This is a genomic window from Flavobacterium sp. AK-345 (assembly GCF_058310175.1).
The window spans coordinates 173015-230685 of record NZ_JBZEER010000003.1 but is presented as its reverse complement, the minus strand read 5'-3'; the positions used below and the strand labels follow the sequence as shown (position 1 = coordinate 230685).

The window sequence follows — 57671 nt, the reverse complement described above, 5'->3', positions numbered from 1 at the left end:
AGGAAATGGAAGTTTAGAATGGGCAGTATCTGATCTTCCTGGGCCTGGATATGAAAATAAATTTATAGGTTTTATCAATCAAACAAACCGCACCACAGATATGTTGAATTTTGGAGTGAAGATAAGTGGAAATGAAATGTTTTTCGTTACGCTTGGAGGTTGGTCTGATATTCTTTTAGCAAAATTAAGTAAAGGCGATAGAATAAAATTGGAACTTCAGAACGGTATCTTAAAATGCTCGGTTAATGGCAGCGTAGTAGGAACTAAAATTCTGAATTCCTACGAGTTGGAAGGAGCTAATTTTGGATATGTAGGTCTTGAAGGAACAAGTAATGGTATTTATAATATAACTCACACCGGTTTTGTAAACAGTCCTGCCAAACTTGGATGGACAGCGGCAAACTACTTAACCATAACAGAAGGTGACGGTATAGCCAGCAAAGTAGTGCAAAAAATAGAGATTAAAGCTCCAGAATGTAAAGAAATTCTACCACCGATAACACCACCTGTAACAGATAATCTTGTCGTAGCTCCGGTACCTTCAAAAGCAGGGGCAAATTTCAATATTTATGTAAAATTAAATAATCCTTCAGAGATGATGGTATTGATATTTAATACAGCAGGGACATTAATAACGCAGCTTCGAAATCCGGAACTTCAAAAAACAGGCACGTTTACTACCAGTATTCCCACATCAGGAATTTATATCATAAAGGTATTGACAACCGAGGGTGAATTCTCTAAATCAATCATTATACAGTAGTAAAAATGAAGGCTTTTTTCAAAACCTCAGGCTTACAGATCAAAAAATAATCATCCATACCAATTCAGGAAAATTAATACCAATAATGGAAAATAAAGAGAATATAAAATCAAACCTGCAAAGAATTACTGCGAGTATATTGGCTGTCATAATCTTTGGGCAAAGCGCACTTGCCTATAATTTAAGTACTGCCAGAACGGTATCTTTTAATACAGTATCGGGAGCAAATACTCAAAATAATATACAGAAGCATGCGGCAGTATTGCCAAATTTGAAAGCAGCAGATAGTAACAGCAAGAAAAAAACGACCGAAAACCTGCCTGATGAAAACAAGCAGCTTATAATTCCTGCGACCGAAAATGGAGGAGTTATCGGGTTGTATGCAGGTAAACTTCTGGATAACCCTGCAGATAATGTATTCCATTTTTCACTTAAGGAAAAACTAAACCCGGGAGATCGTGTTAAGCTTGTTTACGAACTACAGGGTATTTCAGACTATCATGGTGCTGCAATTAGTATCAACGACGAATTTTCAAGAGGAGGAAACTGGGTACAAAAGAGCGACCAGTGGAGCACGCAGGAACAATATATTAGTGCAGGAAGCCTGCAACAGGGAGATAATACTCTTTTATTTTCATTACCCGAAAATGCAGCCTATGGTTATCAGGTTCGTAACCTTGCGTTGGTAATCGAAAAAGGAAAATCAAAATCATTGCAATTAGACAATCTTACTGCTTTAAGTTATAATGGACAAGGATATATAAGTGGTTTTGTAGATGGATTGACATCAGACAGCAAGATTAGTATTGAAGGAAAAGAAATTCCCCATCAAAACGGATTTTTTGAGTATGTTATGCCAGCACAAAACAATTCAAAAGCAATTGTAAACATTACTGCAGCCGGACAAACTTTACATCAAAATATTGTAATGAAACCGGTTTCGGTAACACATCAGGAACCTTTATTGAATGTTCTTTCAGGAAGTTCTAAAACATTTGTAAAAGGACAAAAAATGACATTGTCTATTGGCGCTGCCAGTATTGAAGTTGATAAAACTGCCTTGTTAGAAAATAAAACATTAAGCATTACCCCTTTACGATCTATTGATCTGCCTGCTTTAGACCCTTTAATGACCAATTTAACAAATGGCAGAGGATATCGTTTTTTACCACACGGAGAACATTTTGCTGATGGAGCGGTGGTAAAATTAGGATACAACAAAGAATTACTTCCTCCGGGTTATACGGAAGAAGATATTCGTACTTTCTTTTTTGATAAAAACACAGGACATTGGGAAGCATTGGAGCGTGATAGTTTAGATGTTGCACATCAAATCATTATCTCAAAGACCACCCATTTTACTGATATGATCAACGGTGTTATCAAAACACCTGAATCTCCAGACACGCAAGGTTTTGCTGGTACCATGATGAACGACATCAAGGCAGCAGATCCTACAGCAGCAATACAAACCATACTGCCGCCAAGCGCAAACCAACAGGGATCTGCAAATTTAAGTTATGCTATCGAAGTGCCGGCAGCACGAAACGGAATGCAGCCCAGCATCAATGTAACTTATAATAGTGATGGAGGTAGTGGCTGGCTTGGTGAAGGCTGGGACATAGAAATACCTAAAATTACGGTAGATACTCGCTGGGGAGTACCGCGTTTTAGCCCTACAGAAGAAACAGAAACGTACAGCCTTAACGGCGTAATGCTAGTGCAAATGGACAACCAAAATGCAACAGTAGCGCATCGTGGTGATAAAATAGCCCGTAAAAGCGGTGAAGTACAATTTTATCCTAGAACGGAAAGTAATTTTAGTAAAATTATAAGGAAAGGAAATGGCACCAGTGATTACAGCTGGTATGTAACAGATAAAAGCGGTACTGTTTATATTTACAGAGAAGCAATTAAAGGGCAGAATGGAAATATTGCAGAATGGTATCTGGGCCAAGTGACAAATACGCATGGTGATTACATGGCATATGTTTATAGTGCAGGAAATGAAACCGTTGGTAAAGTTTTCGCAGGCTCTAAAACTTTACTTTACATAGATTATGGCCGCATTAATACAACTTTATTCTCTCGTCTTCTCTTTACAAGCGGTGCTGTTAAAACAGTAAAAACCAATAGCGGACGTTATGGGTTTTTAACTTCGCAGCAAAGATTACTGACTAATATTAAAGTAATAAATTTGGGTTATAATACTGTACGAAGTTATTCCTTTATATATAAAAAAGACGACGGGGCATTCAAGAAAACCCTTTTAGAAAAAATAGTACAAAATGATGCCAGCGGTGCCAAATTTAACGAACATGTTTTTGAATATTATGATGATGTAAAAGCGGCAGAAGGTTATGTACCTTTTAGTACTAATACTGAAAATTGGAATACAGGAAAAGATAATATAACAGGAAACGGTGTTATTACAAAAGCACCTATTATCAAAGACGGAGTAATTTTTAATGATAAAATATCAGTACTGGGTGGTGGTATTTCTACCTCTGGAGGGTTTTCTTTGTATGTAGGAGTTGGTATTAATGATGGAGCTTTAAATTCTACAGTTAATACCGTGGGTGGTAGCTTTTCATTTTCTCCTGCAGAATCTAAAGGACTTTTGGCATTGGTAGATATTAATGGAGATGGTCTGGCCGATAAAGTTTTTAAAGATTCAGGAAACATTTATTACCGACCTAATTTAGGGAATAGTGTTTTTGGCGATCGACAGGAAGTTCATGGAATCTCTACTATCTCATTGACAAAATCAACAGCAGTAAGTTACGGACTTGGAGCAAAATTCGGATTTGGGAATGTAGTAGTTACTGAAGGAAGGAGTTTGCAAAATAGTAAAAGTACTAACAGCACCTATTTTCAGGATGTAAACAATGATGGTCTGGTCGATTTAGTGCGTGATGGGGTGGTATATTTTAACCATATTGTTCAGTTAAATGGGAATGTAATCCCAACATTTACAACTTCGAGTTTTGATACCGAAAGCCCCATAAAGGCCGGAGGCAAAATAGATACTAGCTTTACTGCTGTAGATCCTGCAGAACAAGCAGAAGCTATTGCCAACTCGCCTTCACACAACGTTGTAAGAGTTTGGGAAGCTCCATTTGCAGGGACTATAAAAATCGAAAGCATCGCAACCCTTATACCACCAACAGGAACTTTTGATGAAGCAGAATATGCTTTAGCAGATGGTGTTTTTGTTGGTATACAAAAAGGAAACGTACAAATTATATCACACAAGGCACTTACAAAAACGGCTGCCTCAGCAAATCTTTCTATTGCAGGGCAAACAGTAGTAAAAGGCGAAAAAATTTATTTTAGAGTACAGTCAGGAAATACAGATCTGGCAAATGGAGCTTTTGATCAGGTCGAATGGAATCCGGTTATTACCTATACAGATGCCAGCAGAATGAATGTACCTTTAAATCCTGAAGGACAGCAACGATTTAGTTATACTGCCACCGAAGGATTTGTACTAGATAATAGTACTGCAAATCTGGTAGTGCAGAAAGCAAACGAGGCAGGCGCACTACAAGTTACGGGAGTTTTTTCAAAACCCGTAACCAGCGATGCAGTCAAGGTCAGTCTTTTAGCAAAAAACGCTACCGGAAACTTTGTTACACTATGGTGTAAAACCTACGCGGCAACAGAAGCTTTTAATGGAATATTGACAGCCAAAACTGTTTTGCCGGCCATTACAGCCGATTATCAGGAAACAAAAATCACTATTACGAGTGATACAAATGTGGCCTGGGATAAAATTACATGGGATGCCAAATTAACGCATTATCCTTTAGGAGCTTATAGTTTGGTTACTTCAGTTCCTGATACAAATTGCACAGGAGCCAATTCGGTAAATATTACGGGAGTTTCAGATTATGAAACGGTTCCTTTTATAGATTACAGCATTTTTGCGGGTCATATTACAGAAGGAAAGGTATATACTGCAGCCACCACTGGACAACTTAGTTTAGTACCGGGCTTAAGAGCAACAATTACAAATGGAATTGCATATAACGTAACATTATCTGCAAAAACAAGTACAGGAGTTTTATTGGGAAAATACACCTATACAATGGTTAATGGAGTGCTTACAACAGCAACACCATTGATCATAAATACAATTACCGGAGATAAAATCTGGATCGAATATTATATCGGTGATCGTGCAGCACTTGGTAGTATAACAACAGCTGTAACAACAGTAACGATAAACGGAATTGCAGTGGAGGCGGCGGTATTTGCGCCTGCAATGAGTGATATGGAAAAATTTGGTCCAATGCAGCGCCATTGGGGGCAGTTTATATACAATGCAATGAATGGTCGTCAAAGTAGGGTTATAGATGAGAGCAAACTTGTATTGCCGGATTCTGATAAAGCCGAAACAGATCCTCGAAAAATGATTTTTATGATGATGACTCCTGACATAATCACTAAAAAATACTGGTCAGGAGCAGATAATTTAACGTATGTGAACGGAACAATTGTGTCAAGTTCCCGTTTAGGAGAAGATAATGTTATACTAACCAATCCGTTGGATGGTTTAACTGCAGGAGCTGCAAATACAAATAATCAGTATTGTACCGAAGGTTCGGGGGCATTTGCTGTTAATAAAATAACTAAATCACAAAGTGAATCTGAACAAAAAGGAGCAAATGGTTTTTCAGCCAGTATAGCAGATGGATCTTCAGAAGTTATTACTGATTTTCAGGATATGAACGGAGACGGTTTTCCGGATATTATTACAAAAGGAAATATCCAGATGACTAATAGTAAAGGTGGTTTTGATGGAGAAAACATTGTTATAAATGGATTGCATAGCAGCAGTAACAATGGTTATTCTGTATCATATGGAGGAGGGGCTTTCTTTTCTTCTTCTGTAACCACTGCCAGAGCAAATTATAGTGAAGCAAAAGCAAATGTTGGTAAAATTAGTATAAAAACAACACTCAGCGCAGCGCTAAAAGCACTTGATGCTAATGATGCAGCAAAATCTGCCTTAGGCAAAGCTAAAAATGAATCTAGTTCACTTACCATTAGTGGAGGTGTAAGTTACAATAAAGAGGCAACTGTACAAACTTGGACTGATGTAAATGGTGACGGTTTGCCGGATAAAATAATGAGTGATAAAAAAGTACAGCTTAATTTAGGATATGGTTTTACAGAAGCAATAGATTATGGTTTAGAAGATATTACAAAAGGAGAATCGATATTTCCCAGTTTTGGACTTGGTGTTGATTTTGGATCTTCTTCTATTAGTGCAGGATACGGAATTACAAAAAACATTAGTTGGAACGATTTTAGTCTGCAGGACGTTAATGGTGACGGACTCGTAGATCAGGTATTTAAAAACAATTCGGTTCGTCTAAATTTAGGAGACCGTTATAGTGCACCAATGCCTTGGAACGGATTAGAAGTTTTAGGGCAGGTTTCTTCAACTTCAGAATCGCTTAATACAGCTTTTACTGTTGGTATTCCAATACCAATAGTCACTCTGAAAATTGCAATAAATCCAGGGGTAAATGTTGGTCTTTCAAGTAACCGTGTCGAAACCCAATTACAAGATATTGATGGTGATGGTTTCCCTGATTACTTAACTTCTACGACAGATGATGCAATGGGCGTAAAACGTTCCACCATTGCGCGCACCAATAAGTTAAAATCAGTTCGCACACCGCTTGGAGGTGAGTTTATTGTAGACTATAGTCGAAGCACCCCAACATACGACCACCCGGGAGGGAAATGGGTAATGCAAAGTGTACTTGTAAAAGACGGAATCGCCAGCGATGGTCCTGATATGAAAACACAATTTGCCTATGCCAAAGGTAAATATGAACGACACGAAAGAAGTTTCCTTGGTTTTGGAGAAGTAAAAACCCAAAGTATCGATACAGAGAACGGCGATAAAGTATACAGAACACTAACACAAAATTACGATGTGTCTGATTATTATAATGCCGGGCATTTATTAAGTTCCGTTTTAGAAAGTAACGAGGGTGTAAATAGTACTTCAAATTCAGGAGTAAAATATACCCAAAGTAGTCAGGATTATTATACATATGGAGTAAAAGCAACAGGAGATAAATATGATTTTACTCCAGTAACTAAAATATGTTCAGACAGGGGTGTGAGTTTTAATCCAGTTAAAAATACAACTTCTTTTGCCTATGAAGGAGGCACAAAACCACTTAAATTAAGTGAAATAAATAACGAGTACTATGTAGGGTCAGGTGATTTTGGTGATTTGAAGAGTTACAGTTATAAAGACAACAGTACCGGAAATTATAAAACCGAGATTGGTTATGCTAATAATTTGACCAAGTATATTATAGGATTGCCAACGAGCAGCAAAGTCACGATGGGCAATCTGGCTGTACACGAGATAAAAGCCGTTTACGACATGAATTATGACAATCATTTAACGCAGGTAAGCCAGAAGCTCAATGATAGCCAATGGGCTGTTACCGACATACAATATGATAAATACGGAAATATAACCCAAAAAACACTCCCGGAAAATTATAAGAAACAGCGTTTGGTTTATAAATACCGCTATGACAATATATATAATATGTATCTGGAAGAAATTGTAGATAATTTTGAATTTCGCACCTACTTCAGGAATTATGATATGCAATATGGGATCGCACTGGAAACAGAGGATTTTAACGGATATGTAATGAAAAAAGAAATAGACGAATTCGGGCGTTTGACCAAAGTACAAGGACCAAAAGAAGCTGCAACTGGACAGCCATACACTATAATGATGGATTATTTTCCAACAACAGTGGTCTCAAACGGAAATATCACCAGAACTGCTTATGCGAGAACGAAACATTTTGATGCTCAGCATCCAAACGATCCTATCGAAACCGTAACTTTTGTTGATGGATTAGGAAGGCCAATTCAGGTTAAGAAAGATGCTGCCATTACAAATAATACAACACCCGATCAACAAAGTGATGTAATGGTAGTTTCTGGCCGTGCGAAATTTGATGCTTTTGGCCGTGCCAAAGAAGCCTACTATCCACAGACAGCACCTTTGGGCGATTGGAATAAATTTATGGACAGTTATGATTCGACTGCACCGACCAAAACCACGTATGACATTCTCGACAGACCAATTACAACGACTTTGCCCGATGGTGCAGCAACTAAAATGGCTTATACCATAGAAAGTAATTTACTTAAAACAGAAGTTACAGATGCATTAAACAATACCAATGCAAGTTTTGCCAACGGTTCAGGACTGACCATGAAAACTCTTGACGCCAACAATGTGGCTACACAGTTTGGTTATGACGGAATAAACAGACCAATAAGTGTAACCGATGCTCAGGGACAACAGACAATAAGTACTTATGATTTAGCCGACAGACGCATACAAGTTATTCAGCCAGACGCCGGAAAAAGTACTTTCAAGTTTGATCCTTTAGGGAATTTACTCGAAAGGCAAACAGCGAATCTGGAAGCTAAAAGCAAAAAGATTACATATGAATATGATTTTAACCGATTAACGAATATTAATTATCCCGAACATCCTGAAAATAATGTACGTTATGTTTTTGGGTCTAAAAACGAGAGCCAGAACCGTAGAGGGAAGTTAATTTTAATGGAAGACGTTACAGGCGCACAAGAATTTTCATACGGTGTAATGGGCGAGATCGAAAGTATTCGTAGAACCGTAATTGTGCCTAATCAGGCCATTGCAACCTATGTAACAAGCTGGAAATATGATAGCTGGAACCGTTTGCAGGAAATGATTTATCCGGATCAGGAAAAGATTAGTTATACCTACAATTCTGGAGGATTATTGCAGGCAGTGGCAGGCAAAAAAGCTTACAGCTACAATTATGTAAACAAAATAGGTTATGACAAGTTTGAACAAAGAAGTTATTTAAAATACTGTAACGGAACCGAAACCAAGTACAATTACGAGCCACTGAGAAGAAGACTAGATAATATGACCGTAGCTTCAGGAACGGGATATCAAGGCACCAATTCGCCAAGAATGTTCATGAACAACAAGTACCAGTACGACAAAGTAAGCAATGTACTGAATGTGACCAATAGTGCCGCAGGTGTAACAGCCAAAATGGGCGGAATGATGGCGCACAATTACAGTTACGATAATTTGTACCAGTTAACCAGTGCGAGTGGAGTGTACACCGGAGCCGACCAGAAAACGGCCAATTACAACCTGACAATGAAATATGATGATTTGCACAATATCGTGAGCAAAACTCAAAACGTAGCACAGAACAAAGTAAGTGATCCGGGAGCGTTGAAAGCGGGTTATGTAATGAATTACAATTACAACAGTAATAACAAACACCAGCTCGATAATGTATCCGAAACAGAATACAGAACTAAAAATACAGACCCAAAAGTTGACAAACAGAAAAACAACAAATATGTTTATGATGCTAATGGGAACATGATTTACGTAAATACCGAAGAAGTAAAAGCTGATGGTAAAGTGGCTGAAAAAGCATTCGAGAAAAAAATGCTTTGGGATGAAGAAAATCGTTTGGGAGCAGTAAGTATAAACGGTTATGTTTCATCTTACAGTTATGATGCAGGAGGCGAACGTGTAACGAAAATGTCTGGTGGAGGTCAGGGAATTTTTGTGAACTCTGTTTTCTCTGGAGGAAAAACTTCTACTAGTGATTTTACGCTTTATGTAAACCCTTACTTAGTGGCTCAGAATGGTGGTCGTTATACGAAACATATCTATATTGGAAGCCAACGAATTGTTTCTAAATTAGGAGATTTCGACAGTTACGGTGCAGATCCTCGACGTGTTGAAAAAGCAGGAGAATCATTCTCTGGTGTAAAAGTAGATTATGATACTAAATACAAAAAATCGTTAGAAACTGTTAAGGCAAATTACGCTTCGCTTGACGTTCTTTACTATGGTTTGGATAATAATGATTATGTAAACGGACTTGGATTTTGCTGTAATCCTTCTGGTGCAACCGCTTCCGGTGGTTCTTCAACAGGAAAAATGACAGCAAAAAATGATAATGCAGAGTTACAGCAATTTTACTATCACCCTGATCATTTGGGAAGTTCTTCGTATATTAGCAACTTAGATGGTGAAGTTGTACAACATGTTGAATACGTGCCTTTCGGGGAAGTTTTCTTGGAGGAAAAGAATGCAAAATGGAATACACCGTATTTGTTTACATCTAAAGAACTAGACAGAGAAACTGGACTTTACTATTTTGGGGCAAGATATCAGGATCCGAAACTTGGAATTTTTATATCGGTCGATCCATTAGCGGAGAAGTTTAAAGGATGGAGTTCATATGCTTATGCAAATAATAATCCTGTTAAATTTATTGACCCTACTGGAATGAGTGCAGAGGATACAGATCCTCCTACTTGGAAAGCAGCAACAGGAGAGGTTTATTGGGATGATAGTGATAATACAGTTTACCAGTCCAATTCTGATGGATCGTGGACTCAATCAACAGAGCTAAAAGAAGTATCAATTAAAGGTTATGTAAAACCATCTTATTTTGAAAATTATAATAAGGGTTACTATGATACTTACAAACATATTGAAGGAGAGAATCCATATTCTCCATATACTCCTGATGGTATTGGTATAACAGTTACAGGTTCTGTTGATTACAATTTTACAACTTATTCTAGTAGTTACAATTTGGTTTTAAATCAAAGAAATGAGCTTGCTGTTTTTCAAACTACAACAGTTGGGGTTTCTACTTCTCCAGGATTTAGTTTTAATTTAGGAGTATCTCCAGATATTTATGATACTTATGGAGGAGCTAATTTATTTAAATCAATAGAAGGTTATTCAAAAGGAGGAGCTTTAATGTATGATACTTTTGGGATATCGCATTCTCAAAGTGCAAGAATTAATGAAAAAGGGCAATTTGTTTTAGATAGAGGTGCAGGAGTTATGGTTAATAGTTTTCAATTTAACCTTAATCCAAGTGTAGGTGCAAGTTATGGAATTAGTAAAACAAAAAGATTGTTTTAAAGGTAAAAATTATGAAAAATTGTATTTTAATAGGGATCTGTATGAGTTTATTTTCGTGTGGTCCTATGGGCGATTGTAAAGAGGAAGCCGAAGATTTAAAAGGAGATGAGTGTTTGTTAATTGTTAAAAAAATCCCAGGTATTAGAGATAGTAAATTTGATTATAAAGGAATTAATCCCATTACGAAAGAAGAATGTGATTGTAATTCTGCAAGAAGTGATAGATGGTGGTCACTTTATAGCGACCACATCAAAATTGGCGACACTATTATCAAAAAGAAAGGTGAACTTCTCTTTAGTATTCATAAACAAGATACAGTTTTGAATTTTAATTTTGAATGTGATGGTAAAATTTATAAATAAAATAAAAAAAAATAAATTTACTATTTTCTTTTGGGGAGTTTTAGTTTTATCAAGTTGTAATTTTAGTGCAAATGTAAATTTCAAAGATGAAAAAGTAGAAAAAGATAATGCAGAATCTACAGCCGCTTTGTTTTATTCGGCTATAGGAGGTAAAAAAATAGAAAATACCTTAGGATTGTTTAGTGACTCTATTTACAAAAATCAAGCAGAGAGAGAGAAACTTAAATTGTTTTTGGTACAGAAAGAAAAAAAACTAGGAGATTTTAAAGATTATTCGTTGAAAGAATGGAAAACAGCTCGAGCAATAGGAACAGATAGTAAAACGCAATATTTATTAGTTTATGATGTAAAATACACTAGTGCTGAAACTATCGAGACAATGATTTTAGTGAATGAAAAAGGCAAAGTAAAAATTTGGAGGTATAATGTTGATTTAGTGAGGGATTTTGAAAAATAGAATTGATGTAGAGTACATGTGTCTTTCGGGGAAGTTTTCTTGAGGAAAAGAATTCTAAGTGGAATACACCGTATTTGTTTACCCTGATCATTTAGGAAGTTCTTCGTATATTAGCAACTTAGACGGAGAGGTTGTTCAGCATGTAGAGTACGTACCTTTCGGGGAAGTTTTCTTGGAAGAGAAGAATGCTAAGTGGAATACGCCGTATCTTTTCAATGCTAAAGAGCTTGATAAAGAAACGGGAATGTACTACTATGGTGCAAGATATTATGATCCTAAGTATAGCATCTGGGATTCTGTTGATCCGCTTGCTGTTTATAATCCAGTAATGGAAGAAGAGTTTTATTATGATGGAGATCATAACAGAGGGGCTTTTAACAGTAAAAACTTAAATACTTACGGATATTGCTACCAGAACCCTGTTGTATTAATTGATCCAAACGGGAAGCAGATTTATTATATGACTCCTCCAACGGAGCGACTTTCCGGAGCACAAGTTTCAACAACTATTGATTTCATGCCTGTAGTTGGAGACGCTAAAGGTTTTATAGAAGGTATTATTGGTTATGATTCTGCTGGAAATGAATTAAACGGATGGGATAGAGCTTTAGGAATGGTGTTCCTATCTGAACTCAGAGGTGCAAAAAACATTGTTAAAGCGGTTGATAAGGCTGGTGATGTCAATAAAATGACCAAGCTGAAAAAAACTGCGGTGACAGGGCAAGAGGCTCATAGACAAATTCAAGCGGAATTAAAAGCTCTTGATAATGCTACAGATATTGAGAAAAAAGTTCCATTAAAAGGAAGGAATGTTCGTAAAGACGCTGTTAAATCTGATGGGACTGCGGTAATTATTAAACCTAATACGCCATCAGGTCAAAAATCAGCTAAGACAAGAGACAACTTAATGAAAAAGAACGGACATAAAACAGAGAAGATATTTTACGATCCTAATAATCCAGCTTACCAACCAGGTTCACCCACTTATATTGGTCCAAAAAATAAAGATTAAATGAAGTTATCTAAAGCAAAATTAATAAAATTGGTAAAACCTAAATTGGAAGTTTTAGGTTTTACCGAATTTAAAGATACAAAAAGTGGTTTTCAAGGATTATTTATTAAAAAAATTAGCCAAAATTTATATTTAACTTTTGGGCTAACAATTCATAGATATTATGATAGTGCTTTTACGGGAGATTTTTATTTATCAAAAAGCACTATAATTGGTGCCACATGGGGAGATATACCAAACGAAAGTTATAAGAGACCCGGGCATTTTTTAACCGAGGAAGAGCGATCTATTTATCCTGAAGACAATATAAATGTTAAAGGTTCTCGTGATATTTGGTGGGATGGCAGTGATGAAAAATCAGTTTTAGATTTTTTAAGGGTGATAGAATTAACAGAGCCTAGATTTATTAATCAGCCCGAATTATTAGAAAAGATAGAACAGAGCGAGGAAATCAAAATACTTGTAAATCACGCAGAAGCTGTAAAAAAGCTAGTGGTTACAAACCAAACAGATGGTTTGTATTCTTTTCAACCTTCTAAAGAAGTAGACGGTATACCTTTTGTTTGGTTTAAAGCTTCAGAGAAAGTATTAAAAGAAAGTAAGGAAATTTTAAATGCTTATACTGTAATAAGGTTAGCCGCAGATGCATACAGACAATATGTTTTAGAAAATGGAAAAGATAATTGATTTGAATAGGAATAAAAGAGAAACCTCGCCAATTGGCGAGGTTTTTTTTATGTCTTGTTTCGACCTTAATCTATTATAAATAAAACTTTAAGAGCCTTTTTCGGCATTGCTTTTATAATAAGTTTGAGAAACCAATTAGAATGAAAAGCCAAAGAATCGTTTCTAAACTTAAAGATTTCGACAGTTACGGAGCAGATCCGCGACGTGTAGAGAAAGCAGGAGAATCATTCTCTGGTGTAAAAGTAGATTATGATACTAAATACAAAAAATCGTTAGAAACAGTTAAAGCAAATTATGCTTCGCTTGACGTTCCTTACTATGGTTTGGATAATAATGATTATGTAAACGGACTTGGATTTTGCTGTAATCCTTCCGGAGGAACTACTTCGGGTGGTTCGTCAACAGGGAAAATGACTGGGAAGAATGATAATGCAGAGTTACAGCAATTTTATTATCACCCAGATCATTTGGGAAGTTCTTCGTATATTAGCAACTTAGATGGAGAGGTTGTACAACATGTTGAATACGTACCTTTCGGGGAAGTTTTTTTAGAGGAGAAGAATGCTAAGTGGAATACACCGTATTTGTTTACTTCCAAAGAACTGGACAGAGAAACTGGAATGTATTATTTTGGTGCAAGGTATCAAGATCCTAAATTGGGAATATTTATATCTGTTGATCCATTAGCTGAAAAATTTAAAGGTGTAAGTTCTTATGCTTATGCGCTTAATAACCCTGTTAGGTTTGTTGATCCTGATGGAAAAGCTCCAAATGATATTATTTTATGGGGATGGGATCCTCTGTCTAATAAATATAGACAAACCCTTGTAATGAAATCCAGTCTATATAATATTGATTATTATTCAAAAAATATTGCAGCTCCTACTTATCCAGTTAGTAGGGCACCAATGGAACCTACAACTTTGTATGGGCTAGATTTTTGGGCTGCAGCTACTGGTAAACCTGATGCCGTAAGATTCAATATGACAGCCGAATTACACGCAGGAGGAGTAAATGTTGGAGGAACATTAGGTATAGTTGCGCCTCTTGAAGGTCCAGATAAAGGAGGTTTGTTCTTTTATGCTCCCTCTAAAAGCGGATTTGATATTGGATTTGAGAAAGCTTCCTATTCTTTAGAAATTGGTGCGGGATTAGGATTTAGTTTAATTTATAAAACTGATAATAACTATAAGAAATTTGATAGGTTTGCTTTTCAGGGACTTGAGAGCTCAATAGGAGGTAGTGCTGGTATTTTTAATGGTTCGTTATTTACTGCTTCGGATGGGTCTTATATTGGTGTTTCTGCTGGATTTGGTAAATCTAAGGAGGTTTTCGGAGGAAAAAGAGATAACAAGAATGTTGGGTTATCTGGAGCTAAATTAATAGAAGGTTTATCAATTCTTCCTGGGCCTAAAAAAGAGTAATTATTATGAATAAGATTTATTTGTTTGGCTTGTTATGTCTTTTAATAAGCTGTAATAGTGCAAAAGATGGTATTAATAGGGAGTTATTAGATTCTGTACGTGAGATACATGTACAAAATAGAACTCCAGATAGTTTTGGAGGACTTGAAGAGTATAGAATTAAAGACAAAAAAGAAATAATTTCTCTTTGTAACGAATTATTATCCTTGAAGCAAGAGAATAATTTACAAACAAGACCTTATGATGGAACTATTGTTATTGAGTTTATGAGAAGAGATAGAGATGGAGTAGAAGAATATATTAATATTCTTTCAACAGGTATTATTCTTAAGCCTAATAGTGAATATTTTATAACTAATTCTAGAGGTCAATACGTATCAAATCATTTTTTGGCTAGGATTCTTAAATATCTTGAAATAGATGAAAGCAAAGTATCTGCATTAGATGCTTATAGAAAAAAGCAATTAGAGAAATCCGCTCGTGAGACAAAGTAAATCGACAAAGAATAAAAGAATTAAACCTCGCCAATTGGCGAGGTTTTTTATGTTTTAGAAATTCCAAACACAAACGAGATCTGCATTTTTTTTGGGGAGAATGCCCCGCTGATAGTTGTACTTGAAAAGTTAAATTCCTGGCATTCTTTCAAAAAAAATGCTTAGCGTTTTGCGGCGATTGAGCAAAATAAAAAACAAATCCAAGTGCGGGGGCAGAAGCGTCGGAATTGGGAGAGGTCTTAAGAAAACGTGGATATTTTACATAATGAGTTTATAGTGCAGCGCGATAGCGGTAGCACTATAATGACTTATTATGTAACATAGCTTTGAGGATAGGGCTAAAGTTGCAGTTTAGGATATTTTGTAAAAAGATAGTGACTGATAAAAGATAAATTATAATCTGTATAAAAAAGAGGGAATGTTGAGGTTATAAACTTTGTTTTTTGAAAGTCATTTTAAGAATAAATATATAAAATCTGAAATAGCCCTTATTTGTTACTTTTTAAGTATCATCATTTTTGAATGAATAATAGATAACCGACGTTAAAAAGATAAAATAAAATTTTTCTAAAAAATGGTTTTCACAAGCGAAATAACCAACGTTACATCGATTTCGTAAATATCACAATTAAGTTTAAAAAGTTAAAACCTAAATATAGAAAGAACTTCGAGTGATTTTAAATTCAATTTATGCTTTTAAGTTATTTAAAATATTTATTTTTGCTCTTCAGAAAATTCAACATACAATATAAATATGAGAACAATACAATTTAGAGAGGCCATTTGTGAAGCGATGAGCGAAGAAATGCGTCACGATGAATCCATATATTTAATGGGCGAAGAAGTTGCAGAATATAACGGAGCATATAAAGCTTCAAAAGGAATGCTTGCTGAGTTTGGCGAAAAAAGAGTAATCGATACTCCAATTGCTGAGCTTGGTTTTACAGGAATTGCAGTAGGATCAGCTATGAACGGTTGTCGTCCTATTGTTGAATATATGACTTTCAACTTCTGTTTAGTAGGTATTGATCAAATTATAAATAACGCTGCTAAAATGCGTCAAATGACAGGGGGACAATTTAATGTGCCAATCGTTTTCCGCGGACCAACTGCTTCTGCAGGTCAATTAGGAGCAACACACTCTCAGGCTTTAGAAAACTGGTTTGCAAACACTCCAGGTTTAAAAGTGGTTGTGCCATCAACTCCTTATGATGCTAAAGGACTTTTAAAATCTGCAATTCGTGATAATGATCCTGTAATTTTTATGGAATCTGAGCAAATGTATGGTGATAAAGGTGAAGTGCCAGACGGAGAATACACAATTCCTTTAGGAGTTGCTGATATTAAACGTGAAGGAAAAGACGTTACTATCGTTTCTTTTGGAAAAATCATTAAAGAAGCTTTTATTGCTGCTGATGAATTAGCTAAAGAAGGTATTTCATGCGAAATTATCGATTTAAGAACCGTTCGTCCTATGGATAAAGATGCAATTCTTAAATCTGTTAAAAAAACAAATCGTTTAGTAATTTTAGAAGAAGCCTGGCCATTTGCAAGTATTTCTTCTGAGATTACATATATCGTTCAAGAGCAGGCTTTTGACTTCCTTGATGCGCCAATTCAACGTATTACAACTGCAGATACTCCTGCGCCTTATTCTCCAGTATTATTAAAAGACTGGTTGCCAAATGCAGGTGATGTAGTAAAAGCAGTTAAAAAAGTATTATACAAATAATACAAATTTAAAATACTCACAAAACTTCATCATTCATAGTTAATTGATGAAGTTTTTTTTTGTCCAGACAATGAAAAGAATAATTTTACTTAGTCTATTTTTGGTACTCGCATTTGCGACTATTGCTACTGCACAAACGAAAGTGAGTGGAATTGTTTTGGATAAATCAAATCAGCCTATTCCGTTTGCGAATGTTGTTTTTAAAGGATCAAACACCGGAATAGTTTCTAATGAAGATGGGCGTTTTTATCTTGAATCACCAAATACTTACACAGCTTTACTAGTTACATCTGCAGGATTTTCAGACAAAGAAGTTCCATTAGAAAAAGCTGTAAATTATGATTTTAAAATTGTTTTAGGCGAAGCCGAGGCACTTAATGAAGTTGTAATTTTTACCGGGAAAACATCTAAAAAGAACAACCCCGCATTAGATATTTTGAGAAAAATCTGGGAAAGAAAACGTAAAAACGGTCTGTATCTTTTCAACCAATATCAAATGCAAAAGTACGAGAAAGTCGAGTTCGATATGAACACGATCGATAGTGCTTTTATGAAAAATAAACTCTTTAAAGGAATGGAGTTTGTGTTTGATCATGTTGATACATCAGATGTTACGGGGAAAACCTATTTGCCTATTTTTATCAATGAATCGGTTTATGATGTTTATGGCGATAACAAATTAAAGAAAGTAAAAGAGAATATTACAGGAAACAAGATGTCTGGTTTCAATGGAAATCAGCAGATTTTGTCATTCGTAAAAGATCTTTATTCAGATTATAATATTTACGATAATCACCTTACTTTTTTTGATAAAAGTTTTACAAGCCCGCTTTCAAAAACCGGAATTGATGTCTATAATTATGTTTTAAAAGACAGTGCATTTATTGATAAAAAATGGTGTTATAATATTGTTTTTTATCCAAGGCGAAAAAACGAATTAACCTTTAAAGGAGATTTTTGGGTAAACGATTCCACTTTTGCCATCAAAAAAATTAATATGGGTGTTACTAAAAGCGCCAATATTAACTGGGTAAAAGATATTTATATCGAACAGGAATTTGAGGTAGAAAATGATTCTGTTTTTCTATTGACGCGCGATTACATGATGTCTGATTTTGCTTTAAATAAAAAAGAAAAATCAAAAGGTGTTTATGGAAAACGTACGACATTATACCGAAATCATAAATTCAATATTCCAAAACCGGAGAAATTTTACAAAGAAGAAGTCAATTATATAGACAATGCTGTCTATGACAGGCCACCTGAATTCTGGGAACAAAATCGTTTCGAAAAATTAAATAAAGACGAAGCCGGAATTTATAAAATGCTTGACACGTTGCAAACCGTCAAGCGATTTAAACAATTATACAGTCTTGTTTCGATTTTAGGAAGCGGCTATGTCGAGTTTAAAAACTTTGATTTCGGACCTATATTTTCCACGTTTGGTTACAACGAAGTCGAAGGTTTACGATTAAGAGTAGGAGGCCGAACGTATTTTGGACCAAATGATCCATGGCGTATACAAGCTTATACAGCCTATGGTTTTGATGATAGTAAATTCAAATACGGAGTTTCAGGGAAATGGATGGTAGATAAACAAAAAAGAGTCATCATTTCTGGAGGAAACAGGCGTGATATTGAACAAATTGGAGCCAGTTTAACCACAACAAACGACATTTTAGGCCGAAGTTTTGCTTCTTCAGCCCTGTTTACAACTGGAAGCAACGGAAAGTTAACCAATATTAATTTGAGTAATATTTCGGTTGAAATGGAGCCAATGAAAAACTTTGTTGTTCAGGCGGGACTTTCATATCGTACTTTAGAATCAGCTTCACCAACCTTTAGTTTAAATTATTACAGTACATTGCCCACTGCAGAGAATCCGGCAGGAGTTGTGCAAAGTGCCGTAACACAATCAGAAGCTAATATCCAGTTCGAATTTATGCCAAACCGTAAAACAATTGGGTTTGGGGTAGAAAGAGATCTTGTAGATAGTCCTTTTAGTCATTTCTTTGTAAACTTTAGTTATGGTTTAAAAGGAGTATTAAACAGTGATTTTGCTTACGAAAAAATACAAGTATTCTATAAACAGCCAATTATTATCGGGCCTTTAGGAAGATCAAATATTATTTTGGAAACAGGAAAAACTTTCGGAACAATTCCGCTGGGATTAATGAGTGTAATTCCCGGAAACCAAACTTATTTTACTATCGAAAATACGTTTAGTAACTTAAATTTCTACGAATTCATAACAGACCAATACACAACTCTGCAATGGAATCACGATTTTGGGGGACGATTATTTGCGAGAATCCCTTTTATGAGAAAACTGAATTGGAGAGAATTTGTTGGTGTAAAAGCAGTTCACGGAACTATTTCTGCTGCAAATAGAGCAATAAATGCTTCAGATCAGCCTTATAATGCACCAGAGGATGTTTATTGGGAATACAATGCCGGAATTGGAAATATCTTTAAGGTTTTCAGAATCGATTTCTCTTGGAGAGGAAGTTATCTAAATACTCCGGATGCTAATAAATTTGCTGTAAAAGGATCTTTTGGATTCTATTTCTAATAAAATAAAGTTATATCACAAAGACGCCAAGCCGCTAAGTTTTTATTCTTGCAGTTTGGCGTTTTTGTCATTTTATTTAAAAATGCAGTTGAATTTATTTCACGCAGATTTTACAGATTTAAGCAGATTTTTTTTATTCGATTGAAATTAAAAATCTGCGTTTATCGGCTTAAATCTGCAAAATCTGAGTGCAAAAAACTTCGCAACTTAGCGCCTTTTCGAGATTTTTTTATTTAATTTTAGAAGCTATTCCCGGTATCCGCTTGTATCTTTTCCTAGCTAAAGAAGCTAGAAAAAGGATACCGCTTCTATCGGGGCTAAAAACTCTTAGGTATGCAAGAAGCCATCGATTTTCTATCAACTAAAAATCCAATCTTTCAGGAAATTATAGAAAAGTATGGATTACCGCCCATTCCAAAACGCCCTCAAGGTTTTGAAACATTGGTATTGCTTATTCTTGAGCAACAAGTTTCTATAGATTCGGCGAAAGCCACATTCTTAAAGATCAAAGCGTATACAATTTGCAACCCGGAAACAATGTCGGTTTTGTCAGATGAAGAATTCAGAAGTCTTGGTGTAAGTCGTCAGAAAACAAAATATATTAAAATTCTGGCTGATGCAGTTTTAAGCAAGGAACTGGATATTGAAAGTTTGGCTACAAAGTCGGCGCAACAGGTTCGGGAAGAATTGATCAAATTAAAGGGAATTGGAAATTGGACTATCGATATTTATCTGATGTTTTGTTTACAAGAGCCTGATTTGATTCCGTTAGGCGATATTGCAGTCGTAAATACAATCAAAGAATTACTTGATATTCATGATAAACAAGAAATGGAAATTCATGCCCAACAATGGAAGCCATATCGATCTTATGCAACATATTTGTTATGGCATTATTACCTAAATAAGCGAAATAGGAAAATTACATATTAACTGTCTGTTATTTAAAAGAAAAGTAGGCAGATTAATGCAGTTTTTTATTGTAAAAAAGGATTGTTTAGTTACTTTTGCAATCGCAATTATAGAAATAATAAAAAACGAAAATGACCGCAGACAAACTAACAACTTTCGATGTATTAATCGAAATACCAAGAGGAAGCAGAAATAAATATGAGTACGATTTTGAAATCAAAAGAATGCGTTTCGACAGAATGTTATTCTCTTCAATGATGTACCCTGCTGATTACGGATTTATTCCTGAAACTTTAGCCCTTGATGGAGATCCTCTTGATGTATTGGTTTTAGTAAACGAACCAACTTTTCCAGGATGTGTTATGGAAGTAAAACCAATTGGTGTTTTCCACATGGCTGATGATAAAGGACCGGATGAAAAAATTATTTGTGTACCGGTTTCAGATCCAATCTGGAATTCTTTAAATGACCTTTCAGATATGAATCCACACTTAGTAAAAGAAATCGAGCATTTCTTCCAGGTGTACAAAGATCTTGAAAACAAAAAAGTAGATGTAGAAGGTTGGGGAGACGTAAACGAAGCTTTTGCAATTATTGCTGAGTGTACAAAACGTTTTAACGATATCGAAAACAAACCAGAGGGATTATTTAGTATTAAATAATTTTTACCCTGTTCTATTATAAAAAAAGCAATACTCCGTCAGGAGTATTGCTTTTTTGTTTAAATTCGTTTAGTTAGATTGTTGATTATTAACCAAAACCATTACTAGATTATGAATGCATTTATGATTTACTTGCCAATTGTTATGGCAATTTTAGGATTACTTTTCATGGGAATAAAAAGGACTTGGGTTTTAAAACAAGATGCAGGCGACGGAAAGATGAAAGAGATTTCAGATCACATTTACGAAGGCGCCCTCGCATTTTTAAAAGCAGAATATCGATTACTAACCTTTTTTGTAATTGCTGCAAGTTTAGTTTTAGCGGGAATTTCTTTTATCGTTCCTACCACACATATATTAATAGTAGTAGCTTTTATTTTTGGCGCATTTTTCTCAGCATTAGCCGGAAACATGGGAATGAAAATAGCAACTAAAACGAATGTCAGAACAACACAAGCTGCTCGTACAAGTTTACCGCAAGCTCTAAAAGTTTCTTTTGGAGGCGGAACCGTTATGGGTTTAGGCGTTGCAGGTTTGGCAGTTTTAGGGCTAACAGGTTTTTTTATTATTTTCTTTCAGATATTCATGAATGGAGTTTGGACTTCATCTCAAGATATGACTAAGGTTTTAGAGACTTTAGCAGGATTTTCACTTGGAGCAGAATCTATCGCCTTGTTTGCAAGAGTTGGTGGTGGAATTTACACTAAAGCCGCCGACGTTGGTGCTGATTTAGTAGGTAAAGTAGAAGCCGGAATTCCGGAAGATGATCCTCGTAATCCTGCGACAATTGCAGATAACGTAGGAGATAATGTGGGAGACGTTGCCGGAATGGGGGCTGATTTGTTCGGGTCGTATGTGGCAACTGTTTTGGCTGCAATGGTTTTAGGAAACTATGTGATCAAAGATATGGGTGGAAATATCCAGGATGTCTTTGGTGGAATCGGACCAATTTTGCTTCCAATGTCAATTGCAGGTTTCGGAATTTTATTCTCGATTGTCGGAACTACGTTAGTAAAAATCACAGATGAAAATGCTAAAGAAGCACAAGTTCAAAAAGCATTAAATATTGGAAATTGGGTATCGATTGTTTTAACGGCAATCGCCTGTTTCTTTTTAGTAAAATATATGCTTCCAGAAGTAATGACAATGGAATTTTTTGGTGAAGGTTCTCAACAAATTTCGTCACTGCGAGTTTTTTATGCCACATTGGTCGGATTAATTGTTGGTGGGGCTATTTCATCAGTAACAGAATATTATACAGGATTAGGCACAAAACCGGTTATGGCGATTGTGCAAAAATCTTCGACAGGAGCAGGGACAAACGTAATTGCAGGTTTGGCAACAGGAATGATCTCTACTTTTCCAACAGTATTATTATTTGCTGCTGCAATCTGGATTTCGTATGCTTTAGCAGGATTTTACGGAGTTGCGTTGGCGGCTTCTGCCATGATGGCAACAACGGCTATGCAATTAGCAATTGATGCTTTTGGGCCAATATCTGACAATGCCGGAGGAATTGCCGAAATGAGCGAATTACCAAAAGAAGTTCGCACAAGAACCGATATTTTAGATTCAGTAGGGAACACAACCGCAGCAACCGGAAAAGGTTTTGCAATTGCTTCTGCAGCATTAACTTCATTGGCATTATTTGCAGCGTATGTAACTTTTACAGGAATTGACGGGATCAATATTTTTAAAGCGCCAGTTCTGGCAATGTTATTTGTTGGTGGGATGATTCCTGTGGTTTTCTCAGCTTTGGCTATGAATTCTGTTGGAAAAGCGGCAATGGATATGGTTTACGAAGTACGTCGTCAGTTTAAAGAAATTCCGGGTATTATGGAAGGAACTGGAAAACCTGAATACGGAAAATGTGTTGAGATTTCGACAAAAGCCGCTTTACGCGAAATGATGTTACCGGGTATCTTGACAATAGGTTTCCCAATTGCAATTGTGTTATTAGGAAAATTAGTTTATGGAGATAACAACCAATTGATTGCTGAAATGTTAGGAGGATATATGGCCGGCGTTACAGTTTCAGGAGTGCTATGGGCAGTTTTTCAAAACAATGCCGGAGGAGCCTGGGACAACGCTAAAAAATCTTTTGAAGCCGGAGTTTTAATTAATGGTGAAATGACTTATAAAGGTTCTGATGCACACAAAGCAGCAGTAACCGGAGATACAGTTGGAGATCCGTTTAAAGATACGTCAGGACCTTCAATGAACATCTTAATTAAATTAACTTGTTTGATCGGATTGGTAATTGCTCCAATTTTAGGAGAAGGACATTCAACTTCAGGAATTGCAGAAAAAGGTGCTTGCTGTAAAATGGAAATGCATGCAGGAACTCCTTCTAAATGCGGAAATTTAGCTATGCTAACCAAAGAAGAATGTATTAAAATGTGCAAAGAAAAAGGATGTTCTGCAGAAGAAACGGCAAAATGTTTGGCGCATTACGATGCAAACGGGAAATATCCGAATCAAAAAACAGATTGTTTTGATACAAGAAAATACAGCAAAAACAGAGTTGAGGTAAATTTATCTACGACCAATGGTGTAACAGTTGGAACTGTAACGAAAACCGAAAACGGCACAACAACAACAGAAGTTTTTGAAGGTACAGAAGCTGACGTAAAAGCGAAAATAGAAGCTGTAAAATAAAAACAACTTGATAGCTTTGTCAAAGTTTAAAACTTTGACAAAGCTTACCCAAAGTTAGTTTGCACATTTTTTTCATCCCTCGTTCCTCGGGATGATAGATTGCGGTTATTAGCTGTCAAATATTAAACGTTGATAAAATAAACAAAAAATGCCTCTAAAATTTTAGAGGCATTTTTCTATTAGTGTAAATTCGTGAAATTCGTGTTTTCTAAAACAACCCATTCAATTCAGCATCAATTCTATTAATGATGTTTCCTAAATCTTCAGGATTATCTACAAAATTGATATTATCAACATCAATAATCAATAATTTTCCTTTTGAGTAAGTCTGAACCCAGGCTTCGTATCTTTCGTTCAAACGGCTTAAATAATCGATAGAAATAGAGTTCTCGTATTCGCGTCCGCGTTTGTGAATTTGACCTACTAAGTTTGGAATAGAGCTTCTCAGGTAAATCAATAAATCAGGAGCTTTTACCAATGATTCCATCAATTCAAAAAGTGAAGTATAATTTTCGAAATCGCGGCTTGTCATCAATCCCATTGAATATAAATTGGGAGCAAAAATATAAGCATCCTCATAAATGGTTCTGTCCTGAATGATTTTTTTTCCGCTTTCGCGAATTTGCTGCACCTGACGAAATCTGCTGTTTAAGAAATAAATCTGCAAATTAAACGACCAACGCTCCATCTGGTGGTAAAAATCATCCAAATACGGATTATCAACAACATCTTCGTAATGTGGTTCCCATTTAAAATGTTTGGCTAATAATTTAGTCAAAGTAGTTTTTCCAGCGCCTATGTTTCCTGCTATTGCTATGTGCATTACGGTGTTACGATTTTATAATTGGTAATTTCTTTAGTTGTAAAAATAGATAAAATTTGGTCTTTGTAGCAGAATTTATCAAAGGTTTTTTCTAAAACTTCGATTTCAGAAACAGTATTCAAATTTGTATCAGAAATGTCTTTAAAATACAACAAATTAGCCTTGCTAAAAATGTACTGATGATTGTTTATAATTTCGAAATCATCAAAATCGGGCACTTTTCCCAAAGCCGTTGTTTTTCCGAAAATATCACAGGAAAACCAATTATTCTTTTTATCAATCCAGTAAAAAGTATTAAAATCAGTTTGATAATATTTAATGGTTTCTGTTAATGGCGTAGAAACCGTTTTGTATTCATTTTTTAAATAATCAAAAAGGCCAATTTGCTGATTTAACGTATTAAAAATCCATAATTGATTTTGGGTAGACATACCAATTGCCGGAACAACAATGGGGATATTGTTTTGAGAAAAATTAATTTCCGTCATTTTATTCAATTGATTGTCAAGTAAAACAACAGTATTAAAATCTTCGTAAAATAAAACAATTTTCAAAGGATTCAGAATATCTACTTTAGTAATATTTCCAAGAGAAACGCTTTTGTATTCAAAAATCTCATTTCCTTTTACTTTGCTGAAAACATTGTTTTTTATCTGATAGGAAAATCCAAAAGAATCATAACCAACAAATTCATCAGCATCTAATTTAAAATGAGAGATTGAAGTGGCATTTAGCTTTTGGTTTTGCGAAAAAACAGAGACAGTACAGCCGATAAATAATAAAAATAAAATACGAACTGTATTGCCCATAATATTAAGATTTCAGAAGAGCCAAATTACAAAAAACTACCCGATGAATATCCTAAATAAGACATATTTACGTGAATTTCCCATTTAAACCGTTCTAAATCGTAATAGTCTAACTAATAGGCAATTTTGTCTATACCTTACAGCAATTGATATATTTAACTTTCAGTATTTTAAAATAAATAATACATTTGAATGTAAGTTTTATCGGATTTACTCAATTTTAAACAAAACGAAATGAAAAAAGTAATTATATATATGTCTTTGATCCTTGTATTTACTCAAATGCAGGCTCAAAAAGATTTTCAGGGAATGGCTGTTTATGAGTCAAAAACGCAGGCACCAAAATTTGAAGGTATGCGAGGCGGTAATCGGGATATTACGCCAGAAATGCAAAAGAACATGGAGGAGCGAATGAAAAAAATGCTGGAAAAAACGTTTATTCTGAATTTTGATAAATCGGCTTCTATTTACAAAGAAGAAGAAAAACTGGACGCGCCAGGACAACAAGGCGGCGGAATGCGAGTGATGATGAATTCGTTTATGGGCGGCGGCGGAACTTTTTATAAAGATGTAAAAACGAAATCATATACAGTTGATAAGGAATTTATGGGAAAAGAATTTCTCGTTGTTGATTCCTTGCCAAAATTAAATTGGAAATTAGAACAGGAAACCAAGCAAATTGGCGGTTACAATTGTTACAAAGCTACGGCTGTAAAAGAAGCCAGTAAAACTGATTTTAGAAATTTCAGACCTAAAAACAACGAAGATAAAAAACCCGAAGAAAAGAAAGACGAAGCCAAAAAAACTTCGGGAGAAACAAAAACCAACTTTGAAGATAATTTTGAAATGCCAAAAGAAATTATCGTAACAGCTTGGTATACGCCGGAAATTCCGGTGAATCAGGGGCCGGAAAACTATTGGGGTTTACCAGGTTTGATTTTAGAAATAAACGACGGAAGAACAACGATTTTATGTTCGAAAATTGTTTTGAATGCCAAAGAAAAAGCAGAAATAAAACCATCTAAAAAAGGAAAAGTAATTTCGCAAAAAGATTACGATGAAACCGTAATTAAAAAGATGGAGGAATTTAGGGAAATGAATCGTGGTCGTGCAGGCGGACCACCTCCAATGATGGGAAGATAAACCTTCAAACTTCTAAAATTTCAAATTGCTTCGCCTGTTCGTTATCGTTCGGGTCCAAATTACAAAACTTTCAAAATGAACAAAATACTTTGTTTCGTAGCCTTTTTATTGACTTCTGTTTCCTTTTCTCAAAGTGTTCGTTTTGATGGATTCATTCAGGACGAGCAGAAAAATCCGTTAGAAATGGCCAATATTATGGCTGTAAATTCGGCTACAAAAGCTATGGATTCGTACGGAATTACAAATGATAAAGGAAGATTTCAGCTTACTCTGAAACCTAACGCATCTTATATCGTGAAAATCAGTTATCTCGGAATGAAATCGAAAGAAATTTCCCTTTCGACAAAGACTGAAAATATAGTACAGAACATTGTCATGGATGGCGCCGGAATTGAATTGGAAGGCGTAGAAATTGTGCGTGAAATGCCTGTTTCCATAAAAGGTGATACCATTGTTTATAATGCCGATTCTTTTAAATCGGGAACAGAAAAAAAACTGGAAGATGTACTGAAAAAGCTTCCCGGAGTTGAGGTAAATGCTGATGGTGAAATTGAAGTTGAAGGAAAAAAAGTAAGCAAATTGATGGTTGAAGGCAAAGATTTTTTTGACGGAGATACCAAACTCGGTGTTAAAAATATTCCTGCCGATGCAATTGATAAAATTCAGGTTTTGCGAAATTATAATGAAGTCAGTGCTTTAAAAGGTTTAGAAAACGATCAGGATAATGTGGCGATGAACATTAAACTGAAAGAAGGCAAAAAGAACTTTTGGTTTGGTGATGTTACTGCAGGAATTGGAGTTGGAGAACTCGATAGCCGATATATTATTAACCCGAAACTATTTTATTATAGCCCGAAATACAGTATAAATTTAATCACCAATTTTAATAATATTGGAGAACTGCCGCTTACGGCGCAGGATTATTTTAAGTTTACGGGAGGTTTTAAAAATATGATGAAAAAGGGCGGAAGTAATTTTAATATTTCTTCGAATGATATTGGCATTTCGCTTTTGAGAAACAATCGCGCCAAGGAAATTGAAACGAAATTTGGAGCAACAAATTTTGCTTATTCCGTTACGAAATTCTGGAATATTAGTGGTTTTGGAATTCTTTCTTCTTCAAAAACAGATTTGGAAACCAAGTCGCAAACTACCATTTTAGACTCTGGCGATCAGCAAAAACGAGATGAATTAACCCATCAAAAAAACAATTTGGGTCTTTTTAAACTGAGTTCAACATATAAACCAAATGATAAATTTCAATTTGATTATGACATCTTAACAAAATTATCAAAACAAGATGAAGACACCAATTTATTGCGGGAATCTGTTGTTGATAATATTTCGGATACCGAAACTATTTTAACGAATAAAAAGCAGGATCCAACATCGGTAAATCAAAATTTGAGTTTGTATTATACGCAAAGCACCAAAAATATTTTTGCTTTTGAAATGCAGCATTTATATCAGGATGAAAATCCGTTTTATAATGCCAATTTAAGAACACAGCCTTTTGATTTAGCAGGTTATGTTTCCGGACAAGACAGAAATGATTTGAATCAGGATCGTTTTGTAAAAACCAATAAAATCGATGCAAAACTGGATTACTATTATATGGTAACGCCAAAAAGCAACATCAATATTACATTTGGGAATACCTATTCACATCAAAATTTTAATTCTCATATGTTTCAGATTTTGGATAATGGTGACAAAAATGACCTGAATACTTCGGAAAATAACAATCAGGTAAATTATAATTTTGATGACGTGTTTTTAGGATTTCATTATAAAATATTGACAGGGAAATTTACATTAACGCCCGGATTTAGTGTGCATTCGTATGCAATGAAAAACACGCAGTCAGGAACAGATTACTCTCAGAATTTTACAAAAGTATTACCGGATTTTTTTGCTCTTTATCAAATTAAAAAAGCAGAAACGCTAACTTATAATTTCTCTTTGTCAAACGATTTTACAGATGTTAATCAATTGGCGGCGGGTTATGTTTTATCTGATTACAGTAGTTTGTTTAGAGGAAATCGTTTTCTGGAAAATGCTACTTCGCAAGTGCATACGTTGCGATATTTTAAATATAATATGTTCAATTTTGAAAATATTTTTGCGAATGCAACTTATACTAAAAAAGTAGATGCAATAAAAACAGCGGCAGAATTTACAGGAATTAATCAATCATCTGTTCCTTATAATTCAAATTTGGCAGATGAAACTTTTTCCGGAATGGGAAATTACGGTCGATCATTCTTGAAGAATTATAAAGCTTCTGTAAATGCAAGTTTCAATTGGTCGAAGTTTAATAATATTCAGAACAATCAATTGGCCACAACAGAAAGTTTTGTGCAGAGTTACACTGTAAAAGCTTCAACAAATTATAAAAACTTGCCTAATATCGAGTTTGGATACAATGCGTTAATCAATAAATACAGTGGTTCGACCTATTATACAGACAAACCTTTTGCGAGATTGGATTATTATTTTCTGAATAGTTTTTCGTTTGTTTCAGAATATGAATTTTACCATTATTATAACGGAAATAAAATAGTCGATAACGAGTATGATTTCCTGAGTGCCAGTTTAATTTATCAAAAAAAAGACAGCAAATGGGAGTATAAAATATCGGCTACAAACTTACTAAACACTACCTATTTAAATGATGATAGTTTTTCGCAGTTTTCTACAAGAGTTTCTCAGTATACCGTGCAGCCGCGCTATATTATTTTTTCGATGAAATATAATCTATAGTATCTATTAAGTATCTATTTTTGGATTTAAGGCAATTGATTTCGATAATAATCAAATATCTTTACGTTTAATATTAACAAGCCAAAATTTATATTATGCGCAATTATATATGGAGTTTCTTATTGTTTTTTTGTGTAGTGTTTGCCTCTTTCTCTCAAACAAAAACAATAGAAAAAGGAACTTATATTTCTACAAATAAGGGTCAGAAAATCAAATTAAACTTATTAGACAATAATAAATACGAATTGGTTTTTTACTCTGGTGACTACAAGATTAAAGGCGATTCTTTAGTATTTATTCAAAGTAAAAAGGTCGAAAATCCTTTTAACCTTACTTATAAGAATGATAATAAATCCCAAAAAATTAAAATTAAGTTTATAGATCCTTCTTTTTATTCATTTTATGTAGGAACACAAAAAGGGTCTGAAGCTGTTCAATATGAAAGACTTTCAGATATTAAAACCAAGCTGGATCCCGAATGGACCAATATCGACGTAGAGTTTGAAATTGATCGTACCGATTATTTATATTTAGTTTTCGAAGAATATGAGGCAAAGAGTACAATTTCAAAATTTGCTTTGCCAAAAGACGTTTCAGAAATCACCATTAAATATGAACTTAATGAAGTAAATGATTTAAATCTGGCCGGTTTTTATGATAAAAAAACAAATGAATTGCAGATTGCAGAACATGCAGGAAAAAACCCTCTGACCTTTATAAATTCAAAAGATGCGCAGCCTGATGTAGCATCAAATGTTACGCCAATTGAAAATAAAAGTGTTTTAAAATGGACATATCCAGGAAAAGAACCTTTAGTTAGCGATGATTTTGGAGTTGCTGTAGATAGTGCTGCAACAGTAGATTATGCTTCTAAATATGATTTTAAATTTAAAGTCGAAAACAATTTAAAAAGCGCTATTGCTGCTACTAAAGCTGCTAAAACTAAATTTTTAATAGTTTATAATGATAGTAAAAACCCTGCAGCAAAAACTGATTTTGATGCAGTATTAAAAGATCTTGAAGAACAGGTTGGGTATTATATGTATGATGCTTACAATGCGCAATATGATGTTTTTAATTATTATTTGGCTACAGCCGATGATAAAAAATGGCTTAAAACCAATAAGATTTCTGATAGTCCTGCTATTTTAATATTAAATGGTGATGGTGATGTTTTGGCAACCGCAAAATCGAATTTATTGGATAAAAAATCAGAGTTAAGTTATTATGATGAGTTTGCCAAAAAACTGCAAAGAGCCAATGCATTTTTTGCTTTTGCTAAAGTGGCAAAGAATAAAAAAGCAACAGATACGGATGTTATTTCGGCTTTTTATAAAGCTTCAATGCTTGATATACCGTATGAATATGAAACAACAACAGATACAGTTACAGCACAAGTAAATCCGGCTGATTTTAACATTGCAAAAGTTACTCTGGATAAAAAAGAAGTGACTCAGATTTGGAAAAAATTAATTGAATCACACCAAAAAGATACAAAACCAAGCAGAGAGTTGGTAGAAACGATCTTGAGAGAAATAAAAAACGTAGGTTTCACGAAACAATTTTTTAATGAAGAGCGTGTTTTTAATGATACCGATTTCTTGGCAATTGATTACTTGTTAAAGCATTACGACGCCATTGAAAAAATGAACATAGAAGATGAAAACGGAACAGCCTTAGCATTACTAAAAGGAAGTTTAAGTTTTGAAATTTCATCGGCTTTGCAACAAAATAGTTATGTAGTGCAAGAAGGTGTTGCAGGAAAAGCAAATCAGAATAAAATAATTGCGATCTACAAAAAGTTGATTGCAAGCGGTAAAGGAAATTTTGATTGTTATAAAAATTACTTTGAATATTTGAATTCAGATAGCGAAAACAGTGTAGATGATGTTGCTTTCTTAAAAGAATTTAAATCTTATTTTGATTCGAATTTATCAACTGAAAAAGGAAATGCTATTGAGAGATTAGACAATATGTTTGCGACATTAGACACTGATTCTGATTATTCTTATAACGGATGGAATTCATTTAAAGATTACCATTCCAATCTTGCAAATAATGCTGCCTGGGCAACAGTATTAAAGCCTGCAAATAATGGTTTCATAAAAGATGCTATAAGCTGGTCAGAGTATAGTTTAATTGTAACTAAAAATAACCCATATTATTTAGATACATTAGGGCAGTTGTATTATAAAGACGGTCAAAAAGAGAAAGCAATCGCAACTCAAAAGTTGGCAGTTAAGTTTTTAACTGATGAAATTGACGAACAAACTGCCGTTGAAATTCGCGAAACATTAACTAAAATGGAAGACGGAACCTATTAGAGTTTTAAAATTCGTATAAAAAAGAACCCGACAAGATTTTGTTTTTGTCGGGTTCTTTTTTTATTTTTTAATACCAATCATTACTTTTATTTGGTAGTTTTCTAAGATCTTTTTGTTGTTTTCGATCTTACCATTTGCGCTAATATACGTTAGTAAAATATTGTATTTTGAGTTTTCTATCTTTTGATTAATTTTTACGGCTGAATTATCGTAATTATTTCTACTCTTAAAGGCTGAATTTGAATTAACAAAATCATCTATTTTTAATGGAATTATATCCTCATTGATATGTAAATTACGATCGTATTTTTTTTGTTTTGATAGTATTGAATAAGGTGTGTTGTCGATAGTGATACAATCTTTACAATCAAAAGAGATGCTGCTATGGATTGTAAAACTAAAATCATATCCATGAATATTTTCAACGGCATTATCATTTCTTTCATAGAAATAATAACTAAAAGAATCGTTTAAATCGTCTTTTCGATCATATTCAGATCGATATTCAAAACCTAAACTTTCCATAATTTGATGTGAACCCGGGTCTTTGTCTTTTTTATAAAGCGCGTCTAATTTCTTATCAGCATATGGAATCATAACTTCAAAACCATAATTCCTCTCCAAAAAATAAACAATGCTGCTCAATTCCTGTTCTTCTTCAAAAGTCAGTTTTGTTTTTTTATCCTTTTGCATGTAACTTTCAAATCGAGATAACTGACTGTATTTTGAAACAGAATTGGCACTTTGCGGGCCAGCAATCGAAAACAAACCGGCAATGCACATACTTATAGGGATGAATTTTATTTTAGGATGTTTTTGAATTAAAAAATAAGCCACAACAACTGCCAGCCAAACCGACAGTAATAAAACATAATAACGTTCGTGTGTAAAACCGTAAAGATTAATTCGGTATAAAATAGCCCAAAATAATAGTGCCAATAGTGGAATTAATAAGAAATAAAACCAGCGATTATACGTGCGCATCCAGAGATTTCTGCTTTCATTTGCAATTGGGTGAACGAGTAAAAACGAAAGAATACCAGTAATGGCAAATGCTAAAACTAAATAAGAAACCCAACCAACGGGCAACGAAAGCGTAATAAGAATTTTGGCTTCGTAACAAATTAAAATTACCAGATAAATACTTATTAAAGGCAATAAAACATATTGCGTAAAGTTTTTAAGCCCTTTTGGATAATTTAACTGAAGCGGAACTTCATCATTATCAATTTCAGGAACTCCGTTTAAAAAGAAAATCGTATTGAAGATTCCGCCAATAATGAAAAAGATATAAAGGTAAATATTATCGTAAAAATCAAATTTAAATAGTTTTTCGACAGCTAAAATAGCCAAAGCCAAACCGCAATAAAGTACAAAGCTATATAACCCAGAAGTTAAAATCCTGAGAAAAAGCTGTTTATTGAATTCCCAAAACTCTTCCTGATTGTATTTTTTTGGTAAAAAACCAGCAAAGGAAACCAAAAGATGCAGCGCAATATTAAGAACAAAAAACTGCTGAAATTCTGTATCTATCATTCGGTCTCGAAAACTAAAAACAAAAGCGACAACCAGCGATCCAAGAATTAGACTTGTGATAAAACGTAAAATGTTCTTTTTGTTCGAACTAAGAAAAAACAAACTCACAGAAAGAAACAGAACCAAACATAAAGAAGAACTCAATAAAGCTTTTTCGAAAAAATGTTTTTTGGGATTGCTGTAATCAAACTCATTAAGTATGATGGCAAAAATAGTTCCCAGAATTGCTGTAATGGTTTCTAAAGGAAATCTAAGAACTGTTTTTTGTATTGCATTTAATACGTTTTGTAACGAAGGAAGTTTGCTCATTTTTGGGATGGTTAATTTCACACTAAAGAAAAGCAAATGCAAACTAATAACCAAATAAAAACCCCGATCTCTAAACGAATAGAAATCGGGGGTAATATAAGTAAGATTAAAAAGAAATGGACTGTGAAGTCTAAGAATTAATAACCGTTTGAATTAAAAATTAAAGTCCGAATGCAGCTTTTACTTTGTCTACAAAATCAAGTTTTTCCCAAGTAAACAACTCAACAGTTACAGTTTTTGAATGCCCGCCCGGAGCAGCAAAAGTTTTAGTAACAACCTCTGGTTTACGTCCCATATGTCCGTAAGCAGCAGTTTCGCTATAAATAGGGTTTCTTAATTTTAAACGTTGTTCGATAAAGTAAGGACGCATATCGAATAACTCTTCTACTTTTTTAGCAATTTCACCGTTAGTTAAATTTACTTTAGAAGTTCCGTAAGTTTCGATAAAAATACCCATTGGCTGTGCAACACCAATTGCGTAAGAAACCTGTACAAGGATTTCGTCAGCAACACCTGCAGCCACTAAGTTTTTAGCGATATGGCGTGTAGCATAAGCAGCACTTCTGTCTACTTTACTTGGATCTTTTCCAGAGAAAGCACCACCACCGTGAGCTCCTTTTCCACCGTATGTATCAACAATGATTTTTCTTCCTGTTAAACCAGTATCTCCGTGAGGTCCACCAATTACGAATTTTCCTGTTGGGTTAATATGGTAGTTGATTTTATCATTAAATAAATGAGCGTGAGCTGGATTTTTAGCGATAATTCTAGGAATCAAAATTTCGATAATATCTTTTTTGATTTTAGCAAGCATTGTAGCTTCTTCATCAAAATCATCGTGTTGAGTTGAGATTACAATCGCATCAATACGAGTTGGTTTGTTATCATCGCTATATTCTAAAGTTACCTGAGATTTAGCATCCGGACGTAAATAAGTGATTTCATTATTTTCACGTCTCAAAATAGCCAACTCCTGTAATAATTTATGAGATAAATCAAGTGCCAAAGGCATGTAGTTTTCAGTTTCGTTAGTTGCGTAACCAAACATCATTCCCTGATCTCCTGCACCTTGTTCTTCTGGCTTAGCTCTGTCTACACCCTGATTAATATCAGCAGATTGTTCGTGAATTGCTGATAAAATTCCACAAGAATTTGCCTCAAACATGTACTCGCTTTTTGTATATCCAATTTTACGGATTACTTCACGAGCGATTTGCTGCACATCAAGATAAGTATTCGATTTTACTTCTCCGGCCAAAATTACCTGACCAGTTGTAACTAAAGTCTCACATGCTACTTTTGAGTCAGGATCAAATGCTAAGAAGTTATCAATTAATGCATCCGAAATTTGATCTGCAACTTTGTCTGGATGCCCTTCACTAACAGATTCTGACGTAAATAAATAAGCCATAATAATTATTAAATTAAAATTAAGCGAGGAAAATAATTGCTGAAAAAGGCTAAAGGAGAATTCCTGCTTTAGCATTTTTTACTACTGAAATCAATCTTTCAGTATTCATAATGAACCGTTTCATTATGAAGAGGTTGCAATCAGTTCAAATTTTTCCTCTGTATTCGGGTGCAAAAGTACAAAACCATTTTGATTTGCAAATTAAAGTTGAACATTTTTTCTTTTTATAAGCAGAAATTTAACATATCATACTAATTTGATAGGGTAATGGAAAATAAATCAATTTTTGTTTGGTGGATTGAAAAAAAGTTCTCACATTTGCCAAACAAAACAAGAACAAAAATGAATTTAGTTATTAAAAATATGTGTTGCATGATGCCGGAAACTTCCGCAGAGTGCACTATTGTTTAGTATCTAAATCTAAAAATAACAATAAGACCTCTGCAAATCGCAGAGGTTTTTTTTTGATCAAAATCAAAATTAATTTAGGCCATATATAAGAGATGATAATGTAAAATGAACTTATATCACTTATATGGTAAAAAATAAAAACAAAATGAATAATTCAGTAGTAAATAAAATGATGATGTGTTGTAAGATGTTGATGTGCATCCAGACCTGCTATTGCCGAAAGTGAAAGATAAAATCTTTGTTATAGTTTCAACTATAAGCCCTTTTGGTAAGCCATCCGAAAGGGCTTTTTTTATTTCCAACAATTAAAATTAAAAATCATGAACACACTAGATATCAATACAATCGCATTTCAATACTTATTAAGAACAGATTCTCAAAAAAACAATAATGCTGAAGAAACCAATAAAGTTTTACAGTATAATCCGGAACAGTATATGAAAAGTCAAAAATCATTACTGTTTCAAATGTATGATCTTGAAGAAGAGGAAGACTTTGTTTAAATCTATTTCAATATCAATTTCAAAAATAAAATTCAATTACAATATAAAATCTATTTAACAATATTTAAAAACTAAGAAATCATGAGCACACAAAAATTTGCAACAAACGCACTACACGCAGGACACGACGTAACTAAAAACGGAAGTACAAGAGCAGTGCCAATTTACCAAACATCGTCATACGTATTTAATAATGCTGATCACGCTGCCAATTTATTTGGCCTTGCCGAAGCCGGATTTATTTACACAAGATTGAATAATCCAACAAATGATGTTCTGGAACAACGTTTAGCAGCGCTTGAGGGCGGAATTGCAGCCGTAGTTACAGCATCCGGAGCATCGGCAATTGCGACGACTTTCCTGACTTTGCTAAAAGCCGGAGATCATATCGTGGCTTCAAATAGTTTATATGGCGGAACTTATAATTTATTAAAAGTGACTTTGCCTCGTTTAGGAATTACAACAACATTTGTTGATCCTGCAAAAGCAGAAAACTTCACCAAAGCGGCAAAAGAAAATACAAGAGCTTTCTTCGTAGAATCGTTAGGAAATCCAAAATTGGATGTATTGGATTTGAAAGCTATTTCGGCGGAAGCCAAAAAATTTAAAGTGCCGTTTATTGTAGATAATACTGTCGCGACTTCTTATTTGTTAAAACCAATTGAACACGGAGCGAATATAGTAATTCACTCTTTAACTAAATATATTGCCGGAAACGGAACTTCATTAGGCGGTGCGATTATCGATGCCGGAACTTTTGACTGGTCTAACGGAAAATTCCCTGAATTTACAGAACCTTCTGCCGGATATCATGGATTAGTGTATCACGAAGCTTTAGGAAATGCTGCTTTTATTGCAAAAGCAAGAATTGAAGGATTACGTGATTTCGGATCTGCTTTGAGTCCGTTTAATGCTTTCCAGATTATTCAGGGATTAGAAACATTGCCAATCCGAATTAAAAAACACAGCGAAAATGCTTTAGCTCTTGCCGAATGGTTAGAGAAACAAGATGAGGTGGTTTGGGTAAATTATCCGGGTCTGAAAAACAATAAATATTACGATTTAGCCAAACAATATCTTCCGGAAGGACAAAGCGGAATTATCACTTTTGGATTAAAAGGAGGTTTTGAAGCGGCCAAAAAAGTAGTAGATCAAACAAAATTATTCTCATTGCTGGCAAACATTGGTGATACAAAATCATTAATTATTCACCCGGCAAGTACAACGCACCAACAACTTACAGATGATGAACAACTTGAAACGGGAGTTTCAAAAGATTTGATCAGACTTTCTGTTGGAATCGAAGATATTGAAGATTTAATCGCAGACTTGGAAACTGTATTTGCAAGTGTTACACAATCGCAATACAGCATCAATAAAAATTAGGTTTTTTTGTTTTTTGTTTGAAAAATTGCCTTTAGCGAGTGAGTTTTTGCTAAAGGTGATTTTTTATGAGAAAAGCATTCAGTATAAAAGTTTTGAACCATATAAGTAGAGACGCACAACAGTGCGTCTAAATTATAATCGTTGACACATTATATGAACTTATATAACTTATATGGTTTAATAAATTAAAATTAAAATTATGTCAAAGCTTAAAATAAATATTATCCTTTTCGGAATTGGAAATATCGGAAGCACTTTGATCAATCAGATAATTGAAAGTCAGGAATTTTTTCTGCAAAGTAAAAACATCGATTTTCATTTTCCGATAATCACCAATTCTACCGTTGCTTTTTTCGAGAAAGAAGGCGTTGGATATGCCTGGGAAACCAATTTTGTGCAATTGGCTGTTCCGTTTAAAGTAGAAGATATCATAGAATTTGCAAAAGAAAACGAATTTGAAAATTTGATTGCCGTTGATGCCACGGCGAGCGATGAATTGATAAGTCATTATAATACATTGATTCAAAATGGATTTAATATTGTAGCGGTAAATAAAAAGGCAAATACGCTTCCGCTTGATCTTTATAAAGAAATACGGGAAAATCTTAAAAAGTACGACAAAGAGTTTTTGTATGAAGCATCGGTTGATACCGGATTTCCGGTTTTGCAGACTTTGAGAGATTTGTATTATTCGGGAGAAAAAATAACCAGGATTCGGGGTGTTTTCTCTGATAATCTGAGTTATGTTTTTAATCGGTTTTCGAATGAAGAAACCACTTTTTCTTCTGTTTTAAAAGATGCCAGTTTGTTAGGATTGATGCGTTCTACTTTTAAAGAAGATTTATCCGGAAATGATACCGCAAAAAAACTGCTCATTCTGACCAGAGAAATTGGAAAGGATTTTGAACTGTCGGATATTAAAATCAATTCTATTATTAAAGAAGAACATTTAGAGAAAAACGGAATTCTTGATAAAGAAGCGATTGACCGATATTTTAAAATTTCAAAAATCACTCAGGCCGATAATCATGTTTTGAGATACGTTGGCGAATTTGATGTAGAGAAAAATACATTGGAAGTGAAATTGGTTTCAGAATCTGCAGCATCGGCAATTGGACAATTAAAAGGTTCTGATACTATTTTTGAAATCTACACACAATCATATGCCGATGTTCCAATCGTAATTCAGAGTGCTTCGGCTTGTAAACAGGCAATTTCAAGAGGAATTATAACTGACATCTTAAAAGTTGCCGAAAAAATTAAAAATAAGGAAGCAGTTTGGCTTTAAAGTCAAATTAAAAAATGCTTTAAAATGTTCTTTGATAAACTGATTTGTGGAAATATTAAGGTGTAAATCAATTATTTGTAAGTTTTTACTTCTATTTTGTGTAACAAAAGTTTTGTAAGATGTTTTATATCGAAAAAAAGTAGTTTTTTGTCGGATTTTCGTATTAATTTATTGTTTTTTATTTGCGTAATTAAAATAATATTGCCATATTTGTTAAACCCAAAAGCTACTGAATCAATGAACTTAAATGTCTATAAAATGTTTTGCGCCATTTCGGTTAAAACCGTTGGGAAGTCTTTTGCTTAAATTGTAAGAAAACAATAAAAACATATGCAAAAGCCTCCCGATAATTTTTTTGGAGGCTTTTTAATTTTATAAGAAAATGCAAGAATTTAAAACAATAAATAAATCACAGATGAATAAATCCCTACAGATGAACAAGATGTTCTCTGTCGCATTTATTTGCGTACGCGTCTGTTGATACTAAAAGAATATATGAGTTTGAAAAACTTAAACCCTTTTGGTATCCCGATCCAAAAGGGTTTTTTTATTTCATTTGGCTTCTTAACACAATAATAAACGAATAGTAAACATAATAACACACAACAAACTAAAACTTAATATCATGAGTACATTAAACTACATCGCAAAAACATTTTCAACATTGAAAAACAGAACTAAAAGAAACAATCCGCCGCCGCCAAAGAACGAATTGATCCATCCAAGGTTCGGAATAACTGAAACAGATAAAAAAGAAGAGAAAAAAGAGCCAAACTCTTTATTGTTTTTGATGTACTCAAAAGAAAATGAAACGCTTTTTATCTAAATCGAAAAGCATCATAGGATAAGGGAAAACCTGCTTAATTTTACTGGGCAAATTGTTCGGTAAATTTTTGCGTACAATAGTTTTAGTTTGAATTATGTTTAAGAAATTGAGCAATCAGTTTCGATAAAATTTGTTTGTTTAAGAAATTAGTAGTTAATTTGCACCTTTAAGTTCAAAAACGTATTGAAATGTTATAAAGAAAGGACGAGGGATTAGACCCGATGAATCCTTAGCAACCCTTCGGTAAAGCGAAGAAGGTGCTGCATTCTACCACGCCAAACGTGGAAAGATAACAACAAGAATTTTTCTAGTTTCATACTAGTTTTTTCTTTCTAATATTTCCAGATACAAATCAATAATACAACAGATTTGAAATTGGAAAATATACCAAACCCCATTAGCATACAAAATTTCACCACCGAAAATGGTGCACTTTACCGTTCGTTACCTTTAAGCTTTACCGTTTTTGGTTTGCCATTATATAGCGCGCCTATTGTTTTGGTCAATCATGCTTTGACAGGGAATGCTCAGGTTACAGGCGAAAATGGCTGGTGGAATGACTTAATTGGCGAAGGAAAAACAATTGATACAGAAAAATACTCAGTCCTTGCATTCAACGTTCCAGGTAACGGAACCGATTCTTTTATCATCGAAAATTACCAGGATTTTACAACCAGAGATATTGCCAGAATTTTTCTTGAAGGACTGGATGCCTTAAATATAACTCAGGTTCATACAATCATTGGCGGTTCTGTTGGCGGTGGAATTGCCTGGGAAATGCTGGCATTAAAACCAAACATAACTCAAAACCTGATTCCAATTGCAACCGACTGGAAATCGACAGACTGGATGATTGCCAATTGCTTTTTACAGGAACAAATCCTGAACAATTCATCACGACCAATTGAAGATGCCAGAATTCATGCAATGTTGTGTTACAGATCTCCGGAATCATTCAAAGAAAAATTTCAACGTACGACAAACCCAAATCTTTCTGTTTTTAATATAGAAAGCTGGCTGGCGCATCACGGAGACAAATTGCAAAAAAGATACCAATTGGCTTCTTATAAATTAATGAACCAGTTGCTTAAAACCATAGATATTACTCGAAATAGTGAGAGTTTCGAAACCTTAATATCAAAAACAAATGCCACAATTCACATTATCGGAATTAATTCTGACTTATTTTTTACGGCAAAAGAAAACAGAGAAACTTATCAGGAATTAAAAAAGTTCAAAGACAATGTTTTTTATAACGAAATAGATTCTGTTCACGGACATGACGCTTTTTTAATCGAGTACAAACAATTAGATCATTTACTTGCCGATATTTTTAAGGCAGAAACAATAGCAAAATAAAATGAAAGTATTAAAATTTGGAGGTAAATCATTATCAAACGGAGAAGGACTTAACAAAGTTGTCTCAATTATTTCAGATAAAGTAAATCAGGGCGAACAAATTGCCGTTGTAGTTTCTGCCCGCGGAAATGCTACAGATGAATTAGAATATATTTTAAAAATTGCTGCCAAAAACGGAAATTATAAGCCATTATTCGAAAACTTTAAAATCTATCAAATTTCAGATTATCCACAAGTTGATTTATCTGAAGAGTTTACCATTTTAGAAAAACTTTTTGAAGGTGTAAGCTTAATTGGCGATTATAGCAATAAAATTAAAGATCAGATTTTGTCTAAAGGCGAATTGCTTTCGGCTAAATTATTGACTTCAATTTTAAAAGAAAAAGGAATTCCGGCCAATTTTGTTGATGCAAGAGAATTGCTAAAAACAGATTCTAAATTTGGTGATGCACAGCCTCTGGAACAACTTTCGAAGAAAAATGTTGTCAATTATTTTAAAGAACATAACGGTTCAACCGTAAATATTGTAACCGGTTTTATTGGTTCAAACAATAATAACGACACCACAACTTTAGGAAGAAACGGAAGTAATTATACTGCGTCGTTAATTGCTAATTATTTGAATGCCGAAGAATTACAAAACTTTACACACGTTGACGGAATTTACACAGCAAATCCTGATTTGGTTGCCGATGCTAAAAAAATCGAATTTCTTTCATTTAACGAAGCAAACGAATTAGCCAATTTTGGAGCAACAATTTTGCACGCAAAAACAATTATTCCATTATTAGAAAAAAACATTCCGCTTCGTATTTTAAATACTTTTAATCACGAAAATCGCGGAACTTTAATTACTTCAGATTCTGCAAAAGAAGGAATCAAAACACTTTCGGTATTAGAGAATGTTTCTCTTGTAAATCTTGAAGGTCGCGGATTACTTGGAAAAGCCGGCGTTGATGCCCGAATTTTTAAAGTAATGGGCGATCACAATATCAGCGTAAGTATCATTTCGCAAGGTTCTTCAGAAAGAGGAATTGGTCTTGTAGTGGCAACTGATAAAGCGACAACCGCAATGGTTGAATTAGAAAAAGAGTTTGAAAATGATTTTTATTCTAAAGATGTAAACCAGATTACAGTAACAGATAATGTATCTGTAATTTCAATTATTGGTCAGGATTTGAGCACTTTCCATAAACCTTACACGGCATTAATCAAAAATAAAATTGTTCCAATATTGTTTAACAACACCGTTACGGGTAAAAACGTGAGTTTGGTGGTTAAAAAATCGGAGCTTCATAAAGCGTTAAACGTAATTCACGGTGAGATTTTTGGGGTTTCTAAAAAAATCAATATCGCGATTATCGGTCATGGTTTAGTTGGAGGAACTTTAATCAATCAGATTTTAGAATCAGCGGCAGCTATCGAAAAAAGAAAAGATGTTCGATTGAATGTTTTTGCAATTGCCAATTCTAAAAAATTACTTTTAAATAAAAATGGCGTAACTTCAAGCTGGAAAACTGACATTGAAAAAGAAGGTCTTGCTTACACCATTCAGGATATTATTGCTTACGCCAATCAGCATCATTTAGAAAACCTAATTGCGATTGATAATACGGCAAGTGCTTCATTCGTAGAAAATTATATTCCGTTTATAGAAAGCAGTTTCGACTTGATTTCTTCAAATAAAGTTGCTAATACATTAAGCTATGGTTTTTATAAAGAATTGAGAAAAGCTTTGGCAGAAAATCAAAAGAATTATTTGTATGAAACCAATGTTGGTGCAGGATTGCCATTAATTGATACGATAAAATTATTACACCTTTCTGGTGAAAACATTACTAAAATAAAAGGAGTTTTCTCCGGGACTTTGAGTTATTTATTCAATAATTTTTCTGCAAAAGATGTTCCGTTTAGCGAAATTTTAAAAGAAGCAATTGATAACGGATACACAGAACCAGACCCACGCGAAGATTTATGCGGAAATGATGTGGGAAGAAAATTATTGATTTTGGCCAGAGAATTAGATTTGCAAAACGAGTTTGAAGAAATTTCGATTCAGAATTTAATTCCGGAACATTTACGTGATGGAAATGTTTCTGATTTCTTGACAAAACTAAAAGAATTCGACCCAATTTACGATAAAATAAAAGCCGATCAAAAGCCAAATCACGTATTAAGATACATTGGCGAATTGTCTGGAGATTTGCAAAATGACAAAGGAAACCTGGAAGTAAAATTAGTTTCTGTTCCTTCAGATACTGCCTTAGGTGGATTAAAAGGTTCTGATTCTTTCTTCGAAATTTACACAGAATCGTACGGAGATCGTCCAATAGTTATTCAGGGAGCCGGTGCAGGTTCTGCGGTTACAGCGAGAGGAGTATTTGGAGATATTTTGAGATTGTCGGATAAAGGATAATATCGATTTTAGATTGCAGAGTTTAGATTTCTGATTTGAGCTCAAACAAAAACAAAAAACAAAAAAAAATGAAAGTAACCCTAAACAGAGTAAACGACGCGTTTCATTTCAAACTAAAAAATGAAAGAGGTCATGTAGTTGATGTTGATAGCAGAGCCGAATTTGGCGGAAGCGATTTAGGTGCAAGTCCGATGGAATTAGTATTAATGGGAGTTGCAGGATGCAGTGCTATTGATATGATTTCGATTTTAAAGAAACAACGTCAGGAAATAACATCCTTTAATGCTGAGGTCGAAGGCGAGCGCGTGCAAGTTGACGAAGCAAAACCTTTTAAAGAAATCAATGTCGTTTTTTATTTAGAAGGCGATATTAATCCTGAAAAAGCACAACGCGCTGCACAGCTTTCTTTCGAAAAATATTGTTCAGTTGCCAAAACAGTTGAGCCAACAGCAACAATTAAATACAAAGTTGTGTTGAACAACGAAGCTTTATAATTAGAAAATGAGTCAATTAGAGAATTAGATAATTTTTAGATGAAGATTAACTAATGCTCTATAAAGTTTAAGTTTTAAGTTCTTGTTTTAGGCAATGCAGAAAACTTGAAACTTGAAACATGAAACAAGAAAAACAAACAAAATGAACGAACAAGAATTTGGTTTTGAAACACAAGCCATCCGTACACATTTAGAAAAAACACAATTTCAGGAACATTCAACTCCTTTGTATTTATCATCGAGTTTTGTATTTGAGGATGCCGAAGATATGCGAGCCTCTTTTACAGAAGAAAAAGTCCGCAATATTTACTCTCGTTTCAGTAATCCAAATACCACAGAATTTGTTGACAAGGTGTGTGCAATGGAAGGTGCCGAAGCTGGTTATGCTTTTGCAACCGGAATGGCAGCGATATATTCTACATTTGCCGCTTTATTGGATTCTGGCGATCACATTGTGTCTGCAGGAAGTGTTTTTGGGTCTACGCATGCGTTGTTTATGACTTATTTCCCAAAATGGAAAATTGAAACTTCTTATTTTGATATCAATAAACCAGAAACAATAGAAAGTTTCATCAAGCCAAATACCAAAATTTTATATGCAGAAACACCAACAAATCCAGGTGTCGATGTAGTAGATTTGGAATTATTGGGGCAAATCGCAAAAAAGCATAATTTGATTTTAATAATCGACAATTGTTTTGCCACGCCATACATTCAGCAGCCTATTAAATATGGTGCTCACATCGTGATCCATTCAGCAACAAAATTAATCGATGGTCAGGGACGTGTTTTAGGCGGAGTTGCAGTTGGGGAAGCTGAATTGATTCGTAAAATATACCTTTTTTCAAGAAATACAGGACCGGCAATGTCACCATTTAATGCCTGGGTTTTGTCAAAAAGTTTAGAAACTCTGGCAGTTCGTGTTGATAAACATTGCGAAAATGCTTTAAAAGTAGCGGAGTTTTTAGAAAATCACCCAAATGTAGAAAGCATTAAATATCCGTTTTTAAAATCGCATCCAAAATATGAGATTGCCAAAAAACAAATGCTTTTAGGAGGAAATATCATTGCCATTGAAATTAAAGGCGGAATCGAAGCCGGACGAAAATTTTTAGACAAGATAAAATTATGTTCGCTTTCGGCAAATATTGGAGACGTGAAAACTATTGTAACGCATCCAGCTTCAACAACGCACAGTAAATTGTCTGTTGAAGAAAAGCTGGCAGTAGGAATTACAGAAGGTTTAGTGCGTGTTTCTGTAGGTTTGGAAACTGTAAAAGATATTATCGCCGATTTAGATCAGGCACTTTCTTAGATAATGGTAGATTTTTAGATTTCTGATTTAAAACTAAATCGGAATTAAATATAAATAACGATTTTTAGCTGTAATTCTATTACTGTTAAAAATCGTTATTCTATTTTGTAATAGTTTGAGTAAAAAGTATATTTTTGTTTGAATTAAAATTCAAATACTATTAATAATCATAAACTTAAAACCAAACCAAACATGAGTAACTCTACTTACATTATTGACGAAGAATTGTTCGCTTCTAAAGGAAGCCGTATCCTAAATTATATTTTAGATATTATTTTTATTATGTGCTTAATATTTGCTTTAGCTTTCATATTGGCCATTTTAGCTGGTCTTTTTCAATGGAACGGAATATTACTTTGGTTAAGTGATATGGGTGATCTTAGTGGCCAGGTAGTTTTTATTGGAGTTACAATTTTTTATTATACAATTACAGAAGGGTTTTTAGGAAGATCATTGGCAAAACTTATTACAGGTACAATTGTGGTAAATGAAAACGGTGAAAAACCATCTTTTGGTACTTTTTTGAAAAGAAGTTTATGTCGTTTAATTCCATTTGAAGCTTTTTCTTTTTTAGGTGATTCAGGTAGAGGTTGGCATGATACAATATCTGATACATATGTAGTTAACAAAAAAGATCTGGTAGAAAATTTAAAAACGTTTCATGAGTTTAATTTAATTGGAGTTCAGGAAGTAGAGGCGTAAGAAGAATGTCAGATTTCTACTTTTTTTGCTTAATTAAAATGAAGTTGTTTCATGAATTTAAGTTGAAGAAATAATTTGATAGGTTAAGTAGAATTTAAAACCCCATTCTCTTAGTATTCTCGTATAAAAAAGCTATTTTTGTTGCAGAAAAATATAAGGTTTGTAGATTTGGATCAGAAATCTAAAATCTAAACTCAACAATCTAAAATTTATATACGTGCTTTCAAAGAAAACAAAATACGGAATTAAAGCTTTAACTTATTTGGCCAGACGCGAAAACAACGAGCCTGTGCAAATTGCCGAAATTGCCAAAAGTGAACATATTTCGATAAAATTTTTAGAGAGTATTTTGCTGTTACTTAGAAATTCAGGTTTTCTTGGTGCTAAAAAAGGAAAAGGCGGTGGTTATTATCTGATAAAAGACCCGAAAGACATTAGCATGGCCAAAGTCTATCGCATTCTTGAAGGACCTATTGCATTGTTGCCTTGTGCGAGTCATAACTTTTACGAAAGATGCGATGATTGCGATGATGAATCTACATGCGCTGCAAGACGTTTAATGACCGAAGTTCGTGATAATACACTTAAAATTCTTGAAAGTAATTCATTGGCAGATATTGCATTTTAGTCAATTTCTGTTCTCAATAAAAAAAAGACCTTTTCAGTAAATGGAAAGGTCTTTTATTTTTGTCCTGCAAGGTTTTCAAAACCTTGTAGGTATATCTATGTAAGTATCGTATAACGTTAAATATTTTTTACCGCAGAGATCACAAAGATTTTTATCTAAGAACTTTAAAAAACACAAAGTTCACAAAGCTTTGTGTACTTAGCTTGTGTAAACACAACTTAAATCTTAGTGAACTCTGCGAAAAACCTTTGTGATCTCTGCGTTAAAAAACAATTAGGATGTATAAATCTTTAATGTTTCTCCACAACATTTAGCGTTGATCCTTAGATATTTCTAAATAGATATCTATTAGAATCATATTTACAAAGTTTTGAAAATTTTGCAGGATTGGAATTTTATTCTAGAAAATCAATTTATATCCGGCAATAAAAAGCATTATCGCAATGGCATTTCTCAGCAATAAATCGGGTACTTTTCCGCTTAACATGCTTCCTATAAAAATTCCAGGAAGAGATCCCATTAATAATTGACCAAGTAAAACCAAATCTAAATTTCCCATTGAGGCATGTCCAATTCCGGCAACAAGAGTTAAGGGAACAGCGTGCGCAATTTCGGTTCCAACCAAACGAGGTGTTGGTAAAAGCGGATAAAGGAAAAATAAAGTAACCGTACCCAGAGCTCCGGCACCAATAGAAGTTAGAGTTACCGTTGCGCCTAATAAAACTCCAATTGCAATAGTGAGCATGTTTTGTGTATGACTTTCGCTGTGAAATTTATCTCCGGCATGTTTTTGAGAATATATAAGTAGTTTCTTTTTAAACAAAATAGCTACTGATGTAAAAAGAAGTGCCCATCCCAAACTGTACTTTATTACAGCATTTATAGTTGAAATATCAGTTTTAATACTATTTAAAATCCAAAGTGTAAGCAAAGCTGCGGGAACGCTGCCAAGTGTAAGCCAGCCAGTAATAGACCAATTGATGTTTCCTTTTTTATGATGGACAAATACGCCTCCCATTTTGGTAAAAGCAGCATATAATAAATCGGTACCAACTGCTGTGGTTGGTGGAATACCAAACCATAATAAAATCGGAGTCATTAAAGAACCTCCGCCAACACCTGTTAATCCAACAACAAAACCAACCACTAAACCTGCAATTACAAGACCAATCTGAAAATCCATAATAAATATTTGGCGTAAAAGTAACAACAATTTTATAATTATCCTATGGAAATGGTAGACATTAAGAATGTAATTAAAAACCAAATATTTAGTAAATGCTTGTTGTTTAAATAAGATGAAATATGCTGTTATTTGTTAAATTATTCCGTTGAAACTTTAAATATTTCGTTATAGTGTAATTAATGGATTATTAATGGGTTAAAAAAATAAAAATATTGTTTTGATATTTAGAAATAAGTAGTATTTTTGCAAAGTAATCTAGTAAGCCGATAGGGTAATAGATTTTTTAAAAAAGAAACATAGAAATATGGAGAAAGAACTGAAAATAAATAGCGTTGATGTAAAGTCTGATACGTCGATAAAAGAAAAATTATGGGTTATCATACCAGTAGTTTTACTTGTAGGGTTGTTAAGTACTTTGATCTACAATCATTATGCTGACTTTTCATGGAATGGTTTTGTTTCAGGATTTAATCAGGAGTTTTTGGTTTTTTTCTTTATTGGTATTTTTGCTCAGTTGGTAGACGGAACTTTAGGAATGGGATACGGAGCAACTTCAACCTCTTTTTTATTGGCTTATGGGGTTCCGCCTGTTGTGAGTAGTACAGCGGTCCATGTATCTGAAATGTTTACAACAGGAGCATCGGCACTTTCTCATCATCGTTTTGGAAACATCAATAAAAAACTGGTAAAGCATTTATTGATTCCGGGAGTTTTAGGTTCAATTACCGGAGCTTATTTACTATCAGATGTTATTAATGGAGATTTTATCAAGCCATTTATTGCAGTTTACATGATTATTTTGGCTGTTATTATTATAAAAAAAGCATTGAAAAAAACAATTGTAAAAAAGAAAACTAAAAAATTAAGTGTTTTGGCTGCTTTTGGAGGTTTTATGGATTCTGTTGGCGGTGGAGGCTGGGGACCAATTGTAACTTCTACATTATTAGGAAGAGGGAGAAATCCACGTTACACTATTGGTTCTGTAAACGCGGCAGAATTTGCCATTTCGTTTGCAAGCGGAATTACATTCATGCTTTTTGGAGGAATTCACGGTTGGCAGGTAATCATCGGTTTGATTTTAGGGGGTGTAATTGCAGCACCACTTGGAGCTTACCTTGTAAATAAAATCAAAAGAAAACCAATGATGATTGCGGTTGGAATTTTAATTATATTATTGAGTTTAAAAACATTATCTAAATTATTGTAATCGATTTTTTAGGAACGAAAGAGAATATGAGCGCGACAATTATACAATCATTATTAGATAAAACAAAAGATCTTTCGCTTGACGAAACATTAGCTTTTTTAGCAAATGAATATCCGGGAAAAGTGACTTTTTCAACATCTTTTGGTCAGGAAGATCAGGTAATTACAGATTTTATTGCAAAAAGTAATACTGATATTACCATTTTTACATTAGATACCGGAAGACTATTTCAGGAAACTTATGATGTTTTTCATAAAACATTAAAAAAGTACAAAAGACCAATTGAGGTTTATTTTCCGGAAGCAACAGCGGTAGAAAATTTACTAAAAACAAAAGGGCCTAATAGCTTTTACGAATCGGTAGAGAACAGAAAAGAATGCTGTTTTATTCGAAAAGTAGTTCCGCTACGAAAAGCTTTAGCTGGAAATTCAGTTTGGATAACAGGTTTAAGAGCAGAACAATCGGAAAACAGACAAGATTTGAATTTGTTTGAATACGATGGAGGTTTCGAAATCATCAAATTTAATCCATTATTAAAATGGACTTTAGAAGAAGTTGAAACGTATTTAACAGAAAACAATGTTCCTCAAAATGCTTTACACAAACAAGGTTTCGTAAGTATAGGATGCGCGCCATGTACAAGAGCCATTTTTCCCGGAGAAGATATCAGAGCCGGAAGATGGTGGTGGGAATCAAGTCATAAAGAATGTGGTTTGCATAGCGCTAAGAAAGAATAAAGAAGCAAGAGAATAGAGTAAAGAGAATAGAGTAAAGAGAATATAACAAAGAGGAAAGAATTAAGATTTAAAGTTCCGGAGGAACGATTTATATTGTAGCGTCGGGTTTTAACCCGATGGAGAATAGAATAAAGAATATAGAGAATAGAATAAATTGTTGAAAGTATCAGAATCAAGCAAAAACTTGAAACTTGAAACCTGAAACAAACAAAATATCAAACAAAAAAACAATGAGTTCAGTATTAAAAACAAACGCTTTAGAGAGTGAAGCAATATACATTTTCAGAGAAGTAATTTCACAGTTTGACAAACCGGTTTTACTTTTTTCTGGAGGAAAAGATTCTATAACATTAGTGCGTTTGGCACAAAAAGCATTTTTCCCTGCAAAGATTCCGTTTCCTCTTTTACACGTTGATACGGGACATAATTTCCCTGAAACAATTGCTTTCAGAGATAAATTGGTAGAAGAATTAGGATTAGAGTTAATCGTTCGTAATGTTCAGGATGCTATTGATGAAGGAAAAGTGGTAGAAGAAACTGGTAAATATTCTAGTAGAAACAGCTTGCAGACAACAACACTTTTAGATGCAATCGAAGAATTTAAGTTTGATGCTTGTATTGGTGGCGCGCGTCGTGATGAAGAAAAAGCAAGAGCAAAAGAACGTATTTTTTCTGTTCGTGATGATTTCGGTCAATGGGATGAAAAAAACCAACGTCCGGAATTGTTTGATATTTTGAATGGAAAAATAGAAAATGGTCAAAACGTTCGTGTTTTCCCAATTTCGAACTGGACAGAATTAGATGTTTGGAGTTATATCGAAAAAGAACACATCGAGATTCCGTCAATCTATTTTTCACATAAAAGAAAAGTTTTTTTGAGAGACGGTTTAATCTGGTCACATTCTCCTTATGTGTATCAAGAAGAAGACGAACAAATCGAAGAAAGAATTGTTCGCTTCAGAACCGTTGGAGATATGAGTTGTACAGCCGCTGTTGAATCATATGCAGCAACTATCCAGGAAGTTGTAGGAGAGATTAGAGAATCTACCATTTCTGAAAGAGGTGCCAGAATCGATGATAAACGTTCTGAAGCCGCAATGGAGAAAAGAAAACAACAAGGGTACTTTTAATTCAATTGAAAATTTAGAATTAAAAATTAAAAATCTCTACAGTAAAATTCAAAAACAAAAAAACATACAGGTTTAAATTTTAGACAAAGTTTTTCAAAACTTGAAACTTGAAACAAAATTAAAACCTGAAACAAATATTAAGATGGAAGTTTTAAAAATAGCAACAGCAGGAAGTGTAGATGACGGAAAAAGTACTTTGATAGGAAGATTATTGTACGATACAAAATCATTGACCACAGATAAAATCGAGGCAATCGAAAAAAGCAGTAAACAAAAAGGATACGATTATCTTGATTTTTCATTAGCAACTGATGGATTAGTAGCTGAAAGAGAGCAAGGAATCACGATTGACGTTGCGCATATTTATTTTTCGACAGCGAAGAAAAGTTACATTATCGCCGATACTCCGGGTCACGTAGAGTATACCAGAAACATGGTTACAGGAGCTTCGACTTCTCAGGTTTCTATTATTTTAATTGATGCCAGAAAAGGAGTAATTGAGCAGACTTATCGTCACTTTTTCATCAATAATTTATTGCGAGTAAAAGAGGTAATTGTTGCGATAAACAAAATGGATTTAGTTGATTATTCTGAAGAAGTTTACAATAAAATCAAAGCTGATTTTCAGGCATTAAATGCAAAAAGCACATTCAAAGAGCAAAACGTAAGTTACATTCCGTTAAGTGCTATCAACGGTGGAAACGTAGTTGATAAATCGGAGAATATGACTTGGTACGATGGTCAAACGGTTTTGGAACATTTAGAAGGATTGCATTCTTCAGATGTATTTGAAGCAGGAAAAGCACGTTTCCCGGTTCAGACTGTGATTCGTCCAAAAACAGAAGAATACCATGATTTTAGAGGTTACGCTGGAAAATTATACGGAAATTCAATTAAAGTTGGAGATGCCGTAACAGTTCTTCCATCTTTAACAGAATCAAAAGTTTCAAAAATTCACTTTTTCGATAAAACATTTGACGAAGCCGTTGCAGGTTCATCGATCACAATCGAATTAGAAAATGATATTAATGTTACAAGAGGCGATATGATTGTAAAATCATCTGAACTTCCAAAAATTGAAAAAGAAATCACAACAACAGTTTGTTGGATGGACAGTAAAAAACTGGTTGCGGGTACAAAATATATTGTACAGCACAACACCAACTCGGTTTTAGCAAAAGTAGAAAGTATCAAAAATACAATCTCAACTGATTATTCAGGAACAAAAGAAGCGTCGCAATTAGCGATCAACGAAATTGGAGAAGTAACCATCAAATTAAGCAAGCCTTTATATTTTGATGCCTATAACGATAATAAATCAAACGGAGCTTTTATCTTAATTGATACCGCAACGAACACAACAGCAGGAGTAGGATTCATTAGATAGTTCACTGCTGTAAGCAATAAGCTTTAGGCTGTAAGCTTTTAGCAAAAAATGTATAACACGGTACGCAAGAAAGCCTACAGCTTATTGCCTAAAGCCTAAAGCATTAAAGAAAAATGGAAAGTTTTAGAACAGAAATAGAAAATCCGATAGTTCAAAAAGAGATTATCGATCTTGAAAAAAAGATTCATTTATTCCGTGGAGGAAAAATTGATGATGAGCGTTTTCGTAGTCTTCGTTTAGCGCGTGGAATTTACGGACAACGTCAGGAAGGCGTGCAAATGATTCGTATCAAATTGCCTTACGGTAAAGTAACGAGCGAACAATTGGTACGTATTACTAAAGTTTCTGACGAATATTCTACAGGGCGTCTGCACATTACAACGCGTCAGGATATTCAGATTCACTATGTGAGTTTAGACAGAACTCCGGAACTTTGGGCAAATTTGGCTAAAGACGATATTACGTTGCGTGAAGCATGTGGAAACACAGTTCGTAATATTACCGGAAGCGAACTGGCAGGTGTAGATGTAAACGAACCGTTTGATGTTTCGCCTTATGCACACGGACTTTTCCAATATTTATTAAGAAACCCGATTTGTCAGGAAATGGGACGTAAATTCAAAATTTCGTTCTCGTCATCTGATGAAGATACTGCTTTGAGTTATTTACACGATTTAGGATTTATTCCGAAAGTTGTGGATGGCGTTCGCGGATTCAAAATCATGTTTGGTGGCGGTTTAGGATCTCAGCCAGCACATGCTGAATTACTTTCAGAGTTTGTTCCGGCAAATGAAATCATTCCAACTGCAGAAGGAATCATCCGTATTTTTGATCGATATGGTGAGCGTGCAAAAAGAATGAAAGCGCGTATGAAATTCTTAATCAAAGAAATGGGAAGAGATGTTTTCCTTGATTTGGTTGAAAAAGAGAAAAAAGCAATCGCTTTTGAAACATACGAGATTGACACAACCGCTTTTGAAGGTGCAATTCCGGAACCATTATTAGAAGTTCCGCAAGTTACAATTGAAGATACCAAAGCTTATGAAGCGTGGAAAAAATCAAATGTAATTAAGCAAAAGCAAGATGGTTATTATGCTATCGGAATCAAAGTTTTATTAGGAGATTTTTATACGGATAAAGCGAGATTATTAGCCGATTTAATTAAGAATTATGCAGCAAATGAATTACGTTTTTCATTGCGCCAAAATATTGTAATACGTCACGTAAAAGAAGAGAATCTTCCTTTCTTTTATCAGGAATTAGCCAAACTGGACTTTGTTCATTTAGGGTATAATTCTACAGCAGATATTACAGCTTGTCCGGGTACAGATACTTGTAATTTGGGGATTGCAAGTAGTACCGGGATTGCAGAAGAATTAGAAAAAGTTTTAAATGCCGAATATCCTCAGTATTTGAACAATCAGGAAATTGAAATCAAAATCTCTGGTTGTATGAATGCTTGTGGACAACACAATATGTCAGCAATTGGTTTTCAGGGAATGTCGATCAATTCAGGAAAACTAGTAGCTCCGGCATTGCAGGTTTTATTAGGCGGAGGAAGATTAGGAAACGGCGCAGGACGTTTTGCAGATAAAGTAATCAAAATTCCAAGCCGTAGAGGACCAGATGCTTTGCGTACAATCTTAAATGATTTTGATGCAAATGCAAACGGAGAAAAATTCCTTAATTATTATGATGCAAAAGGAGAGAAATATTTCTATGAAATTCTAAAACCTTTCGCAGATGTAACCAATTTAACCGAAGCTGATTTCGTGGATTGGGGTAATGCAGACAATTACGTAAAAGCAGTTGGAGTTGGAGAATGTGCCGGTGTTGTGATTGATTTAGTGGCAACTTTATTGTTAGAAGCAAAAGATAAATTGACATTTGCTCAGGAATCTTTCGACGAAGGAAAATGGTCTGATGCTATTTACCACGCATACGCAGGATTTGTAAATGGTGCAAAAGCATTATTACTTTCAGAAAACGAAAAAACAAATAATCACGCAGGAATTGTTGATTTGTTTGATACTGTTTTTATTGCAACTAATAAAATTGGATTGCCAACAACATTCAGAGAATTGGTTTATCAAATCAATCAAAATGAACCGAGTGAAGCGTTTGCAAAACAATATATTGAAGAAGGAATTGCGTTTTTTGCAATTATAGAAAAATACAGAGCTCAAGAATTAGCAAATGCTTAATATTAAACCAAAAGTAACTTTAGTCGGTGCAGGTCCCGGCGATCCGGATTTGCTTACGCTGAAAGGTGTAAAAGCATTGGCTGAAGCGAATGTGGTTTTGTACGATGCATTGGCCAATGACGAAATACTGGCTTACGCTCCTAAAAATTCCATCAAAATTTTTGTTGGAAAAAAGATAGGCAATCACGCTTATACGCAGGATCAAATCAATCAATTGATTGTAGATAATGCATTGACTTACGGAAATGTAGTGCGTTTAAAAGGTGGTGATCCGTTTATTTTTGGACGTGGAAGCGAAGAAATAGAATTTGCAGAAAGCTTTGGAATCGAAACAGTTGTCATTCCTGGAATATCTTCTGTAGTTGCAGTTCCGGCAAGTCAGGGAATTTCGATTACAAAAAGAGGTGTTTCAGAAAGTTTTTGGGCGATTACAGGCACAACTTCTGACAGAAAATTATCTGCTGATGTTGCTCTGGCTGCTCAATCATCTGCAACAGTTGTTATTTTGATGGGAATGCACAAATTACCACAAATTATCGATTTGTTTCAAAAAGAAGACAAAGGAGATTTGCCCGTTGCAATCATCCAAAACGGAACAACCAAAGATGAAAAAGTGGGAGTGGGAACAGTAAATTCAATTTTAGAAATTGTAAAAGAGAAGAAACTAAGTTCACCAGCAATTATCGTTCTGGGAGAAGTTGTGAGAGAAAGCAATAAATTAAAAGGATTTTACGAAGAATTTCTATCAAAAGAAATCATTCTATAAAATTAAAAGGGAATATTCATAGCGTCTGGTTTTAACCTGATTGACACAAAGGAAATAGGTTACATAATAAAATCCCAGAGGGATGAACAATATTGTAGCGTCGGGTTTCAACCCGATGTACGCATAGTATTAACGTCAGATTTCAACCCGGGGAACGCGAGATTATGATTTCGGATTTCAATCTAATGATGCAAAGAATTAAATTTATTAGGTTAAAAACGACCGAATTTAATCCGATAAAATAAAAATCATCTAATTTTGATTGGATAAAATTAAATGAAATGGAACAAAACGAATTATATCCAATATTCCTAAAACTTCACAATCTGAATGTTTTGATTGTGGGCGGAGGAAATGTGGGACTGGAAAAATTGTCTTTTTTATTAAAGTCAAGTCCAAATGCAAATGTTGAGGTCGTAGCGCCGGATTTTCATTTAGAAATTAAAGTTTTAGCAGAAAGTCATCCTTCGATTAAATTGACGGAAGCTAAGTTCAAAAAGAAAATGCTCAAAAAACGCCATATGGTAATCGCTTGTACTGATGATTTAGAAGTCAACAAAAGAGTATATGATTTATCCAGAAAGCGTTATTTGATTTGCAATATTGCCGATACACCAGATTTGTGTGATTATTATTTAGGCGGAATCGTAACGAAAGGAAACGTAAAAATTGCTATTTCGACCAACGGAAAATCGCCAACAACCGCTAAAAGGTTAAGAGAGTTTTTTGAAGAGGTAATTCCGGAAGATATCAACCAAATGGTAGAAAATCTTAATGAATATCGCAAAACCTTAAAAGGCGACTTTGAAGAAAAGGTAAAAAGAATGAATGAAATAACCAATTCATTAAAAAATAAAGAATAGAAAATTGCGCAAAGAAATCAATGACAAAAATCATTGGCAGTAGAATAAATTATTCGTTTCTTTGTATTATTAAGAATGATTATAAACAACAACCATAATGATTAAAACAGATATACTTATAATTGGAGCAGGACCAACAGGTTTATTTGCCGTTTTTGAGGCAGGATTATTAAAATTAAAATGTCATATTTTAGATGCTTTGCCACAAGCAGGAGGACAACTTTCAGAATTGTATCCAAAAAAGCCTATTTATGATATTCCTGGTTTCCCTGAAGTTTTAGCAGGAGATTTAATTGATAATTTACAAGAACAAATTAAGCAGTTTGAACCAGGTTATACATTAGGAGAACGCGCAGAAACAATCGAAAAACAAGAAGACGGAAGTTTTATCGTAACCTCAAATAAAGGAACTAAATTTCACGCACCGGTTATCGCCATCGCTGGAGGTTTAGGAAGTTTTGAGCCTCGTAAACCACTTATAGAAGATATCGAGTTTTATGAAGATAAAGGAGTAAAATACTTCATCAAAAATCCGGAGAAATTCAGAGATAAGAGAGTTGTAATTGCCGGAGGAGGAGATTCAGCATTAGACTGGAGTATCTTTTTGGCAAATGTAGCTTCAGAAGTAACTTTAATTCACCGTAGAAATGAGTTTAGAGGAGCTTTAGATTCTGTAGAAAAAGTACAGGAATTAAAAACTTCCGGAAAAATTAAACTAATTACACCAGCAGAAGTTATCGGAATAAATGGCGCTGAGCACGTTGAATCGTTAGATATCGAAGAAAACGGAGCACACCGTAAAATCGAAACAGATTTCTTCATTCCACTTTTCGGATTAACGCCAAAATTAGGACCAATCGCAGACTGGGGATTAGAAATCGAAAAAAATGCCATTAAAGTAAACAATGCATTAGATTACCAAACTAATATTCCGGGAATCTTCGCTATTGGAGACGTAAACACATACCCAGGAAAATTGAAATTGATTCTTTGTGGTTTCCATGAAGCAACTTTAATGTGTCAGGCCGCATACGCAATTATCAATCCGGGTAAAAAATATGTATTAAAATATACAACAGTTTCCGGAGTAGACGGTTTCGACGGAACTCGTAAAGAAGCCCCAAAAGCAGTTGTGAAAGCGATTGTCTAAGGTTCTGAGATACTAAGACACTAAGATTCTAAGATTTTTATATATAAAGCTCAAACTTATGGTTTGGGCTTTTTCGTTTTTAACAAATAAGAATTCGTTTTTTAAACATAGCCAGTGGTTTCAACCACTGGAGCGCATTGCATATCACAATACATATTCATGATGAATAATCGCAATTTGTTCTCACGATGTAAAATTACGATCCGTTTCCCACGGTTGAAACCGTGGGCTATATTTGAAAAACATATGCCAAACTTTAAACTGAGGAGCTCGACATCTTATTGTCTCAACCCCTTAAAAAAAAATCCTTAGAACCTTAGCAACTCAGTCCCTCAGAACCTTAAAAAAAAACTTGCAAGTCGCAAGGCTATTTCATACCTTTGCACTGTTCTTAAAATTATTGAAAGTTATCACGAAAGGCGGAGGGAAAGACCCAATGAAACCTTAGCAACCCTTTATCATAAAGAAGGTGCTACATTCTACTTAATACGAATTCATTGTATTTAAGATAGATAACACAAAATACATAAAGTATTTTCCAAAACTCTTCCTGACAACCATACAATATTATTTTACTGAATTCAGTATTATGAGCGAATCATTGACGCATTTTTTGCTGTCATTAGTTCCCGCTGTACACAATATCTTTTTATTCTGAACCCCAGAATAAAAAGGATATTTGCTTCCATCGGGGCTAGCTAGCTTACAATAGTGATTTTTTGGAATTAATGTGAAGCAAAATATCGATTTAAACCTGACGGGTTTTTAAAACCCGTCAGGTTTATTAAATGTCAGAAATATAATTAAATAAAAAGCTTGGCGCCTTAGCGTCTTTG

Annotated in this window: 39 protein-coding genes and 2 riboswitches (1 of these 41 cut by a window edge); of the genes, 34 read left to right on the top strand and 5 right to left on the bottom strand. The window is 34.3% G+C overall.

Annotation, left to right across the window (positions count from 1 at the left end):
- The 13 genes from AC4FQ3_RS07865 to AC4FQ3_RS07805 form a co-directional block, all read left to right on the top strand.
- Positions 1 to 763: the 3' end of a DUF8202 domain-containing protein gene (locus tag AC4FQ3_RS07865; protein WP_491181500.1), read on the top strand. 2207 nt of this gene lie to the left of the window's left edge; 763 of the gene's 2970 nt are visible here — the last part of the coding sequence; its start codon lies off the left edge, out of view; it ends in the stop codon at positions 761 to 763.
- Between the two features lie 85 nt (positions 764 to 848).
- Positions 849 to 10787 carry an RHS repeat-associated core domain-containing protein gene (locus tag AC4FQ3_RS07860; RefSeq protein WP_491181499.1) on the top strand — a complete coding sequence of 3313 codons (9939 nt, stop codon included), beginning with the start codon at positions 849 to 851 and terminating at the stop codon, positions 10785 to 10787.
- Between the two features lie 11 nt (positions 10788 to 10798).
- Positions 10799 to 11149, top strand: a complete 351-nt coding sequence (locus AC4FQ3_RS07855; RefSeq protein WP_491181498.1) for a hypothetical protein — start codon at positions 10799 to 10801, stop codon at positions 11147 to 11149.
- Entirely contained in the window at positions 11130 to 11606 is a 477-nt protein-coding gene (locus AC4FQ3_RS07850; protein ID WP_491181497.1) for a hypothetical protein, read from the top strand. Before AC4FQ3_RS07855 ends, AC4FQ3_RS07850 begins: the two co-directional genes overlap by 20 nt.
- A gap of 58 nt (positions 11607 to 11664) precedes the next feature.
- Positions 11665 to 12618: an RHS repeat domain-containing protein gene (locus tag AC4FQ3_RS07845; RefSeq protein ID WP_491181496.1), complete on the top strand. Its 954-nt coding sequence runs from the start codon at positions 11665 to 11667 to the stop codon at positions 12616 to 12618.
- Positions 12619 to 12648: 30 nt separating this feature from the next.
- Positions 12649 to 13305, top strand: coding sequence for a hypothetical protein (locus tag AC4FQ3_RS07840; protein WP_491181495.1), 657 nt, complete (start codon positions 12649 to 12651; stop codon positions 13303 to 13305).
- Positions 13306 to 13445: 140 nt separating this feature from the next.
- Positions 13446 to 14729, top strand: a complete 1284-nt coding sequence (locus tag AC4FQ3_RS07835) for an RHS repeat domain-containing protein (RefSeq protein ID WP_491181494.1) — start codon at positions 13446 to 13448, stop codon at positions 14727 to 14729.
- A gap of 5 nt (positions 14730 to 14734) precedes the next feature.
- The gene (locus AC4FQ3_RS07830; protein WP_491181493.1) at positions 14735 to 15223 is read left to right on the top strand and encodes a hypothetical protein; all 489 of its coding nucleotides are present in this window, start codon (positions 14735 to 14737) and stop codon (positions 15221 to 15223) included.
- A gap of 754 nt (positions 15224 to 15977) precedes the next feature.
- Complete coding sequence (locus tag AC4FQ3_RS07825; RefSeq protein ID WP_042566137.1) at positions 15978 to 16955, top strand: pyruvate dehydrogenase complex E1 component subunit beta; 978 nt, start codon at positions 15978 to 15980, stop codon at positions 16953 to 16955.
- A gap of 70 nt (positions 16956 to 17025) precedes the next feature.
- Complete coding sequence (locus AC4FQ3_RS07820) at positions 17026 to 19527, top strand: DUF5686 and carboxypeptidase-like regulatory domain-containing protein (protein ID WP_491181492.1); 2502 nt, start codon at positions 17026 to 17028, stop codon at positions 19525 to 19527.
- Positions 19528 to 19860: 333 nt separating this feature from the next.
- On the top strand, positions 19861 to 20460 hold the full coding sequence (locus AC4FQ3_RS07815; protein WP_042566139.1) for a DNA-3-methyladenine glycosylase family protein: 600 nt from the start codon (positions 19861 to 19863) through the stop codon (positions 20458 to 20460).
- Positions 20461 to 20570: 110 nt separating this feature from the next.
- Complete coding sequence (locus tag AC4FQ3_RS07810) at positions 20571 to 21101, top strand: inorganic diphosphatase (RefSeq protein ID WP_042566140.1); 531 nt, start codon at positions 20571 to 20573, stop codon at positions 21099 to 21101.
- 111 nt (positions 21102 to 21212) lie between these two features.
- On the top strand, positions 21213 to 23759 hold the full coding sequence (locus tag AC4FQ3_RS07805) for a sodium-translocating pyrophosphatase (RefSeq protein WP_073394892.1): 2547 nt from the start codon (positions 21213 to 21215) through the stop codon (positions 23757 to 23759).
- A 208-nt stretch (positions 23760 to 23967) separates the two neighbouring features.
- On the opposite strand, the gene AC4FQ3_RS07800 is transcribed toward AC4FQ3_RS07805, so the two are convergent.
- Positions 23968 to 24582 carry a deoxynucleoside kinase gene (locus AC4FQ3_RS07800; RefSeq protein WP_042566144.1) on the bottom strand — a complete coding sequence of 205 codons (615 nt, stop codon included), beginning with the start codon at positions 24580 to 24582 and terminating at the stop codon, positions 23968 to 23970.
- Positions 24582 to 25391: a hypothetical protein gene (locus tag AC4FQ3_RS07795; RefSeq protein ID WP_491181491.1), complete on the bottom strand. Its 810-nt coding sequence runs from the start codon at positions 25389 to 25391 to the stop codon at positions 24582 to 24584. Before AC4FQ3_RS07795 ends, AC4FQ3_RS07800 begins: the two co-directional genes overlap by 1 nt.
- A gap of 234 nt (positions 25392 to 25625) precedes the next feature.
- Here AC4FQ3_RS07795 and AC4FQ3_RS07790 point away from each other — a divergent pair, with 234 nt between their 5' ends.
- From AC4FQ3_RS07790 to AC4FQ3_RS07780, 3 genes are all read left to right on the top strand, one after another.
- Positions 25626 to 26534 (top strand): GLPGLI family protein, encoded by a 909-nt coding sequence (locus tag AC4FQ3_RS07790; protein WP_463459035.1) that lies wholly within the window; start codon positions 25626 to 25628, stop codon positions 26532 to 26534.
- Between the two features lie 75 nt (positions 26535 to 26609).
- Complete coding sequence (locus AC4FQ3_RS07785) at positions 26610 to 29297, top strand: carboxypeptidase-like regulatory domain-containing protein (RefSeq protein ID WP_491181490.1); 2688 nt, start codon at positions 26610 to 26612, stop codon at positions 29295 to 29297.
- Positions 29298 to 29392: 95 nt separating this feature from the next.
- Complete coding sequence (locus tag AC4FQ3_RS07780; protein ID WP_491181489.1) at positions 29393 to 31621, top strand: hypothetical protein; 2229 nt, start codon at positions 29393 to 29395, stop codon at positions 31619 to 31621.
- Positions 31622 to 31681: 60 nt separating this feature from the next.
- Here AC4FQ3_RS07780 and AC4FQ3_RS07775 read toward each other — a convergent pair whose 3' ends face one another.
- Both AC4FQ3_RS07775 and metK read right to left on the bottom strand, forming a co-directional pair.
- Positions 31682 to 33466, bottom strand: a complete 1785-nt coding sequence (locus tag AC4FQ3_RS07775) for a DUF4153 domain-containing protein (protein ID WP_491181488.1) — start codon at positions 33464 to 33466, stop codon at positions 31682 to 31684.
- A gap of 160 nt (positions 33467 to 33626) precedes the next feature.
- Positions 33627 to 34877 carry a methionine adenosyltransferase gene (gene metK / locus AC4FQ3_RS07770; RefSeq protein ID WP_073394898.1) on the bottom strand — a complete coding sequence of 417 codons (1251 nt, stop codon included), beginning with the start codon at positions 34875 to 34877 and terminating at the stop codon, positions 33627 to 33629.
- Positions 34878 to 35608: 731 nt separating this feature from the next.
- On the opposite strand from metK, the gene AC4FQ3_RS07765 reads away from it, so the two are divergent.
- From AC4FQ3_RS07765 to AC4FQ3_RS07720, 10 genes are all read left to right on the top strand, one after another.
- Positions 35609 to 35791, top strand: coding sequence for a hypothetical protein (locus AC4FQ3_RS07765; RefSeq protein WP_073394899.1), 183 nt, complete (start codon positions 35609 to 35611; stop codon positions 35789 to 35791).
- Positions 35792 to 35872: 81 nt separating this feature from the next.
- Positions 35873 to 37177 (top strand): O-acetylhomoserine aminocarboxypropyltransferase/cysteine synthase family protein, encoded by a 1305-nt coding sequence (locus AC4FQ3_RS07760; protein WP_463459032.1) that lies wholly within the window; start codon positions 35873 to 35875, stop codon positions 37175 to 37177.
- Positions 37178 to 37376: 199 nt separating this feature from the next.
- Entirely contained in the window at positions 37377 to 38465 is a 1089-nt protein-coding gene (locus AC4FQ3_RS07755) for a homoserine dehydrogenase family protein (RefSeq protein ID WP_491181487.1), read from the top strand.
- A 625-nt stretch (positions 38466 to 39090) separates the two neighbouring features.
- A complete protein-coding gene (locus tag AC4FQ3_RS07750; protein WP_042566154.1) occupies positions 39091 to 39291 on the top strand; it encodes a hypothetical protein in 201 nt (66 codons plus the stop codon).
- Positions 39292 to 39479: 188 nt separating this feature from the next.
- Positions 39480 to 39587, top strand: a riboswitch (SAM riboswitch).
- A 79-nt stretch (positions 39588 to 39666) separates the two neighbouring features.
- A complete protein-coding gene (locus tag AC4FQ3_RS07745; RefSeq protein WP_243396782.1) occupies positions 39667 to 40650 on the top strand; it encodes an alpha/beta fold hydrolase in 984 nt (327 codons plus the stop codon).
- 1 nt (position 40651) lies between these two features.
- Positions 40652 to 43066, top strand: a complete 2415-nt coding sequence (gene thrA / locus AC4FQ3_RS07740) for a bifunctional aspartate kinase/homoserine dehydrogenase I (protein WP_491181486.1) — start codon at positions 40652 to 40654, stop codon at positions 43064 to 43066.
- A gap of 68 nt (positions 43067 to 43134) precedes the next feature.
- Positions 43135 to 43560: an OsmC family protein gene (locus AC4FQ3_RS07735; RefSeq protein ID WP_042566157.1), complete on the top strand. Its 426-nt coding sequence runs from the start codon at positions 43135 to 43137 to the stop codon at positions 43558 to 43560.
- A gap of 142 nt (positions 43561 to 43702) precedes the next feature.
- A complete protein-coding gene (locus AC4FQ3_RS07730; protein WP_042566294.1) occupies positions 43703 to 44875 on the top strand; it encodes a trans-sulfuration enzyme family protein in 1173 nt (390 codons plus the stop codon).
- A gap of 192 nt (positions 44876 to 45067) precedes the next feature.
- Positions 45068 to 45577, top strand: a complete 510-nt coding sequence (locus tag AC4FQ3_RS07725) for an RDD family protein (protein WP_491181485.1) — start codon at positions 45068 to 45070, stop codon at positions 45575 to 45577.
- A gap of 217 nt (positions 45578 to 45794) precedes the next feature.
- Positions 45795 to 46205 (top strand): RrF2 family transcriptional regulator, encoded by a 411-nt coding sequence (locus AC4FQ3_RS07720; RefSeq protein WP_008466594.1) that lies wholly within the window; start codon positions 45795 to 45797, stop codon positions 46203 to 46205.
- A 400-nt stretch (positions 46206 to 46605) separates the two neighbouring features.
- On the opposite strand, the gene AC4FQ3_RS07715 is transcribed toward AC4FQ3_RS07720, so the two are convergent.
- Positions 46606 to 47388 carry a sulfite exporter TauE/SafE family protein gene (locus tag AC4FQ3_RS07715; protein WP_491181484.1) on the bottom strand — a complete coding sequence of 261 codons (783 nt, stop codon included), beginning with the start codon at positions 47386 to 47388 and terminating at the stop codon, positions 46606 to 46608.
- Positions 47389 to 47695: 307 nt separating this feature from the next.
- Here AC4FQ3_RS07715 and AC4FQ3_RS07710 point away from each other — a divergent pair, with 307 nt between their 5' ends.
- From AC4FQ3_RS07710 to AC4FQ3_RS07675, 8 genes are all read left to right on the top strand, one after another.
- Complete coding sequence (locus tag AC4FQ3_RS07710; RefSeq protein ID WP_491181483.1) at positions 47696 to 48598, top strand: sulfite exporter TauE/SafE family protein; 903 nt, start codon at positions 47696 to 47698, stop codon at positions 48596 to 48598.
- A gap of 26 nt (positions 48599 to 48624) precedes the next feature.
- Complete coding sequence (locus tag AC4FQ3_RS07705) at positions 48625 to 49335, top strand: phosphoadenylyl-sulfate reductase (protein ID WP_491181482.1); 711 nt, start codon at positions 48625 to 48627, stop codon at positions 49333 to 49335.
- Positions 49336 to 49547: 212 nt separating this feature from the next.
- Positions 49548 to 50465, top strand: a complete 918-nt coding sequence (cysD, locus tag AC4FQ3_RS07700) for a sulfate adenylyltransferase subunit CysD (RefSeq protein ID WP_305809585.1) — start codon at positions 49548 to 49550, stop codon at positions 50463 to 50465.
- A 142-nt stretch (positions 50466 to 50607) separates the two neighbouring features.
- Complete coding sequence (locus tag AC4FQ3_RS07695; RefSeq protein ID WP_491181481.1) at positions 50608 to 51852, top strand: sulfate adenylyltransferase subunit 1; 1245 nt, start codon at positions 50608 to 50610, stop codon at positions 51850 to 51852.
- A 113-nt stretch (positions 51853 to 51965) separates the two neighbouring features.
- Positions 51966 to 54056 (top strand): ferredoxin-like domain-containing protein, encoded by a 2091-nt coding sequence (locus AC4FQ3_RS07690; protein ID WP_491181480.1) that lies wholly within the window; start codon positions 51966 to 51968, stop codon positions 54054 to 54056.
- Positions 54049 to 54822 carry a uroporphyrinogen-III C-methyltransferase gene (gene cobA / locus AC4FQ3_RS07685; RefSeq protein WP_491181479.1) on the top strand — a complete coding sequence of 258 codons (774 nt, stop codon included), beginning with the start codon at positions 54049 to 54051 and terminating at the stop codon, positions 54820 to 54822. Before AC4FQ3_RS07690 ends, cobA begins: the two co-directional genes overlap by 8 nt.
- 281 nt (positions 54823 to 55103) lie before the next feature.
- Positions 55104 to 55685, top strand: coding sequence for a precorrin-2 dehydrogenase/sirohydrochlorin ferrochelatase family protein (locus AC4FQ3_RS07680; protein WP_491181478.1), 582 nt, complete (start codon positions 55104 to 55106; stop codon positions 55683 to 55685).
- Positions 55686 to 55782: 97 nt separating this feature from the next.
- Positions 55783 to 56835, top strand: coding sequence for an NAD(P)/FAD-dependent oxidoreductase (locus tag AC4FQ3_RS07675; protein WP_042566166.1), 1053 nt, complete (start codon positions 55783 to 55785; stop codon positions 56833 to 56835).
- Positions 56836 to 57239: 404 nt separating this feature from the next.
- Positions 57240 to 57354: riboswitch (SAM riboswitch) on the top strand.
- Positions 57355 to 57671: the final 317 nt, after the last annotated feature.

What these genes read in the sequence shown, in the direction of transcription:
- AC4FQ3_RS07820 (WP_491181492.1), top strand. Translation starts at nt 17,026, where the DNA reads ATGAAAAGAATAATTTTACTTAGTCTATTTTTGGTACTCGCATTTGCG.
- AC4FQ3_RS07860 (WP_491181499.1), top strand. Translation starts at nt 849, where the DNA reads ATGGAAAATAAAGAGAATATAAAATCAAACCTGCAAAGAATTACTGCG.
- AC4FQ3_RS07765 (WP_073394899.1), top strand. Translation starts at nt 35,609, where the DNA reads ATGAACACACTAGATATCAATACAATCGCATTTCAATACTTATTAAGA.
- AC4FQ3_RS07855 (WP_491181498.1), top strand. Translation starts at nt 10,799, where the DNA reads ATGAAAAATTGTATTTTAATAGGGATCTGTATGAGTTTATTTTCGTGT.
- AC4FQ3_RS07790 (WP_463459035.1), top strand. Translation starts at nt 25,626, where the DNA reads ATGAAAAAAGTAATTATATATATGTCTTTGATCCTTGTATTTACTCAA.
- AC4FQ3_RS07850 (WP_491181497.1), top strand. Translation starts at nt 11,130, where the DNA reads ATGGTAAAATTTATAAATAAAATAAAAAAAAATAAATTTACTATTTTC.
- AC4FQ3_RS07800 (WP_042566144.1), bottom strand. Translation starts at nt 24,582, where the DNA reads ATGCACATAGCAATAGCAGGAAACATAGGCGCTGGAAAAACTACTTTG.
- AC4FQ3_RS07715 (WP_491181484.1), bottom strand. Translation starts at nt 47,388, where the DNA reads ATGGATTTTCAGATTGGTCTTGTAATTGCAGGTTTAGTGGTTGGTTTT.
- AC4FQ3_RS07725 (WP_491181485.1), top strand. Translation starts at nt 45,068, where the DNA reads ATGAGTAACTCTACTTACATTATTGACGAAGAATTGTTCGCTTCTAAA.
- AC4FQ3_RS07750 (WP_042566154.1), top strand. Translation starts at nt 39,091, where the DNA reads ATGAGTACATTAAACTACATCGCAAAAACATTTTCAACATTGAAAAAC.
- AC4FQ3_RS07815 (WP_042566139.1), top strand. Translation starts at nt 19,861, where the DNA reads ATGCAAGAAGCCATCGATTTTCTATCAACTAAAAATCCAATCTTTCAG.
- AC4FQ3_RS07785 (WP_491181490.1), top strand. Translation starts at nt 26,610, where the DNA reads ATGAACAAAATACTTTGTTTCGTAGCCTTTTTATTGACTTCTGTTTCC.
- AC4FQ3_RS07755 (WP_491181487.1), top strand. Translation starts at nt 37,377, where the DNA reads ATGTCAAAGCTTAAAATAAATATTATCCTTTTCGGAATTGGAAATATC.
- AC4FQ3_RS07675 (WP_042566166.1), top strand. Translation starts at nt 55,783, where the DNA reads ATGATTAAAACAGATATACTTATAATTGGAGCAGGACCAACAGGTTTA.
- AC4FQ3_RS07735 (WP_042566157.1), top strand. Translation starts at nt 43,135, where the DNA reads ATGAAAGTAACCCTAAACAGAGTAAACGACGCGTTTCATTTCAAACTA.
- cobA (WP_491181479.1), top strand. Translation starts at nt 54,049, where the DNA reads ATGCTTAATATTAAACCAAAAGTAACTTTAGTCGGTGCAGGTCCCGGC.
- metK (WP_073394898.1), bottom strand. Translation starts at nt 34,877, where the DNA reads ATGGCTTATTTATTTACGTCAGAATCTGTTAGTGAAGGGCATCCAGAC.
- AC4FQ3_RS07710 (WP_491181483.1), top strand. Translation starts at nt 47,696, where the DNA reads ATGGAGAAAGAACTGAAAATAAATAGCGTTGATGTAAAGTCTGATACG.
- AC4FQ3_RS07825 (WP_042566137.1), top strand. Translation starts at nt 15,978, where the DNA reads ATGAGAACAATACAATTTAGAGAGGCCATTTGTGAAGCGATGAGCGAA.
- AC4FQ3_RS07775 (WP_491181488.1), bottom strand. Translation starts at nt 33,466, where the DNA reads ATGAGCAAACTTCCTTCGTTACAAAACGTATTAAATGCAATACAAAAA.
- AC4FQ3_RS07810 (WP_042566140.1), top strand. Translation starts at nt 20,571, where the DNA reads ATGACCGCAGACAAACTAACAACTTTCGATGTATTAATCGAAATACCA.
- AC4FQ3_RS07830 (WP_491181493.1), top strand. Translation starts at nt 14,735, where the DNA reads ATGAATAAGATTTATTTGTTTGGCTTGTTATGTCTTTTAATAAGCTGT.
- AC4FQ3_RS07795 (WP_491181491.1), bottom strand. Translation starts at nt 25,391, where the DNA reads ATGGGCAATACAGTTCGTATTTTATTTTTATTATTTATCGGCTGTACT.
- AC4FQ3_RS07705 (WP_491181482.1), top strand. Translation starts at nt 48,625, where the DNA reads ATGAGCGCGACAATTATACAATCATTATTAGATAAAACAAAAGATCTT.
- AC4FQ3_RS07780 (WP_491181489.1), top strand. Translation starts at nt 29,393, where the DNA reads ATGCGCAATTATATATGGAGTTTCTTATTGTTTTTTTGTGTAGTGTTT.
- AC4FQ3_RS07690 (WP_491181480.1), top strand. Translation starts at nt 51,966, where the DNA reads ATGGAAAGTTTTAGAACAGAAATAGAAAATCCGATAGTTCAAAAAGAG.
- AC4FQ3_RS07835 (WP_491181494.1), top strand. Translation starts at nt 13,446, where the DNA reads ATGAAAAGCCAAAGAATCGTTTCTAAACTTAAAGATTTCGACAGTTAC.
- AC4FQ3_RS07695 (WP_491181481.1), top strand. Translation starts at nt 50,608, where the DNA reads ATGGAAGTTTTAAAAATAGCAACAGCAGGAAGTGTAGATGACGGAAAA.
- AC4FQ3_RS07680 (WP_491181478.1), top strand. Translation starts at nt 55,104, where the DNA reads ATGGAACAAAACGAATTATATCCAATATTCCTAAAACTTCACAATCTG.
- thrA (WP_491181486.1), top strand. Translation starts at nt 40,652, where the DNA reads ATGAAAGTATTAAAATTTGGAGGTAAATCATTATCAAACGGAGAAGGA.
- AC4FQ3_RS07730 (WP_042566294.1), top strand. Translation starts at nt 43,703, where the DNA reads ATGAACGAACAAGAATTTGGTTTTGAAACACAAGCCATCCGTACACAT.
- AC4FQ3_RS07760 (WP_463459032.1), top strand. Translation starts at nt 35,873, where the DNA reads ATGAGCACACAAAAATTTGCAACAAACGCACTACACGCAGGACACGAC.
- AC4FQ3_RS07805 (WP_073394892.1), top strand. Translation starts at nt 21,213, where the DNA reads ATGAATGCATTTATGATTTACTTGCCAATTGTTATGGCAATTTTAGGA.